Origin of the sequence: Pseudomonas sp. MB-090624, from assembly GCF_003205245.1 — a bacterium.
Classification (GTDB): Bacteria; Pseudomonadota; Gammaproteobacteria; order Pseudomonadales; family Pseudomonadaceae; genus Aquipseudomonas; species Aquipseudomonas juntendi.
The window spans coordinates 1-56,419 of sequence record NZ_QJRK01000038.1 but is presented as its reverse complement, the minus strand read 5'-3'; the positions used below and the strand labels follow the sequence as shown (position 1 = coordinate 56,419).

51 protein-coding genes, 2 pseudogenes and 1 riboswitch (1 of these 54 cut by a window edge) are annotated in these 56,419 nt (G+C 64.1%); of the genes and pseudogenes, 27 read left to right on the top strand and 26 right to left on the bottom strand.

Translation table 11 applies throughout. The features are described 5' to 3' along the window. Nucleotides 1–1,491, bottom strand: the 5' portion of a protein-coding gene (exaA, locus tag DMX12_RS20455) for a quinoprotein ethanol dehydrogenase (protein WP_110679308.1). 405 nt of this gene lie to the left of the window's left edge; 1,491 of the gene's 1,896 nt are visible here — the first part of the coding sequence; it begins with the start codon at nt 1,489–1,491; its stop codon lies beyond the left edge, outside the window. A 254-nt stretch (nt 1,492–1,745) separates the two neighbouring features. Here exaA and pedF point away from each other — a divergent pair, with 254 nt between their 5' ends. From pedF to DMX12_RS20405, 10 genes are all read left to right on the top strand, one after another. After that, on the top strand, nt 1,746–2,207 hold the full coding sequence (gene pedF / locus DMX12_RS20450) for a cytochrome c-550 PedF (RefSeq protein ID WP_110679307.1): 462 nt from the start codon (nt 1,746–1,748) through the stop codon (nt 2,205–2,207). Nucleotides 2,208–2,212: 5 nt separating this feature from the next. After that, nucleotides 2,213–3,088, top strand: a complete 876-nt coding sequence (locus DMX12_RS20445) for an ABC transporter substrate-binding protein (RefSeq protein ID WP_110679306.1) — start codon at nt 2,213–2,215, stop codon at nt 3,086–3,088. Nucleotides 3,089–3,123: 35 nt separating this feature from the next. Further along, the gene (locus DMX12_RS20440) at nt 3,124–3,891 is read left to right on the top strand and encodes a quinoprotein dehydrogenase-associated SoxYZ-like carrier (RefSeq protein WP_110679305.1); all 768 of its coding nucleotides are present in this window, start codon (nt 3,124–3,126) and stop codon (nt 3,889–3,891) included. A gap of 38 nt (nt 3,892–3,929) precedes the next feature. Further along, nucleotides 3,930–4,862: a quinoprotein relay system zinc metallohydrolase 1 gene (locus tag DMX12_RS20435; RefSeq protein ID WP_110679304.1), complete on the top strand. Its 933-nt coding sequence runs from the start codon at nt 3,930–3,932 to the stop codon at nt 4,860–4,862. A 242-nt stretch (nt 4,863–5,104) separates the two neighbouring features. Next, nucleotides 5,105–6,892, top strand: a complete 1,788-nt coding sequence (pedH, locus tag DMX12_RS20430; RefSeq protein WP_110679303.1) for a PQQ-dependent alcohol dehydrogenase PedH — start codon at nt 5,105–5,107, stop codon at nt 6,890–6,892. A 119-nt stretch (nt 6,893–7,011) separates the two neighbouring features. Beyond that, nucleotides 7,012–8,532, top strand: coding sequence for an aldehyde dehydrogenase family protein (locus tag DMX12_RS20425; protein WP_110679302.1), 1,521 nt, complete (start codon nt 7,012–7,014; stop codon nt 8,530–8,532). Between the two features lie 258 nt (nt 8,533–8,790). Next, on the top strand, nt 8,791–8,862 hold the full coding sequence (gene pqqA, locus DMX12_RS20420; protein ID WP_003243383.1) for a pyrroloquinoline quinone precursor peptide PqqA: 72 nt from the start codon (nt 8,791–8,793) through the stop codon (nt 8,860–8,862). A 52-nt stretch (nt 8,863–8,914) separates the two neighbouring features. After that, nucleotides 8,915–9,187, top strand: coding sequence for a pyrroloquinoline quinone biosynthesis peptide chaperone PqqD (gene pqqD, locus DMX12_RS20415; RefSeq protein WP_029885144.1), 273 nt, complete (start codon nt 8,915–8,917; stop codon nt 9,185–9,187). A gap of 88 nt (nt 9,188–9,275) precedes the next feature. Then, on the top strand, nt 9,276–10,439 hold the full coding sequence (ercA, locus tag DMX12_RS20410; protein WP_110679301.1) for an alcohol dehydrogenase-like regulatory protein ErcA: 1,164 nt from the start codon (nt 9,276–9,278) through the stop codon (nt 10,437–10,439). Beyond that, nucleotides 10,423–12,087: a NahK/ErcS family hybrid sensor histidine kinase/response regulator gene (locus DMX12_RS20405; RefSeq protein WP_110679300.1), complete on the top strand. Its 1,665-nt coding sequence runs from the start codon at nt 10,423–10,425 to the stop codon at nt 12,085–12,087. The genes ercA and DMX12_RS20405 overlap by 17 nt, the downstream gene beginning before the upstream one ends. 487 nt (nt 12,088–12,574) lie before the next feature. On the opposite strand, the gene DMX12_RS20400 is transcribed toward DMX12_RS20405, so the two are convergent. The 6 genes from DMX12_RS20400 to DMX12_RS20370 form a co-directional block, all read right to left on the bottom strand. Then, complete coding sequence (locus DMX12_RS20400; RefSeq protein WP_029885142.1) at nt 12,575–13,297, bottom strand: proteasome-type protease; 723 nt, start codon at nt 13,295–13,297, stop codon at nt 12,575–12,577. 73 nt (nt 13,298–13,370) lie between these two features. After that, nucleotides 13,371–14,150 carry a transglutaminase family protein gene (locus tag DMX12_RS20395; RefSeq protein WP_110679299.1) on the bottom strand — a complete coding sequence of 260 codons (780 nt, stop codon included), beginning with the start codon at nt 14,148–14,150 and terminating at the stop codon, nt 13,371–13,373. Continuing rightward, nucleotides 14,147–15,097: an alpha-E domain-containing protein gene (locus DMX12_RS20390; RefSeq protein ID WP_009682316.1), complete on the bottom strand. Its 951-nt coding sequence runs from the start codon at nt 15,095–15,097 to the stop codon at nt 14,147–14,149. Before DMX12_RS20390 ends, DMX12_RS20395 begins: the two co-directional genes overlap by 4 nt. A gap of 3 nt (nt 15,098–15,100) precedes the next feature. Then, nucleotides 15,101–16,510 carry a circularly permuted type 2 ATP-grasp protein gene (locus DMX12_RS20385; protein WP_110679298.1) on the bottom strand — a complete coding sequence of 470 codons (1,410 nt, stop codon included), beginning with the start codon at nt 16,508–16,510 and terminating at the stop codon, nt 15,101–15,103. Between the two features lie 360 nt (nt 16,511–16,870). After that, complete coding sequence (locus DMX12_RS20375) at nt 16,871–17,908, bottom strand: methionine synthase (RefSeq protein ID WP_110679296.1); 1,038 nt, start codon at nt 17,906–17,908, stop codon at nt 16,871–16,873. Nucleotides 17,909–17,934: 26 nt separating this feature from the next. Beyond that, nucleotides 17,935–18,918, bottom strand: a complete 984-nt coding sequence (locus DMX12_RS20370) for a DUF1852 domain-containing protein (protein WP_110679295.1) — start codon at nt 18,916–18,918, stop codon at nt 17,935–17,937. A gap of 470 nt (nt 18,919–19,388) precedes the next feature. Here DMX12_RS20370 and DMX12_RS29530 point away from each other — a divergent pair, with 470 nt between their 5' ends. Beyond that, nucleotides 19,389–19,526 carry a hypothetical protein gene (locus DMX12_RS29530; protein ID WP_166524972.1) on the top strand — a complete coding sequence of 46 codons (138 nt, stop codon included), beginning with the start codon at nt 19,389–19,391 and terminating at the stop codon, nt 19,524–19,526. Nucleotides 19,527–19,571: 45 nt separating this feature from the next. Here the strand turns inward: DMX12_RS29530 and DMX12_RS20365 are convergent, their stop codons facing one another. The 6 genes from DMX12_RS20365 to DMX12_RS20340 all read right to left on the bottom strand — a co-directional run bounded on the left by DMX12_RS20365 (nt 19,572) and on the right by DMX12_RS20340 (nt 28,003). Beyond that, on the bottom strand, nt 19,572–20,987 hold the full coding sequence (locus DMX12_RS20365; protein ID WP_110679294.1) for an efflux transporter outer membrane subunit: 1,416 nt from the start codon (nt 20,985–20,987) through the stop codon (nt 19,572–19,574). Beyond that, nucleotides 20,984–24,163, bottom strand: a complete 3,180-nt coding sequence (locus DMX12_RS20360; protein WP_110679293.1) for an efflux RND transporter permease subunit — start codon at nt 24,161–24,163, stop codon at nt 20,984–20,986. The genes DMX12_RS20365 and DMX12_RS20360 overlap by 4 nt, the downstream gene beginning before the upstream one ends. 12 nt (nt 24,164–24,175) lie before the next feature. After that, nucleotides 24,176–25,417 carry a multidrug efflux RND transporter periplasmic adaptor subunit MexE gene (gene mexE / locus DMX12_RS20355; RefSeq protein WP_009682303.1) on the bottom strand — a complete coding sequence of 414 codons (1,242 nt, stop codon included), beginning with the start codon at nt 25,415–25,417 and terminating at the stop codon, nt 24,176–24,178. Nucleotides 25,418–25,594: 177 nt separating this feature from the next. Further along, on the bottom strand, nt 25,595–25,906 hold the full coding sequence (locus DMX12_RS20350; protein ID WP_110679292.1) for a hypothetical protein: 312 nt from the start codon (nt 25,904–25,906) through the stop codon (nt 25,595–25,597). Nucleotides 25,907–26,000: 94 nt separating this feature from the next. After that, nucleotides 26,001–27,353, bottom strand: coding sequence for a GntP family permease (locus DMX12_RS20345; protein ID WP_110679291.1), 1,353 nt, complete (start codon nt 27,351–27,353; stop codon nt 26,001–26,003). A gap of 110 nt (nt 27,354–27,463) precedes the next feature. After that, nucleotides 27,464–28,003 (bottom strand): gluconokinase, encoded by a 540-nt coding sequence (locus DMX12_RS20340; protein WP_009682299.1) that lies wholly within the window; start codon nt 28,001–28,003, stop codon nt 27,464–27,466. A gap of 207 nt (nt 28,004–28,210) precedes the next feature. Between DMX12_RS20340 and DMX12_RS20335 the strand changes: the two genes are divergently transcribed. The 3 genes and pseudogenes from DMX12_RS20335 (at nt 28,211) to DMX12_RS30400 (ending at nt 30,699) form a co-directional block, all read left to right on the top strand. Continuing rightward, on the top strand, nt 28,211–29,230 hold the full coding sequence (locus tag DMX12_RS20335) for a LacI family DNA-binding transcriptional regulator (protein WP_110679290.1): 1,020 nt from the start codon (nt 28,211–28,213) through the stop codon (nt 29,228–29,230). Between the two features lie 149 nt (nt 29,231–29,379). Next, nucleotides 29,380–30,162: pseudogene (locus DMX12_RS30405) on the top strand (PAS domain-containing protein); the annotation flags it as partial. A 42-nt stretch (nt 30,163–30,204) separates the two neighbouring features. After that, on the top strand, nt 30,205–30,699 hold the full coding sequence (locus DMX12_RS30400; protein ID WP_370593812.1) for a methyl-accepting chemotaxis protein: 495 nt from the start codon (nt 30,205–30,207) through the stop codon (nt 30,697–30,699). Here DMX12_RS30400 and DMX12_RS20325 read toward each other — a convergent pair. The 7 genes from DMX12_RS20325 to DMX12_RS20295 form a co-directional block, all read right to left on the bottom strand. Continuing rightward, nucleotides 30,674–33,940 carry a transporter substrate-binding domain-containing protein gene (locus DMX12_RS20325; protein WP_110679289.1) on the bottom strand — a complete coding sequence of 1,089 codons (3,267 nt, stop codon included), beginning with the start codon at nt 33,938–33,940 and terminating at the stop codon, nt 30,674–30,676. The two genes, DMX12_RS30400 and DMX12_RS20325, sit on opposite strands and share 26 nt — an antisense overlap. A 13-nt stretch (nt 33,941–33,953) precedes the next feature. After that, nucleotides 33,954–34,568, bottom strand: a complete 615-nt coding sequence (locus DMX12_RS20320; protein ID WP_009682293.1) for a response regulator transcription factor — start codon at nt 34,566–34,568, stop codon at nt 33,954–33,956. A 273-nt stretch (nt 34,569–34,841) separates the two neighbouring features. Further along, nucleotides 34,842–35,594 (bottom strand): precorrin-4 C(11)-methyltransferase, encoded by a 753-nt coding sequence (gene cobM, locus DMX12_RS20315; protein WP_029885125.1) that lies wholly within the window; start codon nt 35,592–35,594, stop codon nt 34,842–34,844. 32 nt (nt 35,595–35,626) lie between these two features. Continuing rightward, complete coding sequence (locus DMX12_RS20310) at nt 35,627–36,013, bottom strand: cobalamin biosynthesis protein (protein ID WP_110679288.1); 387 nt, start codon at nt 36,011–36,013, stop codon at nt 35,627–35,629. Next, nucleotides 36,013–36,699 carry a CbtA family protein gene (locus DMX12_RS20305; protein WP_009682289.1) on the bottom strand — a complete coding sequence of 229 codons (687 nt, stop codon included), beginning with the start codon at nt 36,697–36,699 and terminating at the stop codon, nt 36,013–36,015. The genes DMX12_RS20310 and DMX12_RS20305 overlap by 1 nt, the downstream gene beginning before the upstream one ends. A gap of 10 nt (nt 36,700–36,709) precedes the next feature. After that, nucleotides 36,710–36,898, bottom strand: coding sequence for a CbtB-domain containing protein (locus DMX12_RS20300; protein ID WP_009682288.1), 189 nt, complete (start codon nt 36,896–36,898; stop codon nt 36,710–36,712). Between the two features lie 92 nt (nt 36,899–36,990). Next, nucleotides 36,991–37,214: riboswitch (cobalamin riboswitch) on the bottom strand. 71 nt (nt 37,215–37,285) lie between these two features. Then, a complete protein-coding gene (locus tag DMX12_RS20295; protein WP_110679287.1) occupies nt 37,286–37,765 on the bottom strand; it encodes a GNAT family N-acetyltransferase in 480 nt (159 codons plus the stop codon). Between the two features lie 136 nt (nt 37,766–37,901). Between DMX12_RS20295 and DMX12_RS20290 the strand changes: the two are divergent. The 4 genes and pseudogenes from DMX12_RS20290 to DMX12_RS20275 form a co-directional block, all read left to right on the top strand. Beyond that, a pseudogene (locus DMX12_RS20290) lies at nt 37,902–38,006 on the top strand (LysE family translocator); the annotation flags it as partial. A 21-nt stretch (nt 38,007–38,027) separates the two neighbouring features. Then, entirely contained in the window at nt 38,028–38,900 is an 873-nt protein-coding gene (locus DMX12_RS20285; protein WP_110679286.1) for an alpha/beta fold hydrolase, read from the top strand. A 96-nt stretch (nt 38,901–38,996) separates the two neighbouring features. Continuing rightward, the gene (locus tag DMX12_RS20280; protein WP_110679285.1) at nt 38,997–39,863 is read left to right on the top strand and encodes a pirin family protein; all 867 of its coding nucleotides are present in this window, start codon (nt 38,997–38,999) and stop codon (nt 39,861–39,863) included. A 244-nt stretch (nt 39,864–40,107) separates the two neighbouring features. Then, nucleotides 40,108–40,368: a DUF1652 domain-containing protein gene (locus DMX12_RS20275; RefSeq protein ID WP_110679284.1), complete on the top strand. Its 261-nt coding sequence runs from the start codon at nt 40,108–40,110 to the stop codon at nt 40,366–40,368. Nucleotides 40,369–40,442: 74 nt separating this feature from the next. On the opposite strand, the gene DMX12_RS20270 is transcribed toward DMX12_RS20275, so the two are convergent. Next, nucleotides 40,443–40,730 carry a hypothetical protein gene (locus tag DMX12_RS20270; protein ID WP_110679283.1) on the bottom strand — a complete coding sequence of 96 codons (288 nt, stop codon included), beginning with the start codon at nt 40,728–40,730 and terminating at the stop codon, nt 40,443–40,445. Between the two features lie 150 nt (nt 40,731–40,880). Then, nucleotides 40,881–41,528 carry a DNA oxidative demethylase AlkB gene (gene alkB, locus DMX12_RS20265; RefSeq protein WP_029885117.1) on the bottom strand — a complete coding sequence of 216 codons (648 nt, stop codon included), beginning with the start codon at nt 41,526–41,528 and terminating at the stop codon, nt 40,881–40,883. A gap of 221 nt (nt 41,529–41,749) precedes the next feature. Here alkB and DMX12_RS20260 point away from each other — a divergent pair, with 221 nt between their 5' ends. The 8 genes from DMX12_RS20260 (at nt 41,750) to DMX12_RS20225 (ending at nt 50,839) form a co-directional block, all read left to right on the top strand. Then, nucleotides 41,750–42,490 carry a gluconate 2-dehydrogenase subunit 3 family protein gene (locus DMX12_RS20260; RefSeq protein ID WP_110679282.1) on the top strand — a complete coding sequence of 247 codons (741 nt, stop codon included), beginning with the start codon at nt 41,750–41,752 and terminating at the stop codon, nt 42,488–42,490. Between the two features lie 3 nt (nt 42,491–42,493). Then, nucleotides 42,494–44,278, top strand: coding sequence for a GMC family oxidoreductase (locus DMX12_RS20255; protein ID WP_009682279.1), 1,785 nt, complete (start codon nt 42,494–42,496; stop codon nt 44,276–44,278). Nucleotides 44,279–44,290: 12 nt separating this feature from the next. After that, nucleotides 44,291–45,538: a cytochrome c gene (locus DMX12_RS20250; RefSeq protein WP_110679281.1), complete on the top strand. Its 1,248-nt coding sequence runs from the start codon at nt 44,291–44,293 to the stop codon at nt 45,536–45,538. A gap of 166 nt (nt 45,539–45,704) precedes the next feature. Further along, on the top strand, nt 45,705–46,724 hold the full coding sequence (locus DMX12_RS20245) for a LacI family DNA-binding transcriptional regulator (protein ID WP_110679280.1): 1,020 nt from the start codon (nt 45,705–45,707) through the stop codon (nt 46,722–46,724). Nucleotides 46,725–46,791: 67 nt separating this feature from the next. Then, a complete protein-coding gene (locus DMX12_RS20240) occupies nt 46,792–47,571 on the top strand; it encodes a sugar phosphate isomerase/epimerase (protein WP_110679279.1) in 780 nt (259 codons plus the stop codon). Further along, nucleotides 47,564–48,514 carry a sugar kinase gene (locus tag DMX12_RS20235; protein WP_110679278.1) on the top strand — a complete coding sequence of 317 codons (951 nt, stop codon included), beginning with the start codon at nt 47,564–47,566 and terminating at the stop codon, nt 48,512–48,514. The genes DMX12_RS20240 and DMX12_RS20235 overlap by 8 nt, the downstream gene beginning before the upstream one ends. Nucleotides 48,515–48,572: 58 nt before the next feature. Beyond that, a complete protein-coding gene (locus tag DMX12_RS20230; RefSeq protein WP_009682274.1) occupies nt 48,573–49,865 on the top strand; it encodes an MFS transporter in 1,293 nt (430 codons plus the stop codon). Between the two features lie 11 nt (nt 49,866–49,876). Next, complete coding sequence (locus DMX12_RS20225; protein ID WP_110679277.1) at nt 49,877–50,839, top strand: D-glycerate dehydrogenase; 963 nt, start codon at nt 49,877–49,879, stop codon at nt 50,837–50,839. 15 nt (nt 50,840–50,854) lie between these two features. Here the strand turns inward: DMX12_RS20225 and DMX12_RS20220 are convergent, their stop codons facing one another. From DMX12_RS20220 to DMX12_RS20205, 4 genes are all read right to left on the bottom strand, one after another. Beyond that, nucleotides 50,855–51,811, bottom strand: a complete 957-nt coding sequence (locus tag DMX12_RS20220; RefSeq protein ID WP_054913492.1) for an endonuclease — start codon at nt 51,809–51,811, stop codon at nt 50,855–50,857. Nucleotides 51,812–51,908: 97 nt separating this feature from the next. After that, nucleotides 51,909–52,904 carry an aldo/keto reductase gene (locus DMX12_RS20215; RefSeq protein WP_110679276.1) on the bottom strand — a complete coding sequence of 332 codons (996 nt, stop codon included), beginning with the start codon at nt 52,902–52,904 and terminating at the stop codon, nt 51,909–51,911. A 133-nt stretch (nt 52,905–53,037) separates the two neighbouring features. Then, on the bottom strand, nt 53,038–54,222 hold the full coding sequence (locus DMX12_RS20210; RefSeq protein ID WP_110679275.1) for an MFS transporter: 1,185 nt from the start codon (nt 54,220–54,222) through the stop codon (nt 53,038–53,040). 119 nt (nt 54,223–54,341) lie between these two features. Further along, nucleotides 54,342–55,223, bottom strand: coding sequence for a LysR family transcriptional regulator (locus DMX12_RS20205; protein WP_110679274.1), 882 nt, complete (start codon nt 55,221–55,223; stop codon nt 54,342–54,344). 184 nt (nt 55,224–55,407) lie between these two features. Between DMX12_RS20205 and DMX12_RS20200 the strand changes: the two genes are divergently transcribed. Beyond that, a partial coding sequence (locus DMX12_RS20200) for an acetolactate synthase large subunit (RefSeq protein WP_110679273.1) occupies nt 55,408–56,419 on the top strand: 1,012 nt, incomplete at its 3' end.

The following is a 56,419-nucleotide window of genomic DNA, read 5'->3' as shown; positions in this document are numbered from 1 at the left end:
GAAGCCCATGCCGAGGTAGGCCGAGCCTTTCTTGTAGTTCACTTCCTCGGTCCAGTATTCCTCCTTCCACTGGTTGCCGGGGATGTAGAACAGGCCGGTGTCCTGGCTGTAGGCCATGGGGTTCCAGTTCTTGCCGCCGAGGAATGGCGGTGAAACCTCGACTGGCTTGCCTTTGGTTTCACCCGGCAGCGGCTTGGCCGGGCGCTGGCCGGGGTTTTCCACCGGGCGCCCGGTCTTCAGGTCGATATGGCTGGCCCAGGTGATGTTGTCGACGAAGGGGAAGGCGTTCTGCAACTTGCCATTGTTGCGGTCGACCACATAGAAGAAGCCGTTGCGGTCGGCGTGGCCGGTGGCCTTGACCACCTTGCCGTCCTTGCCTTTGTAGTCGAACAGCACCAGTTCGTTGTTGCCGGAGAAGTCCCAGGCGTCGTTGGGGGTGTGCTGGTAGAACCACTTGACCTCGCCGGTGCTCGGGTCTACACCGACCTGGCCGGAGGTATACAGGCTGTCGTAGTCGTGCGGGTTGCCGTCTTTCGAGGTACGCGCCCAGGTGTTCCAAGGCCCCGGGTTGCCCGCCCCGACGATGATGGTATTGGTTTCCGGATCGAAGCTGGCGCTTTGCCAAGGGGCGCCGCCACCATGGCTCCAGGCTTCGACCTTGCCCGTTTCGGTGGTGGGGTCGTCTGGCCAGGACGGTGCCTTGACGTCGCCGGTCGGGGTGCTGTCCTTGCCGTTCAGGCGGCCCATGTGGCCCTCGACGAAAGGCCGCATCCACACTTCTTCCCCGGTGTCCGGGTCGCGTGCGAACAATTGCCCGACCACGCCGAATTCATCCCCCGAGCTGCCGTGGATCAGCAGGACCTTGCCAGTGGTCTTGTCCTTGATCAGCACCGGCGCGCCGGTCATGGTGTAGCCGGCACTGTGGTCGCCGAACTTCTTGTTCCAGACCACCTTGCCGGTGTGTTTGTCCAGGGCCACGACCCGCGCGTCGAGGGTGCCGAAGTAGATCTTGTCGCCGTAGATGGCGGCGCCCCGGTTGACCACGTCGCAGCAGGGGCGAATGTTGTCGGGCAGGCGGTGGTTATAGGTCCACAGGCGTTTGCCGGTCTTGGCATCGAGGGCAAATACCCGTGAGTACGACCCTGTCACATAGACCACACCGTCGCTGACGATGGCCTGCGATTCCTGGCCGCGCTGCTTCTCGTCGCCGAACGAGTAGGACCACGCCGGGGTGAGCTTGAACACGTTCTTGTCGTTGACCTGGGCCAACGGGCTCCAGCGCTGGGCATTGGTGCCCATGCCGTACTGCAGCACGTCGTTGGTGGTGAGGTGGTCGTTGGCGATGTCTTCCCAGGTGACGTTCTTGGTGGCAGTTGCCGCAGGGGGGGTGGCCGCTGTTGCCACGCTGCCCAAGGCCAGGCTACCGGCCATCAGCAGCACGCGCACGCTCAAGGCCAGCGGGGAAAGGGCGGGTAGCGATCTTATTGTCATGGTTGCAGTTCCCAGTGGAGGTTTTGGCCTGCACAGGGTGGGCCGCCGGGGCGCTCGCCGGATACGGAAAAAATCCCGCCATTGCCGGGAAGAGTTCCCGGTCGGCACCTCATTTGGCCGTTCGCCACAAGCCCTACTACCAAGGGAGTAAGGCGCGACCACCAAAGCAGCATTCGGCCGTATGCCGGGTGTTTTTAAGATGGCGACACGGCCTCTGTGGTTGAGGCTTTGCGTGCAATGGTGAGGGCATAACAATGACAACAAAACGCAATATGTGGCTTGCTGCAGGCTTGTTGGCCGGCGCGGTAATGACCGGTACGGCCTGGGCCCATGGCAATGTAGTCCCACAGGCGGTAGAGACCAAGGGGCTGACCCCGGTCAAGGACGCTGGGGTTAGCCTGGACGCAGACGGCTGGGCGGCGGTCAACCCTTACCGTAGCTCGCCGGAACACGACAAGGCAGTCGAGATCGGCGCCTCGGCCTATAACCAGAACTGCGCGGCCTGCCATGGCCTGGAAGCCAAGTCTGGCGGCATTGCCCCGGACCTGCGGCTGCTCGATGTCGGCGACGCCGGCGATGAATGGTTCGTCGAGCGTGTGCGCCATGGCGCGGTGCGCGACGGCCGCGTGTACATGCCGAAAATGGCCGACTACCTGAGCCAGGAGGCCTTGTGGGCGGTGCGCACATACCTGGACAGCGTGCACGTCGAGGAGTAACGGCCATGCGCCTGATGGCGGTGCTGTTCAGTGCCCTGTTGCTGTGCTGTGCGGCGGCCCAGGCGCAAGTGCGCAACTACGACACGATCATCGCCGCCGGGGAGCTCAAAGTAGCGGTGTACAAGGACTTTGCGCCTTACAGTTTCCAGGACCACGGCCAGCCGCGGGGCGTGGATGTGGACCTGGCGCAGGCACTGGCCGAGGCGATGGGCGTGCGCCTGAAACTGATCTGGGCGCCGCCTGGGGAAAAGCTCGACGACGACCTGCGGGACTACATCTGGCGCGGCAGCCCGCTGCGCCATCAGCAATTGGCAGACCTGATGCTGCGGGTGCCCTACGACCACGACTATGCGCAGAAGCGCAACGAGCTGGGCGAGCTGGAAAACGCCCAGGTGGTGATGTTCGGCCCGTATCAGCAAGAACGTTGGCAGGTGGCCTATGACCGCCGCCGGTTGCCTTCGGTGGCCAGTGTCGCGGTATTCCAGCAGCACCCGATTGGGGTAGAGATCGACAGCGTGCCGTCGTTCTACCTGACCTCGGTGTTCAACGGCATGCTCAGCGCCAAGACCCACCATTACCCCGGCGTGCAGCAAGCCTTCGCCGCCATGCAGGCCGGTGAGGTAGACGCGGTGATGGCCATGCGCGGCGAGGTCGACTGGCAACTGCATGAGGCCGCGAACCCACAGCTGGCGTTGGCGGAAAATGCGTACCCCAACCTGGGCAAGCAGGCCTGGGACATCGGCATGGCCGTGCATGAAAGCAACCGGCAGTTGGCCTATGCGGTCGAGGAGGCGCTAGAGGTGTTGATACGGGAGGGGCGCATGCAGGCGATCTATGCCCAGTACGGCCTGCGTTACCAGGTGCCGGAAATGTACCAGTAGCCTGGGCCCGGCAGCCCGGTAAATGGGAGCGGATCATGAACCTCAAAGCAACCTTGCTGCTGGCCTGCTGGCTACCTTGGGCAAGCCAGGCCCTGGCCAGCGAGCCGCGTGCCAGCCAGGACCCGGTGCCCTCGGTGATGTGGGACTTCTACCACAAGCAACTGCTCGACCAGGAAGCGTTCGTCTTCGATGAGCGGGTCAAGCTGCTGGCTCCCCCTTTTGCCGAGGACGCACGCCAGGTGCCGTTGGAAATCGATGCCCGCGCGTTCACTGGCGAGGTGGTGCGCATCATTGCCTGGGCCGAACTCAACCCGCTGCCGCGCATTGTCGACTTCCAGCCCGGCGAACGGGTACTGCCGTGGTTATCGCTGCGTATCCGTATCGAGCAGGCCACACCACTTCGCGCGGCGGTGCTCACGCGCGACGGCCTGTGGCACGTGGGCTCGACCCTGATCGATGCTGCCGGCGGTGGTTGTACCGCACCCAGCGTGGTGCGCACCCAGCCCGGCTGGGAAGAGCACCTCGGCGAGGTGCTGGGGGGCCGCTACCCGCGTGGCGACAGCAGCCGCCTGCGCCTGCAGGTGGCGCACCCGATGGACAACGGCCTGGTCAGTGGCATTCCCGAGTTCTACCTCAACCACGCCGAGTTGCAAGGCGCCGATGGCCAGCGCCTGGCCAGCCTGACGCTGTACCCGGCGGTCAGCGAGAACCCGAACCTGAGTTTCGATATCCAGGGCCCCGGGCCGACCCGGCTGTTGTTGCAGGACAACAGCGGTAACCAGTTCGAGGCGGCAGTGCCTTGAGCGCGGTCGCCATCCACCCCTGAACCGAGGCGCCTGCCATGCGTTGGATCCTGCTGTTGCTGTTGTGCCTGGGCCTTCCGGCCCAGGCCAACCTGGATTACCGGCTCGCCCCCCGGCAGATTGCCGAGGGTACCTGGCTGCTGGAGGGCAGTACCGACAATTTCGCCAAGGCCAATGGCGGCAACGTGGTCAACACGGCCTTCATCGTGACCGACGAGGGGGTGGTGGTGATCGACAGCGGGCCGTCCAGACGCTATGGCGAGGCCTTGCGCCAGGCGATTGCCACGGTGACCGACAAGCCGGTGCTGGAAGTGCTGCTGACCCATCATCACCCGGACCATGTGCTGGGCAACCAGGCGTTCACCGACGTGCCCATCGGTGCCCTGGCCGGCACCGCTGCGTTGTTGCGCGAGCAAGGCGATGCCATGGCGGAAAACATGTACCGCCTGGTTGGTGACTGGATGCGAGGCACCGAGGTGGTGCTGCCGACCCGAGTCGTGGAACCGGGTGTGCGCGAGGTGGGCGGGCACCGCCTGCGCCTGCTCGGGCTGCGCGGGCATACCGGAGCGGACCTGGCGATCCTCGATGAAACGACCGGGGTGCTGTTTGCCGGCGACCTGCTGTTTTATCAGCGTGCCCTGACCACCCCCAACAGCCCGGGCCTCGATGTGTGGCTGCACGACCTCGACACCTTGCAGGCGCTGCCCTGGAAGCAGCTGGTAGCCGGCCACGGGCCGCTGGCCAGTGATGCGCTACCCTTTGTGCAGATGCGCGACTACCTCACCTGGCTGGACAACCTGCTGCGCGACGGCGCCGCCCGTGGCGACGACATGGCCGAAATGATTCGCAGCCCGATACCCGAGCGCTTTGCTGGCCTGAGCCTGACGCGTTACGAACTTATTCGCAGTGTCAGCCACCTATACCCGCGGTACGAACGCCGGCAACTTCGGCGGGTAGATAGTACGCCCTGAGCCAGACACTACGGCGTGGGAGCGGCCATGCGTCGCGAAAGGGCGGCGCAGCAGCGCCGGCAATTTCCGCTGACACCAACCCAGGGGCCGCTTTGCGCCCCTTTCGTTTAAAAGGCAGCTGCTACCAAGGAACTAGAAATCTCCACACTGCGAGCAATTGTTGGCAAACACCTCGGGACCAAGAATTCCCGGCATACCGGGAAAATTTCCCGGGCACAACAAAAAAACCAAAGGTAGCCGACATGACCCGATCCCCACGTCGTCCCGCGTTCGCCGTGAGCCTGGTGCTCAGCGCCATGTTGCTGGCCGGCGCTGCCCACGCCGCCGTCAGCAATGAAGATATCCTCCAGGACCCGAAGAACTCCCAGCAGATCGTGACCAATGGCCTGGGCGTGCAGGGCCAGCGTTACAGCCCGCTGGACATGCTCAACACCAACAACGTGAAGGAACTGCGCCCGGTCTGGGCGTTTTCCTTTGGCGGTGAGAAGCAGCGCGGCCAACAGGCGCAGCCGCTGATCAAGGATGGGGTGATGTACCTGACCGGCTCCTACTCGCGGGTATTCGCCGTGGACGCGCGAACCGGCAAGAAACTGTGGCAGTACGATGCGCGCCTGCCCGATGACATCCGCCCATGCTGCGACGTGATCAACCGGGGCGTGGCGTTGTACGGCAACTTGGTGTTCTTCGGCACCCTCGACGCCAAGCTGGTGGCGCTGAACAAGGACACCGGCAAGGTGGTGTGGAGCAAGAAGGTGGCCGACCACAAGGAAGGCTATTCGATCAGCGCCGCGCCAATGATCGTCAACGGCAAGCTGATTACCGGCGTGGCTGGCGGCGAGTTCGGTGTGGTGGGCAAGATCCAGGCCTACAACCCGGAAAACGGTGAGCTGCTGTGGATGCGCCCCACCGTGGAAGGCCACATGGGGTATGTGTACAAGGACGGCAAGGCCATCGAAAACGGTATTTCCGGTGGCGAAGCCGGCAAGACCTGGCCGGGCGACCTGTGGAAGACCGGTGGTGCAGCGCCGTGGCTAGGCGGCTACTACGACCCGGAAACCAACCTGATCCTGTTCGGCACCGGCAACCCGGCGCCGTGGAACTCCCACCTGCGCCCAGGGGACAACCTGTATTCCTCATCGCGCCTGGCACTGAACCCGGACGATGGCACGATCAAATGGCACTTCCAGAGCACGCCACACGACGGTTGGGACTTTGACGGCGTCAACGAGCTGATCTCGTTCAACTACAAGGACGGCGGCAAAGAGATCAAGGCCGCCGCCACTGCCGACCGCAACGGCTTCTTCTACGTGCTGGACCGCACCAACGGCAAGTTCATCCGCGGCTTCCCCTTCGTCGACAAAATCACCTGGGCCACTGGCCTGGACAAGAACGGCCGGCCGATCTACAACGAGGCCAGCCGCCCGGGTGCACCGGGCAGCGAAGCCAAGGGCAGCTCGGTGTTCGTTGCCCCGGCGTTCCTCGGTGCGAAAAACTGGATGCCGATGGCCTATAACCAGGACACCGGGCTGTTCTACGTGCCCTCCAACGAGTGGGGCATGGACATCTGGAACGAGGGCATTGCCTACAAGAAAGGGGCGGCGTTCCTGGGCGCCGGCTTCACCATCAAGCCGCTCAACGAAGACTACATCGGTGTGCTACGTGCCATCGACCCGGTCAGCGGCAAGGAAGTGTGGCGCCACAAGAACTATGCACCGCTGTGGGGTGGGGTACTGACCACCAAGGGCAACCTGGTGTTCACCGGTACCCCGGAAGGCTTCCTGCAGGCGTTCAACGCCAAGACCGGCGACAAGGTCTGGGAGTTCCAGACCGGCTCTGGCGTGCTCGGTTCGCCGGTGACCTGGGAAATGGACGGCGAGCAGTACGTATCGGTGGTGTCCGGCTGGGGCGGCGCGGTGCCGCTGTGGGGCGGCGAAGTGGCCAAGCGGGTCAAGGACTTCAACCAGGGCGGCATGCTCTGGACCTTCAAGTTGCCCAAGCAGTTGCAGCAGACCGCCAGCGCAAAACCCTGACCCCTACTACCAAATGACGAGAGCCCCGCTGCCAACGATGCATTCGCCTGGCAGGCGGGGCTTTTTACCATCGGCATATCGCCTGTCGTGGGACAGGCATTGACCTGCAGAGGCTCAGCATGATCTACGCACAACCCGGAACCCCAGGCGCCGTCGTTTCCTTCAAGCCGCGCTATGGCAACTTCATCAATGGCGAGTTCGTGGCGCCCTTGGCTGGCCAGTACTTCACCAACAGCTCGCCGGTCAACGGCCAACCGATCGCCGAATTCCCACGTTCTAGCGCACAGGATATCGAGCGCGCCCTGGACGCTGCCCATTCCGCGGCTGACGCGTGGGGCAAGACCTCGGTGCAGGAGCGGGCCCTGGCGCTGCTGAAAATCGCCGACCGGATCGAACAGAACCTCGAAGTGCTGGCGGTTACCGAAACCTGGGACAACGGCAAGGCCGTACGCGAAACCCTGAATGCCGACGTGCCGCTGGCGGCGGATCACTTCCGTTATTTTGCGGGCTGCATTCGTGCCCAGGAAGGTGGCGCGGCGGAAATCAACGAAACCACCGTGGCGTATCACCTGCACGAACCGCTGGGGGTGGTCGGGCAGATCATCCCGTGGAACTTCCCGTTGCTGATGGCTGCCTGGAAACTCGCCCCGGCGTTGGCGGCGGGTAACTGCGTGGTGCTGAAACCGGCCGAGCAGACGCCGCTGTCGATCACCATTTTTGCCGAGCTGATCGCCGACCTGCTGCCGGCCGGGGTGCTGAACATCGTCCAGGGCTATGGCCGTGAGGCTGGGGAGGCGCTGGCCACCAGCAAGCGTATTGCCAAGATCGCCTTCACCGGGTCCACCCCGGTGGGCTCGCACATCATGAAGTGCGCGGCCGAGAACATCATCCCGTCTACCGTCGAACTGGGTGGCAAGTCGCCGAACATCTTCTTCGAAGACATCATGCAGGCGGAGCCGGCGTTCATCGAGAAAGCCGCCGAGGGCCTGGTGTTGGCGTTCTTCAACCAGGGCGAGGTGTGCACCTGCCCGTCGCGTGCGCTGATCCAGGAGTCGATCTACGAACCGTTCATGGCCGAGGTGATGAAGAAGATCGCCAAGATCAGCCGTGGCAACCCGCTGGACACCGAAACCATGGTTGGCGCCCAGGCGTCGGAGCAGCAGTACGACAAGATCCTCTCGTACCTGCAGATTGCCCGGGAGGAGGGTGCCGAATTGCTCACTGGCGGTGCTGCCGAGCGCCTGCAGGGTGACCTGGCCAGCGGCTATTACATCCAGCCGACCCTGCTAAAGGGCCACAACCGGATGCGCGTGTTCCAGGAAGAGATCTTCGGCCCGGTGGTGGGGGTGACCACCTTCAAGGACGAAGCCGAGGCCCTGGCGATCGCCAACGACAGCGAGTTCGGCCTGGGGGCCGGCCTGTGGACCCGCGACATCAACCGCGCCTACCGCATGGGCCGCGGCATCAAGGCCGGCCGGGTGTGGACCAACTGCTACCACCTGTACCCCGCGCATGCGGCATTCGGTGGCTACAAGAAGTCGGGTGTGGGCCGTGAGACGCACAAGATGATGCTCGACCATTACCAGCAGACCAAGAACCTGTTGGTGAGCTACGACATCAACCCGTTGGGCTTCTTCTGACCCCCTGATGAACCTGCGCGGTTGGCACAGCGGCCTGGTGTCGCGGCCAGGCTGCGCAGCCACCCTCATTGCTGTAGCGGTGCAGCGAATGCCAGGCCGCCTGCCCAGGCGCCCTGGCTGGCCTGATGGCAATGTGTGGCAACCCCGTTGCTACCAATGCACCCGGCAAACTCGTTCCAAAGTAGCATTCGCCCTCACCACCGCCCATGCATTAATGCCTCTACCGGAATCGCCCGGCACAAGAAGAGGACATGCCCCATGTGGACCAAACCCGCCTACACCGACCTGCGCATTGGCTTTGAAGTGACGATGTACTTCGCCAACCGCTGATGCCTGCCCGGCCACCGTCAAGGTGGCCGGATCCCCACGCCCGGTGCCTGCCGTGAAACTGATCGACCGCCAGCAGACACTGGCCCTGGCCAAGGGCTTGCGGCTACGCTGGGACCCGTTGCAGGCATGCCATGTGCTGCTGTACCCCGGGGGCGTCATCGAGCTCAACGCCAGTGCCGGCTGGGTGCTGGAGTTGCTGGACGGCCAGCGCAGTACGGCAGCGATCATCGACCAGCTGGCACAGCGTTTTCCGGGGGTTCCCGGCCTTGGCGAGGACGTACTGGCGTTCCTGGAGGTGGCCCGCGCCAAGGCGTGGATCGAATGATGCCTGTGCCGCTTTGGTCTGGTTGCTTTCGCCGCGGGATGCTTTACGCTGGCGGTTATCTTCCAGAACAATAAGAACAGGCTTTACGATGAGCCAGAGTTTCAGCCCCCTTCGCAAGTTCGTTTCGCCTGAAATCATCTTTGGTGCCGGCTGCCGACATAATGTGGCCAACTACGCCAAGACCTTTGGTGCGCGCAAGGTCCTGGTGGTCAGCGACCCTGGGGTGATTGCCGCTGGCTGGGTGGCCGACGTCGAGGCCAGCCTGCAGGCGCAGGGTATCGACTATTGCCTGTACACGGCCGGTTCGCCCAACCCCCGGGTCGAGGAGGTGATGCTCGGCGCCGAGATCTACCGGCAGAACCACTGCGATGTGATCGTCGCGGTCGGTGGTGGCAGCCCGATGGATTGCGGCAAGGCCATTGGTATCGTGGTTGCCCACGGGCGCAGCATTCTCGAGTTCGAGGGCGTGGACATGATTCGCGTGCCCAGCCCGCCGTTGATCCTGATCCCGACCACCGCCGGTACCTCGGCCGATGTGTCGCAGTTCGTGATCATCTCCAACCAGCAGGAGCGCATGAAGTTCTCCATCGTCAGCAAGGCGGTGGTGCCCGACGTGTCGCTGATCGACCCGCAAACCACGTTGAGCATGGACCCGTTCCTGTCGGCCTGTACCGGCATCGACGCGCTGGTGCATGCCATCGAGGCGTTCGTGTCTACCGGTCATGGCCCGCTGACCGACCCCCATGCGCTGGAAGCCATGCGCCTGATCAACGGCAACCTGGTGGAAATGATCGCCAACCCCGGCGACATCGCCCTGCGCGAGAAGATCATGCTCGGCAGCATGCAGGCGGGGCTGGCGTTCTCCAACGCGATCCTGGGCGCGGTGCATGCCATGTCGCACAGCCTCGGCGGTTTCCTCGACCTGCCTCATGGCCTGTGCAATGCGGTGCTGGTCGAGCACGTGGTGGCGTTCAACTACAGTTCGGCGCCCGAGCGCTTCAAGGTCATTGCCGAGGTCTTCGGCATCGACTGCCGCGGCCTCAACCACCGGCAGATCTGCGGCCGCCTGGTGGAACACCTGATTGCCCTGAAGCACGCCATCGGCTTCCATGAAACCTTGGGCCTGCACGGGGTGCGCACGGCCGATATTCCGTTCCTGTCGCAACATGCGATGGATGACCCGTGCATCCTCACCAACCCGCGCGCGTCGAGCCAGCGAGATGTCGAGGTGGTCTATGGCGAGGCCCTCTGACGAGCAGCAGCGCGCGCTGGCAGGGCTGCTAGGCCTGGGCGACCACTCGGCGCGTAAAAGCCACTACCCGGAATTGTCTGCCCGGCTGGATGAACTGGAAGCCGAGCGCAACCGCTACAAATGGCTGTTCGAGAACGCCGTGCACGGCATTTTCCAGGCCAGCCTGCAGGACGGCATGCGTGCTGCCAACCCGGCACTGGCCCGCATGCTCGGCTATGACGACCCACAGCAAGTGCTGTTTTCCCTGACCGACCTGGCGACCCACCTGTTCGATGGCGGTGCGCAAGAGCTACAGGCGATTACCGCTATTCTCGCCCGGGAGCACAGCCTGCATGGCTATGAAACCCGGCTGCGGCGCAAGGATGGCAGCCACCTCGACGTGCTGATGAACCTGCTGCTCAAGCCCGGACACGAAGGCCTGGTTGAAGGCTTCGTGGCCGATATCACCGAGCGCAAGCAGGCCCAGCAGCGCCTGCAACAGCTCAATGACGAACTGGAGCAACGGGTTGCTGCACGTACCGATGAGCTGATCGAGGCGCGCGATGCTGCCGAAGCCGCCAACCGCAGCAAGGACAAGTACCTGGCCGCTGCCAGCCATGACCTGCTGCAACCGCTGAACGCCGCGCGCCTGTTGATCTCCACCTTGCGTGAGCGGCCGCTGCCAGACGCCGAACAGGTGCTGGTGGAGCGTACCCATCAGGCGCTGGAGGGCGCCGAAGACCTGCTGACCGATTTGCTGGATATCTCGCGGCTCGACCAGGCTGCGGTCAGGCCCGATGTGGCGGTTTATCGCCTGGACGAGCTGTTTGCGCCTTTGATTTCAGAATTCCGCTCGGTGGCCGATGCCGCGGGCCTGAAATTTCACGCCAGGGTTGCCGATTATGCCGTCAGCACGGATCTGCGCTTGCTGACGCGCATTCTGCGCAACTTCCTCAGCAACGCCTGCCGCTACACCGACGAGGGCCGCGTTCTGTTGGGGGCAAGGCGCCGCGGCGAACACTTGCGCCTGGAGGTATGGGACAGCGGGCGCGGCATCGCCCAGGACCGTTTGCAAGCCATATTCCTGGAGTTTAACCAGCTGGACGTTGGCCGCGCGGCGGACCGCAAGGGTGTAGGCCTGGGGTTGGCCATCGTCGAGCGGATCGCCAAGATTCTCGGCTACCGGATCGAAGTGCGTTCGTGGCCGGGGCGTGGCTCGGTGTTCAGCATCGAGGTGCCGCTTGGCCAGGCGCTGCAGCCGCCCCTGCAGCCCACGCTGCCCCAGCCCACTGCCGGCAACCCGCTGCCGGGCCGTCGCCTGCTGGTGCTGGACAACGAAGTGAGCATTCTCGAAAGCATGGGCGCGTTGCTGGGGCAGTGGGGCTGCGAAGTGGTCACCGCCACCGATCAGCAGGGTGCCTTGCAGGCGCTTGAAGGGCGCGCCCCGGAGCTGATCCTGGCTGACTTTCATCTGGATCACGGCGTGGTGGGCTGTGAGGTGGTGCGGCAGTTGCGCGAACATTACGCCAGCGCCATACCCGCGGTCATCATCACGGCTGACCGCAGTGACCAGTGCCGGCGCTCGTTGCGCAAGCTTGGCGCACCGTTGCTGAACAAACCGGTGAAACCAGGCAAGTTGCGTGCGGTATTGAGCCAGTTGCTGGGCTGAGGGGCATGAGGCGTATTGGGGGGGCGGCACGGCCCGTTGAGGGGTGGGCTCATCCGCGGAGGCCGGCCGGGCCTGCTGGCCGGGTTTCCTGGCCATTCACCGTTGCAGCCGCCACCGCATTCGCGGGTAAACCCGCTCCTACGCTGGTCGGTGGTAGCTACGTGTCCGTGGACCGACGAGGCCTTTTGTGGGGGGCAACCGCGAACAGGCGGGCCTGCTGGCGAGATTTCCTGGCCATTCGCCGTGACAGCCCCGCCGCATTCCCAACATTGGTCGGTAGTGGCTACATATCCGCGGATCACGAAGCCCGATGTAGGAGCGGGTTCACCCGCGAAGAGGCCGGGCCTGCTGGCCGGGATTTCCTGGCCATTCGCCGTTGCAGCCGCCACCGCATTCGCGGGTAAACCCGCTCCTACACTGGTCGGTGGTGGCTGCGTGTCCGCGAAGAAGGCGGGCCTGGCGGCGGGGTTTCCTGGCCATTCCCCCATCAGCCGTACGGCGGCGCCGGAAGTTCGGCCAGCAAGGTTTTCAGGCCTTCGCCCCACTGCCGGCGAATCTGCTGGTAATAGGCATCGTCGCTGGCGATGCGGATGGGCTGCGGTGCCTCCAGGGCATCGGCTCGGTACACCAGCAAGTCCAGGGGCATGCCTACCGACAGGTTGCTGCGGATGGTGGAGTCGAACGAGATCAGGCCACAGCGCAGCGCCTCATCCAGCGGGGTGCGGTACTCCAGGTTGCGGTCGAGTATGGGCCGCCCGTATTTGCTTTCCCCCAACTGCAGGAAAGGCGTGTCGCGCGTGGCCTGGAAAAAGTTGCCCTGGGCATAGACGTTGTAGATCGCCATCGGCCCGCCCGCAATCTGGCCACCGACGATGAACGAGCTGCTCAGGTCGATACCGGCAGTCAGCTTGCTGCGGTCGCGGCACACCACCTCGCGCAGGGTATCGGCCACCAGCACGGTGGCATCGTAGAGCGTGGCGACATTCAGCAGGTGCGGGCCGCTGCCCTGGCTGCGTTGCTGCAGCAGGTTGACCACTGACTGCGAGGTTGCCAGGTTGCCCGCCGTCTGCAGCACGATCAGGCGCTCACCGGGTACGCTGAAGACGAACAACTTGGCAAAGGTGGAGATCTGGTCGATACCGGCATTGGTGCGTGAGTCGCTGATGAAAACCAGCCCGTCTTGCAGGTGCATGGCGACACAGTAAGTCATGCAAGTTCCCTTGTGTGGCAGAGGTAGTGGCCTTGCTGCAGGCGCGCAGCAAGGCTGGCTTGAGGGCCAGGCGTCACTGGCGATGCACGTGAACACTGGCTTGCATGGACTCGGTGCCACCCCCGCGGCGCACGCCCCTGACCGGGCAGGCGTCGAGGTAGTCCAGGCCCACGGCCAGCTTCAGGTGCCGCTCGGGCCGGGTCAGGCGGTTGGTGATGTCGAAGCTGTACCAGGCATCGTCGACCCAGGCTTCGGCCCATGCATGGCTGGCCAGGTGCTGTTCATCCTCGGTGCACAGGTAGCCGGAAACATAGCGGGCCGGCACCCCCAGGCTACGGGCGCAGGCCAGGAAGGCATGGGTATGGTCCTGGCACACGCCCGCACCGGCATTGAACGCTTCGCTGGCCGTAGTGCCGACGGAGGTCGCCCCTGGGCTGTAGGGCATGCGCTCGGCCAGCCCCTGCATCAGGTCGATCAATGCGGCGCGGTCACGGCGCGTGCCGCATTGCTGGGCGGCGAAGGCCACCAGCGCGTCATCGGCCAGGGTCAGGTGGCTGCCACGCAAGAACGGCAGGGGTGACTGGCAGGCTGCCTCCTGTTCGCAGGCCGGGTCGATTTCGACCTGGCCGCTGGCAGTAAGGGCCAGGTGCCCATGGGGCTTGTCCAGCGTCAGCACATGCAGGATGTTGCCGTACGGGTCGATCTGGCTCTTCACCTTGCAAGGCAGGTCCAGTTGCCATTCGACGATGCGCTGGCGTTCGCTGCTGCGCGGGGTAAGGCGCAGGAACTGAATGCTGTTGGACACATCACTGGCGTAGCTGTAGGTGGTGTCGTGGCGGATGGACAGTTTCATACAACCTCCAGGTAGGAGTGATGGACCGCCTGGCCCAGTTGGTTGACGCGGCCGATGAAATCGCTGAGCCAGGGATGCAGCCCGGCGTCGAGGATTTCGTCGATGGCGGTATAGCGCAGCCGCGCGTTGAGCTCGGCGGCCAGCCGCTGGGCCGCTCGCCCGGTACTGCCAGGCAGGCCGGCCAGGATCTGGTCCAGCTCCTCGATACAGGCATGCAGCGAGCGCGGCACGTCGACGCGCAGCAACAGCAATTCGGAAACCGGCCCGGCACTGGGCGCGGCGCGGTAGATTTCATTGAAGGCTTCGTAGGAGGTCAGGGCGCGCAGCAAGGCACTCCACTGGTAAAAACCCCTGGCCGAGTCGTCGCTGACCTCGTCGGAGGCCTCGCCGAACATTTCATAGCGCGCATCGAGCAGCCGCAGGGTGTTGTCGGCCCGTTCCAGGAAAGTGCCCAGGCGAATGAAGCTGTAGGCATCGTTGCGCATGATGGTACCGGAGGTGGCCCCGCGGAACAGGTGCGAGCGCTCCTTGACCCAGTCACAGAACTGGCTGATGCCGTAGCGGCCCAGCCCGTTGCTGGCAATGTTGCGCATTTCGATCCAGGTGGCGTTGATGTTCTCCCACATGTCCGCCGTTATCCGCCCGCGCACTGCATGGGCGTTGGTTCTGGCCGCCTGCAGGCAGCAGTAGATGCTGCCGGGGTTGGTGGCATCGAGGGCGAAGAAATGCAGCATGCGCTCGGTGTCGAGCTCGGCGTGGCGACGGATGTAGTCGTCGAGCGTGCCCGAGGCCAACAGTGACATGGCCAGTTCGGCATGGCCGTCGCTGCGCCCCGCCTGCGGCATCAGTGACAGCGAGTAGCTGACCTCGAGCATGCGCGCCAGGTTTTCCGCCCGTTCCAGGTAGCGGGACATCCAGTACAGATCAGAAGCAGTTCGCGAAAGCATGGTTCAGTCCTCCACCACCCAGGTGTCTTTGGTACCGCCACCTTGTGACGAGTTGACCACCAGCGAGCCTTCCTTCAGCGCCACGCGGGTCAGGCCGCCTGGCACCAGGCGGGTTTCGCTGCCCGACAGTACGAACGGGCGCAGGTCGATATGCCGCGGCGCGATGCCGCTGTCGACGAAGGTCGGGCAGGTGGACAAGCACAAGGTCGGTTGCGCGATATAGGCATGTGGACGCGCTTTGATGCGGGCGCGGAAGTCCTCGATCTGCGCGGCAGTGGCGGCGGGCCCGACCAGCATGCCGTAGCCGCCAGAGCCCTGGGTTTCCTTGACCACCAGCTCGGGCAGGTTGGCCAGTACATGGGACAGGTCGGCCGGTTTGCGGCACTGCCACGTCGGTACGTTGTTGAGGATCGGCTCCTCGCCCAGGTAAAAGCGGATCATGTCGGCGACATAGGGGTAGATCGACTTGTCGTCGGCTACGCCGGTGCCCACCGCGTTGGCCAGCACTACGTTGCCGGCGCGGTACACCGAAATCAGCCCTGGCACGCCCAGCATCGAGTCGGGGTTGAACGAGAGGGGGTCGAGGTAGTCGTCGTCCAGCCTGCGGTAAATCACATCGACCCGTTGCGGGCCGGCGGTCGTGCGCATGTACACATGCTCGTCGCGCACGAACAGATCGGCGCCTTCGACCAGCTCGATGCCCATTTCGCGGGCCAGGAAGGCATGCTCGAAATAGGCACTGTTGAAGCGCCCTGGGGTAAGCAGCACAGCAGTGGGGTTATCCAGCGGGCTGGCGCTCTTGAGCGTGTCCAGCAGCAGGTTGGGGTAGTGGTCGATGGGCGCGATGCGCTGGGCGGCGAACAGCTCGGGGAACAGGCACATCATCATCTTGCGGTCTTCGAGCATGTAGCTGACACCACTGGGCGTGCGCAGGTTGTCTTCCAGCACGAAATAGCTGCCATCGCCATCGCGCACCAGGTCCACGCCGGCGATGTGCGCATACAGGCCCCGGTGCAGGTCCAGGCCCTGCATGGCGATCTGATAACCCTCGTTGGCCAGGACCTGCTCTGGCGGGATGATCCCGGCCTTGAGGATGCGCTGGTCGTGGTAGATGTCTTCCAGGAACAGGTTCAGGGCCTGCACGCGCTGGATACAGCCGCGCTCGACCGTACGCCACTCGCTGGCGCGGATGCTGCGCGGGATGATATCGAAGGGGATCAGCCGCTCGGTGTCCTGTTTGTCGCCATACAAGGTAAAGGTGATACCGGCGCGGTGGAACAGCAGGTCGGCCTCGCGCCGGCGCTGCTCCAGCAGCTCCAGCGGGGTGTTCGCCAGCCAGCGGGCGAACTCCTGGTAGTGCGGGCGGCAGCTGCCGTTCGCGTCGTACATTTCATTGAAAAAAGCCCGGGACATACCCACTCCTTGCCGCCGTTACCGGCAGCTTCATTGCCGTTCATCTGCGTCTTTCAGGGTGCTGCCTTGCTGGTAAGTGGGGGTGTCTTCAGCCTCGGTCGCGTTGGGTTGCGGGTGCATTCCGTTCACCAACCAGCATTGCAATGAAAGTGCCGAAAACCCGGTGCAGTGCCGGGCAGGCCAGGGAATGGGCGGTGGGCAGCGGTTTTGCTGGGCGGCGCCTGGTCCAGGCGGGGTGAGGTGGCGGCCGGCTGACCGGCCGGCATGCATCAAAACAGGGCGCCTGGTGTGCAGCCGCGTTTTTTGAACCGAGTTGGTGCGTACCGCCATGCCGGCCAGGCCAGGCAGGCGGTTCACACCTCAACCCGCGTGGGCGGTCAGTTCCTGGCGAACGATGGCAGCCCCGGCGCTCAACGCCTTGAGCTTGCCGCTGGCGACCGCGCGCGGCAGTGGGGCCATGCCGCAGTTGGTGCAGGGGTAGAGTTTGTCGGCGTCGACGAACTGCAACGCCTTGCGCAGTGTGTCGGCCACGGCTTCGGGCGTTTCGATGGCAATGTTGGCGACATCGATGGCACCGACCATGACCTTCTTGCCCCGAATCAGCTCAAGCAGTTCCATCGGCACATGGGCGTTGTGGCACTCCAGCGAAATGATATCGATGCTCGACTGCTGCAACGTCGGGAACACCTGCTCATATTGCCGCCATTGCGCCCCCAGGGTCTGTTTCCAATCGGTGTTGGCCTTGATCCCGTAGCCATAGCAGATGTGCACCGCGGTTTCGCACTTGAGCCCTTGAACGGCGCGCTCCAGGGCGGCCACGCCCCAGTCGTTGACTTCATCGAAGAACACATTGAACGCCGGTTCGTCGAACTGGATGATATCGACGCCCGCCGCTTCCAGTTCCAGGGCTTCCTGGTTGAGTAGCCTGGCAAATTCCCAGGCCAGTTTTTCCCGGCTTTTGTAATGGCTGTCATACAGCGTGTCGATCATGGTCATGGGGCCCGGCAGCGCCCACTTTATTGGCTGGGCAGTTTGCTGGCGGAGGAACCTGGCATCGTCGACGAACACCGGTGCCTGTCGCGCGACAGCACCCACCACCGAGGGCACGCTGGCGTCGTAGCGATCGCGAATGCGCACGGTCTGGCGTTGCTTGAAATCGACCCCGCTCAAGTGTTCGATGAACGTGGTCACGAAATGTTGGCGGGTCTGTTCGCCGTCACTGACGATATCGATGCCCGCGTGCTGCTGTTCCTGCAAGGCCAGGCGCAAGGCGTCCTGTTTGCCTTCGGCCAGCTGCGCGCCCTGCAATTTCCAGGGTGACCAGAGTGTTTCAGGCTCCGCCAGCCAGGTCGGCTTGGGCAAACTGCCGGCAGTGGAGGTGGGAAGTAGCGTGTTCATCAGCGGTACCTTGTGCGTTGGGGTGATCAGCCGGCGTATTGAGCGGACCATTGCTCCAGGGTGGCCTGGTACGGTTTGACGAAGCGCTCCTCGGCAAACCTGCCTTGTTCGATCGCCAGGCGGCTGCGCTCTTCGCGGTCGTAGACAATGCGTGTAAGCGAATAGTCCTGGTGCTGCAGGCTCGGTTGGTAGGCCATTGCGGCTGCCGCATTGGCGTTGTAGATCTCGGGGCGGTAGATCTTCTGAAAGGTTTCCATGGTGCTGATGGTGCTGATCAGCTCCAGGTCGTTGTAGTCGGCCAACAAATCACCGGCAAAGTAGAAGGCCAATGGCGCCACGCTGCCGGGCGGCATGAAGTAGCGCACCTTGAGCCCCATCCTGCTGAAGTATTCGTCGGTCAGCGAGTGGTCGTTCTGGTGATACTCCACGCCCAGCACCGGGTGCTGGTTTTCAGTGCGGTGGTAAACCCTGCTGCTCGACACACTCAGGCAGATGACCGGCGGCTTGTCGAAGTGCGCGTTGTAGGTGGCCGAGTTGATGAAGCACTTGAACAGCTTGCCATGCAGTTCGCCAAAGTTGTCCGGCGTGCTGAAGCTTGGCCGACCCTTGTTGTGTTCCAGCAACAACACACTGAAGTCGTAGTCCCGCACGTACGAGGAAAAGTTGTTACCGACCATGCCGTCGATACGGCGGTTGGTGGTGTGGTCGACGATATGGGCCTGCAACAGCTCGATCAGCGGCAGGCCGCTGCCGCGCTGTTCGCTGTGCAGGTGCAGTTCCACCGAAATGATATCCAGCTCTACGCTGTAACGGTCTGCATAAGCATTGTCCCAGTGCGCCAGGGCGTTGAAGCGGTTGTCGATCATCTGCAAGGTGTTGCGCAGGTTTTCCTGGCGGTTTTCCCCCCGCGCCAGGTTGGCGAAATTGGTGGTGATGCGCGTGTTTTCGCCGGGCTGGTAGTGCTCGTCGAAGGCGATGCGCTGCACAGTGAATTGCGGTGCGTAGGCCATGTTGTAGGGTGTCCTGGTGCCTCGCTCGTGCCGTTGGGTAGTGCAAGCAGGCAACTATTGCCATGGCGCGAGCGACGTGATGTCCGTGTTCAGGCCGTATTCTAGGCAGGGTCCCTACATGAATGATATTGAAGATAAATCACTAATGATTTAGCACTGCTCATGATGCTGGGGTGTCGGGAGTAGCCAACGGGAAGGAAAGCTTGTGTATGCGGTCGAGCGCGGGCGGTTGGCCCTGTGATCTTGCTCGCAACTTTCCAGACTAAAGGTACGGAATTTTCAAGTTGGCATGAATATCCCATGTTAGTCGGGAGTCCAGTCTCCACCTACTGCACTACCTCCATCACCTCCACGGAAGAACAAGAAAGGGGGCTAACATGAGTTGTCTGATTTGCGCAGGGCACGCGGAATCCGTCGAATGCACCCTTGGATGGGAGGAGCGGCGCTGTTCCCAATGCGGGTGTTACCGAATGTCCCAGTCGCTGATCCTGGCGATGATGGATGAGGGGCAGATATTCGACACCGAGCGCATGCGCGAGTGGCTGGTCGTGCAACGCGGGCAGGTGCCTGTGCCCGACATCGACCATGACCACGCCATACTGCGCTAACGGCCTGCAGCGGTGTAGCGCCACAGGCCATGGTCGTGCCTGGGGTCAGTGCGCGCTGGCCACGGTCTGCGGTTGCCAGCCGCCACCCAGGGCTTTGTAGATGGAAACGATGCCGCGGTACAGCTCGACCTCGCCTTGCGCTTGCGCATCTTCGGCACTCAGCCGTTCGCGTTCGGCATCAAGCAGCACCAGGTAGTCCACGGTCCCCTCGCGGTAGCGAATCGAGGCCAGTTGCGCCGCCTGGCGACTGGCTTCGCTCTGGCGCATCAACGACAGCAGCCGTTGTTGGGTCTTGGCGTAGTCGCTGAAGGCGTTGGCCGACTCTTCCAGTGCCAGCAACACCTGTTGCTCGTAATTGGCCATGGCGCCTTCGGCGTCGGCCTTGGCCCCGCGCAGGCGGGCCCGCACGCTGCCCAGGTCGAACGCCGCCCAGGTAATGCTGGGGCCCAAGGCCCAGGCATTGGCCGCCGATGAGCCGAGCTGCGACCCGCGCGCGGCGGTAAAGCCCAGGAAACCGCTGAGGCTGACCCGCGGGAACAGGTCGGCGGTGGCGACGCCGACGTTGGCCGTGGCGGCTGCCAGTTGGCGTTCGGCGCTGCGAATGTCCGGGCGGCGGCGCAGCAGTTCGCCGGGGTCGCCCACCGGCAGCGCCTTGGCGATGGCCGGCAGCGCCTTGGGCGACAAGTCTACGCTGAGGGCGTCGGGGCGCTGGCCGAGGAGGGTGGCGATGCGATGCCGCGCCCGGGCCTGTTCGGCCTGCAGTTGCGGCACGGTCGCTTCGACCGCGGCCAGGCGGGCATCGGCGCGCACCACGTCGAGGTCGTTGCCGACCCCGGCGTCGCGCAGGGTTTCGGTGATGCTGCGCGATTGCTGCTGGGTCTTGAGGTTGGCCAGGGCAATCTTCTCGCGCAGCTGTGCACCGCGCAATTGCCCATAGGCATCGACCAGTTCGGCGATCAGGCTGACCTGCAACTGCTGCAGGTCGGCGGCAGCGGCCGCTTCCTGCGCTTCACTGGCTTCGATCTGGCGCTGGATGCGGCCGAACAGGTCCAGCTCCCAGGCCATGTCCAGGCCCAGGTCATAGCGTTCGCTGTTCACCCGTTGCTCGGTCTGGCCAGGAACCTGGCCTTTGCCGATATCGCTGCTGGCACGGCTGGTGACCACCGGGAACGGGTCGTTCTCGGCGTCTTCACGGATCGAGCGGGCCGACTTCAGGCGGGCGAAGGCCACGCGCAGATCCCGGTTGCCGGTCAACGAAGCCTGCACCAGCTGGTTCAGTACCGGGTCGTCGAATTGCTTCCACCACAAGCTTTCAAAGTGGCTGCGGTCATAGGCCTTGGCCTGCGCATCAGCGCCCAGCTGGGCAGGTGCGGTGGCGGGGGCCTGGTAGTCCGGGCCGACCGCGCAGGCGGCCAGGGCCAGGGCCAGCAGGCTTGGCGTCAGGGGTTTGAGCAGGTTCATGCGTGGTTCTCCAGCACTTGCACGCGTTCGGCCTTGCGGGCCTGGCGACGCTCGACGAAACGGCGGATCAGGAAGAAGAACACCGGGGTGAGGAACAAGCCGAATACGGTCACGCCGATCATCCCGGAGAACACCGCCACACCCATGGCATGGCGCATTTCCGAGCCTGCCCCCGAGCTGAAGACCAGCGGCACCACACCCATGATGAAGGCGATGGAGGTCATCAGGATCGGCCGCAGCCGCAGGCGGCACGCTTCCAGCACGGCAGCCAGCGGGTCGAGGCCCTTGGCCTGTTCGTCCTTGGCGAACTCGACGATCAGGATCGCGTTCTTGCACGCCAGGCCCACCAGCACGATCAGCCCGATCTGGGTGAAGATGTTGTTGTCGCCACCCGATACGATCACACCGGTGATCGCCGACAGCAGGGTCATCGGCACGATCAGGATCACGGCCAGCGGCAGGCTCCAGCTTTCGTACTGGGCAGCCAGTACCAGGAAGGCCAGCAGCACGCACAGCGGGAACACGAACAGCGCGGTGTTGCCCGAGAGGATCTGCTGGTAGGTCAGGTCGGTCCACTCGAAGGTCATGCCGTTGGGCAGTTCCGCTTTCAGCAGTTTTTCGATGGCCGCCTCGGCCTGGCCGGAGCTGTAGCCAGGGGCTGCGGCACCGTTGATTTCAGCGGTGATGAAACCGTTGTAGTGCATCACACGGTCCGGCCCGGAGGTATCGCTGACCTTGAGGAAGGTCGCCAGCGGTATCATCTCGCCCAGGTTGTTGCGCACCTTCAATTGGCCGATTTGCTCGGCATCGAGGCGGAACTGCTGCTCAGCCTGGACGTTCACCTGGTAAGTGCGGCCAAAGCGGTTGAAGTCGTTGGTGTACAGCGAGCCCAGGTAGACCTGCAGGGTGTCGAAGATGTCGCTGATCGCCACGCCATGGGTCTTGGCCTTTTCCCGGTCGATGGCGGCATCGACCTGCGGCACGTTGACCTGGTAGCTGGTGAACAGGCCCGCCAGCTCCGGCACCTCGTGGCTTTTGGCAATGATGTTCTGGGTTTCCTTGTACAGGGCTTCATAGCCCAGGTTGCCGCGGTCTTCGATCTGCAGGCGGAAGCCGCCGATGGTGCCCAGGCCTTGTACCGGCGGTGGCGGGAAGATCGCGATGTAGGCGTCCTGAATGTCGGCGAACTGGGCATTGAGCGCGGCAGCGATGGCGGCAGCCGACTGGCTTGGGTCCTTGCGCTCGTCAAACGGCTTGAGTGGGGTGAACACGATGCCGCTGTTCGGGCTGTTGGTGAAGCCGTTGATCGACAGGCCAGGGAAGGCGACCGAGTCGGCCACGCCAGGTTGCTTGAGGGCGATTTCGCTCATGCGCTTGATGACCGCCTCGGTGCGGTCGAGGCTGGCGGCGTCGGGCAACTGGGCGAAGGCCACCAGGTATTGCTTGTCCTGGGCCGGTACGAATCCGGTGGGGGTAGACGAGAAACCCAGGTAGGTCAGGCCCATCAGGCCGGCGTACACGAACAGGGCGATGCCGCTGGAGCGAATGACCCGGCGCACGCCGCCCACGTAGCGGTGCGAGGCACGGTCGAAAAAGCGGTTGAACGGGGCGAACAGCCAGCTGCCCAGGAGTTTTTCCAGTAACCGCGAGAAACGGTCCTTGGGCGCATGGTGTTCCTTGAGCAGCACGGCAGCCAACGCCGGTGACAGGGTCAGCGAGTTGAATGCCGAGATCACCGTGGAAATGGCGATGGTCAGCGCGAACTGCTTGTAGAACTGCCCGGTCAGGCCGGAAATGAAGGCAGCAGGCACGAACACCGCACACAGGACCAAGGCGGTGGCGATGATCGGCCCGGTCACTTCGGCCATGGCCCTCTGCGTCGCCTCCAGGGGTTTGAGGCCCAAGCCGATATTGCGCTCGACGTTTTCCACCACCACGATGGCGTCGTCCACCACGATACCGATGGCCAGCACCAGGCCGAACAAGGACAGGGCGTTGAGCGAGAAGCCGAACAGGTGCATGACCGCAAAGGTGCCGATCAGCGATACCGGCACCGCCAGCAGCGGGATGATCGAGGCGCGCCAGGTTTGCAGGAACAGAATGACCACCAGCACCACCAGCACCAGCGCTTCGAACAGGGTGTGCACCACCGCCTCGATGGAGCCGCGCACGAACACGGTCGGGTCATAGACGATGCTGTAGTCCATGCCTTCGGGGAAGTCCTTCTTCAGCTCGGCCATTTTTGCCCGTACTTCGTCGGAGATCTCGATGGCGTTCGAGCCTGGGCGCTGGAAGATCGGCAGTGCCACTGCCGGCTGGTTGTTCAGCAACGAGCGCAGGGCATATTGGCTGGAGCCGAGCTCGACCCGGGCGATGTCCTTCAGCCGGGTGATTTCGCCGTCGGCGCCGGCGCGGATGATGATGTTCTCGAACTCTTCCTCGTTGACCAGGCGGCCCTGGGTGTTGATCGACAGCTGGAAGCTGGTCGAACCCGGGGCGGGCGGGGCGCCCAACTGGCCGGCGGCGACCTGCCGGTTCTGTTCGCGAATGGCTGCGACCACGTCACTGGCGGTGAGGTTGCGCGAGGCGGTCTTGTTCGGGTCGAGCCAGACGCGCAGCGAGTAGTCGCCCATGCCGAACAGCTGCACATCACCCACGCCGCCAAGGCGTGCCAACTCGTCCTTGATATTGAGGATGGCATAGTTGGACAGGTAGAGCATGTCGTAGCGGTTGTCCGGCGAGGTCAGGTGCACGACCATGGTCAGGTCGGGCGAGGCCTTGTCGACGGTGATACCGATGCGCGTCACTTCTTCCGGCAGCTTGGGCTGGGTGCGGGTGACGCGGTTCTGCACCTGCACCTGGGCGTTGTCCAGGTCGGTGCCCAAGGCGAAGGTGATGGTGAGCGTCAGCTTGCCGTCAGCGGTGGACTGGGAAGACATGTACAGCATGTTCTCCACACCGGTAATGGCTTGCTCCAGCGGCGCAGCCACGGTTTCGCCGATGACTTTCGGGTTGGCACCCGGGAAGTTGGCGCGTACCACCACGGTTGGTGGCACTACCTCGGGGTATTCGCTGATGGGTAACTGGAACAGCGAGATCGAGCCGGCTATCAGCAGCACCAGCGACAGCACGGCGGCGAAGATCGGCCGGGTTATGAAGAATTTGGAGAAGTTCATCGGTCTGGTCCCTTAACCGCGTGGCGCCTGGGCGCTGGCGTTTTTCACGTTGTTGCCCGCCACTTTGGGCGCCGGGTTGCTGGCCTCAAGGGCCTGGCGCTGCTGGGCGAGGGCGGCGAGGGTCTGCTCGCTGGCCATCTGGGTTTCCTGCGGCGTTACCGGCGAACCCGGGCGTACGCGCTGCAGGCCCTTGACCACGATGCGCTCGTCCTTGCCCAGGCCGCTGCGCACGATGCGCAGGCCTTCGAGTTTCGGCCCCAGTTCCACGGCGCGGTAGGCAGCCTTGTTGTCCTTGTCCATGACCAGCACGAACTTCTTGCCAAGGTCGGTGCCCACGGCCTCGTCGTTGATCAGTACCGCGTCGTACTGGGCGCTGCCCACCAGCTTCAGCCGGGCATACAGGCCCGGGGTGAACTGGCCGTCGCGGTTGTCGAACACGGCGCGGCCACGGATGGTGCCCGTGCGCGGGTTGACCTGGTTGTCGACGAAGTTCATCTGGCCCAGGTGAGGGGTGCCGGTTTCATTGGTCAGGCCGAGGTACACCGGGGTGCTCTGGCCGCGTTGGCCCTCGCGCGCCAGCTGGGTGTACTTGAGGTACACGCGCTCGTCGGCGTCGAAGTAGGCGTAGACCTTGTCGGTGGAGACCACGCTGGTCAGCGGGGTCACGTCGGCGCTGACGATGTTGCCGGCCGTGAACGCGGCGCGGCTGACCCGGCCGCTGATCGGCGCGGTAACCCGGGTAAAGCTGAGGTTCAGGCGGGCGAGGTCCAGTTGTGCCTGGATGGCGTCGACCCCGGCCCGGGCTTCGGCAGCGGCGCTGCTGCGCGATTCGGCCAGCTCGGCGGAAATGGCGTTGCTGTCGCGCAGGCGCTCACCACGGCGGGCTTCATTGGCGCTGCGGATGGCGGTGGCCTTGGCTTGTTGCAACTGGGCTTCAAGGCGGCGGACTTCTGCCTGGAACGGGCGCGGGTCGATCTGGAACAGCAGGTCGCCTTTCTTGACCTGGGCGCCCTCGGTGAAGGCGACCTGGTCGATCTGGCCGGACACCCGTGGGCGCACCTCGACGGTTTCCGGGGCTTCGAGGCGGCCGGTGAACTCGTCCCATTCATTGATCGGTTGCTCGATCACCTTGGCCACGGTGACTTTCGGCGCGGCGGGAGCCTGCACGGCGTCGGGGGTTCGGCCGCAAGCGCTGATCACCACCACAGCCAGGGCTGCGAGGGGGAAGCGCAAGGGTTTGAGTGATTGTTCCATGGAGAACTCCGCCAATGTATTAGTGATGGGCGGAGTGTGAGTGTCTTGCGCGAGAGGCACGAATCGAACGGGCCGAAATGTATTATCACGCTGAATGATAGGTCGGGATCAGCGGGTGGTGAATCGAGGGTGCGGGCCCTGCACCCGAAGCCGGTGCCAGGGCCCGCTGCCACGGGCTTAGCGTTGGCTGCCGCCAGCGCCGCCAGCGCCGCCTGCGTCGCCGCCACCGGTCCCTTCGGACCCTGTGCCGTCCATGCCTGGCAAGTCACGATTGTCGTTCTGCTGGGCGGGCGGGCTGTCCGGGTCATTGCCCTTGATGCGTGGGTCGGTATCCCGCGGCATGGGTTTTTCGATCGGGTTTAGGGTGCTGTCCACGCCGGGCTGCGGCGCGTTGTTGTGCGGGTCGTCGGGGTAGGTCGGGCCAGTGCCGGCGGCAAGCGCCAGTGGCGAGGCGAGCAGGGCAATCAGCAGCACGCTTGAGCGGTTCATGGCAGTCTCCATTGCGTCGGGTGGGGCGTACTCCTGTTCGGCCTCACCCGTGGCGCTAACGTGCCATTGTTGCGCTCATTGTTCCGATCAGCGGTTACACCACCAGCGACAACAACATGATGAAGATGATGCCGACGATGGAAAGAATCGTCTCCATCATGCTCCAGGTCTTGAAGGTTTCGGCCACGGTCATGTTGAAGTACTGCTTCACCAGCCAGAAGCCGGCGTCGTTGACATGCGACAGGATCAGCGACCCGGCGCCGGTGGCCAGCACCAGCAACTCACGGTTCACCCCCGGTACCAGGTCGATCACCGGTGCCACGATACCCGCGCCGGTGATGGTCGCGACGGTGGCCGAACCGGTGGCGATACGGATCACCGCCGCCACCAGCCAGGCCAGCAGGATCGGCGAAATTTCCGCTTGCACGGCCATTTGCCCGATCACGTTGCCCACCCCGGTGTCCACCAGCATCTGCTTGAAACCGCCGCCGGCACCGACGATCAGCACGATCGCAGCGGTTGGCGCCAGGCTCTGGTCGAGCATTTTCATGATTTGCTGGCGGTTGAAACCGCGGGCCGAGCCAAAGGTGTAGAAGGCCAGCAGCAAGGCAGCGAGCAGGGCGGTGATCGGGTGGCCGATCAGGTCCATCCACTGGCGCACGATGTGCTCGGCAGGCAGCACCACGTCGGCGAAGGTTTTCAGCAGCATCAAGGCCACCGGCAGCAGCACGGTGATCAGCGTGATGCTGAAGCTCGGCAGGTTGCCCTGGTCGGACTCCTTGGCGATCTGGTCCATCAGCTCCTGCGACGGGTTGCCGGGAATGTAGCGGGAGATGAAATTACCGAACAGCGGGCCGGCGATGATGGCGGTAGGCAGCGCCACGATCAGGCCGTAGAAAATGGTCTTGCCGATGTCGGCGTGGAAGATGCCGATCGCCAGCAACGGGCCCGGGTGCGGCGGTACCAGGCCATGCACGACCGACAGGCCGGCCAGCAATGGAATGCCGATTTTCACCAGTGAAACCCCGGAGCGCCGGGCCACGATGAACACCAGTGGAATCAGCAGCACGAAGCCGATTTCGAAGAACAGCGGAATGCCCACCAGGAAAGCGGCGAACATCATGGCCCAGTGCACGTTCTTCTTGCCGAAGGCGCGAATGAGGGTTTGCGCGATCTGGTCGGCGCCGCCGGAGTCGGCCATCAGTTTGCCAAGCATGGTGCCCAGGGCAAGCACGATGCCGACAAAGCCCAGCACACCGCCAAAGCCGTCCTGGAACGACTTCATGACCTTGGCCACCGGCATGCCGGAGGTCAGGCCCAGAAAGCCGGCCGCCAGGGTAAGGGCGACGAAGGGGTGAACCTTGGAGTGGGTGATCAGCAGGATCAGCCCGACGATCGTCACGAGCGCGTCGAGCAACAGGAAGGTATCAGTAGCCAGTCCGAACATGGTTTTAAGGCCTCGGTCTTATCGTTGTTTTGGGCGTAGCGTTGTGGGAACTTTTCGCGCTTTCGCGGGGGCGGGTAGCGCTGTCTTTGGTGAGGCGGGAAACCGCTGGGTCAAGCGGTCTGCGCCAGGCCCTGCTCACCGCAGCGCTTTAGCCAGCGGTCTACCGCTTCGGCCAGGGCTTCGATGGGCTGGGTAGCGTCCAGGGCCAGGGTCAGGGGCTCGCCACGGGGCGATTCCAAGGCGGCGAACTGGCTGTCGATCAGGCTGGCCGGCATGAAATGCCCAGGGCGTGCCAGCACGCGCTTTTCGGCTTCGGCAGCCGACAGTTCGAGGAAAACGAACACCAGCCCTGGCATGGCCTGGCGCAGGGTTTCGCGGTAGCGGCGTTTGAGCGCCGAGCAGGTCAGGATCGGGCGTTCGCCGGCCTGGCTGATGGTTTGCAACTCTTCGCCCAGGCGCACCAGCCAGCCGGCGCGGTCGGCGTCGTCCAGGGGGATGCCCGCGCTCATCTTGCGGATGTTTTCGGCAGGGTGGAAAGCGTCGCCTTCGATCAGGCGACCGCCGCTTCGGGCAGCGATGGCAGCACCGATGCAGCTTTTGCCGCAACCGGCCACGCCCATCACCACGATGGCGGACAGGGGAGAATTCATCAGTACCTCCTGCGGGGTGAGATAGCGCTGTCTCGTCGCTGACGAACAGCCACCTCCCCGGTGTTATTGGTCTTGTCCTTACGCAGTATGGACGCCTGGCAGCACGCGTGTAGCGGCAGCTACCAAAGATTACATTGCCTGCATCCTGAGACAGCGCTACCTTAGTGGCCGTTCCCCATCCTTGCAAGTAGTAAAATTACAACATCCATGTCCCGCACCGGCTCCCGTACCACAGGTCGTCCTACCCTGGCTGAAGTGGCCAGGCTTTCCGGGGTTTCCCCGATCACCGCTTCGCGCGCGCTGCGCGGCGTGAGCACGGTTGCGCCAGAGCTGGCCGCAAAGGTCATGGCTGCCGCCGCTAGCCTGGGCTACGTGGCCAACCCTGCGGCCCGGGCGTTGGCCTCGGCGCGCAGCCAGTCTGTCGTGGTGCTGATCCCGTCGCTGTCCAACCAGCTGTTCATCGACACCCTGGAGGCCATCCACGACGTCATGCGCCCGCGTGGGCTCGAGGTGCTGATCGGCAACTATCACTATGACCTGGCCGAAGAAGAGAACCTGATCCGCAATTACCTGGCCTATCAGCCCTGCGGGATGTTGCTGACCGGGTTCGAGCGCAGCGATGCGGCCCGCCAGATGCTGGCCGCCAGCGGCGTACCCTGCGTGCACATGATGGAGCTCAAGGGCGAGCCGGGGGCAGTATCGGTCGGTTTTTCCCAGGAGCAGGCGGGGCGGGCTGCCGCGCGGCATCTGATCGAGCGCGGGCGCAAGCGCCTGGCATTCATAGCCGCGCAGCTCGACCCGCGGGTGATGCAGCGGGCCGAGGGGTTCCGCCAGGCCCTGGCCGAGGCGGGCCTGCACGCTGCGGAACTGGAAGTGTTGGCCCCGGAGCCTTCTTCGATTGCCTTGGGCAGCACACTGTTCAGCCGCCTGATGCAGCAGGCCCCGGATGTGGATGGCATCTTCTTCTGCAACGACGACCTGGCCCAGGGCGCTGTCTTGCAGGCGTTGCGCCAAGGTGTGGAGGTGCCTCGCCAGGTGGCCATGGTGGGCTTCAACGACCTGCCGGCTTCGGCGCACATGGTGCCGCGCCTCACGTCTATCCGTACCCCGCGGGCTGCCGTCGGTCGGGGCGCGGCCCAGGCCTTGCTCGCGTTGCTGGACGGCAAACGGGTGGCCAGTGCCCAACAGGACCTGGGTTTTGAGCTGATGGTGCGGGAAAGTAGCTGATTCGCTCGCCTGTGCAATGGCGTTGACCACGCCCTGGCGGCCTGCCGGCGTAACAGAAATGGAGTAATCACAAAGCGATGGCACTGTGCTTGCACCGCGCATACGGCCATCTATGCTCATGAAACCGCGCATAAAGGAGGCCCGGCGTCATGTTCGATTTCCATCGCAAATCCGATTTGGTCGAGATCCAGCGCAGCCATCAGGCATTGGCCGACGCACAGGCCAAACTGGCTGCCATCAGTCGCTCCATGGCAATGATCGAATTCGCCCCGGATGGCACCATTCTCGACGCCAACGAACGCTTCTGCCAGGCCATGGGTTACAGCGCTGAAGAGCTGCGCGGCCAGCACCACCGGCTGTTCTGTGAGCCGGGCTACGCCCAGAGCGCCGAGTACCAGCAACTGTGGCATGAGCTCGGCCAGGGCAAGGCCATCAGCGGCACGTTCGAGCGCGTCGACAAGGCCGGCCGTGAAGTCTGGCTGGAGGCCAGCTACATGCCCGTGCTGGATGCCCAGCGCCAAGTCAGCAGCGTGATCAAGGTGGCGTCCGACATCAGTCAGCGCGTCGCCCTTGAGCATGAAAGCGAAAGCCTGCTGAAGGCGATCAGCCGCGCTATGGCAGTGATCGAGTTCACCCCGCAAGGGCGGGTGATCAAGGCCAACCAGAATTTCCTGGACACCATGGGTTACCGCCTCGACGAGGTGGTAGGCCGCCACCATGGCCTGTTCTGCCTGCCGCACGAGCGTGAGTCGGCTGAGTACCGCCAGTTCTGGGCCTCGCTGAACCGTGGCGAATACCACTCGCACCGCTTCGAGCGGGTGAACAAGCAAGGCCAGACGGTGTACCTGGAAGCCTCCTACAACCCGATTTTCGACAGCAAGGGCCGCCTGTACAAGGTGGTCAAGTTCGCCAGCGACATCACCGACCAGGTCTGTACCCAGCAAAGTGCCGCCGATGCGGCCCATGCCAGTTCGGTGCAGACCGATGCCTGCGCGCGCAAAGGCACCGAAGTGGTACAGCAGACCGTGCAGGTGATCGAGCAGATTTCCGTGGAGCTCAACGACGCAGCGCGCAGCATCGATGCGGTGAGCAAACAGTCGGATGTGATCGGGCAGATTGTGCTGACCATTCGTGGTATCGCCGACCAGACCAACTTGCTGGCGCTGAATGCGGCCATCGAAGCCGCCCGTGCCGGCGAACACGGGCGCGGTTTTGCCGTGGTCGCCGACGAGGTGCGCAACCTGGCCGCGCGCACCAGCAAGGCTACCCTGGAAATCGTCGATGTGGTGCGGCAGAACCACGACCTGTCGCTGCTGGCTGTGGCCAGCATGCAGTCAAGCCTGAACCGCACCGGCCATGGCGTGGCGCTGGCCAATGAAGCCGGCACGGTGATCATGGAGATTCAGCAAGGCTCAAGGCACGTGGTCGATGCCATCAGCCAGATCAGTTCGACGCTGCAATTGCATTGAGCGCAGCACGCATATCGTCCAGCAGGGCCTGCAGGCTGGCTTGCAGCCGTGCGCGCGGCTCGTCGGTCGGCGAGCCTTGCGCCTGGGCCGCTTCGATCGCTTCGCAATCCTGGACCACGGTGCGTACCCTGATCATCTTGGCACCGCCCTTGATGCGGTGGGCCAAGGCACGCAGCGCCTCTTCGGGCGCGTCCGCCGCCAGCGCATGCAGGGCCGCCAGGTCTTCACCAACGCTGATCGACAGTTGCTCGAGCAAATGCCTGGTGAGCTGCGCGTCGTCCTGAGTCAGGTGGCGTAGCTCATCCAGGTTCAAGCCGCCCGCGCGGGCTGTTGGCGCAGGTGGGCGGGCCTGGGGCAGGTGGGCTTTGAGGGTTCGCAAACCTATCGGCTTGAACAGGCAAACGTCCATCCCGCTGGCCAGGCAGCGGGTACGTTCCTCGGCCTGGGCATTGGCGGTGATGCCCAGAATCCGGCACCTGGGCAGGCTGCGCTCGGCCTCGAACTGGCGAATGCGCCGGGTGAGTTCATGGCCATCCATGACCGGCATGCTGCAATCGGTGATCACCACATCGAAGCGCCCCGCTTGCCAGCGGCCCCAGGCGACTTCACCGTTCTGCGCCAGGCTCACCTGGTGCCCAAGGGTGTGCAATTGCCGCTCCAGCAATAGCAGGTTGGCAGGGTAGTCGTCGACGATCAGCACATTCAAAGGGCCGTCGCTGTTTTCCAGTTGGGCCGGGTCCTCGGGCACGGCTGCCGGGGGCGCGCAGGTGGGCAGTTGCAGGTTCACTTGCACCCGGGTGCCGACGCCTTCGACGCTTTGCAGCTTCAGCGTGCCGCCCATCAGCTCGGCAAGCGTGCGGCTGATGACCAGGCCCAAGCCTGCGCCCTGGCGGGCCCTGGGGCCGTCGGCCTGGACAAAGGCATTGAACAGGCGGGCCTGGTCGGCAGGGCTGATACCGATGCCGGTGTCGCGCACATCCAGCTCCACCGGCAACATGTCATGGCCGGCGATAACCGGCAGAAGCAGGCTGGCCTGCACCTCGCCACGGTCGGTGAACTTGATGGCGTTGCTGATCAGGTTCGACAGGATTTGCTTGAGCCGCAGCGGGTCCGCCAGCACCCAGGCCGGTTCAGCGGGCAGTTCGCCGTGCAGGTGCAGGCCCTTGGCCCGGGCGTTGCCTTCGAACACGCGCAAGGTGGCGCGCACCAGTTCGCGCAGGTCCGTGGGCACGGGTTGCAGGGTGATGTGCCCGGACTCGATCCGGGAAATATCGAGAATGTCGCCAATCAGTTCCAGCAGGCCAAGCGCTGAATCATGGGCCGTCTGCAGCGTATGGATATCGCTGCGGCCGCTACGGCAGTCCTCCAGCGCCAGTTCCAGCAAACCGATCACGGCATTCATCGGGGTGCGGATTTCATGGCTCATGGTGGCCAGGAACGTGCTTTTGGTCTGGCTGGCCTGTTCAGCGTCGTCCTTGGCCTGGCGCAGTTGCTCCAGGAGCCCGCGGCTCAGTGCCAGCTGGTCCTGCAGGGCATGTTGCGCCTCGGTGCGCTGGTTGATCAGCTTGCGCAGGTAGCTGTTCCAGAACACCACGCCGGCCAGCAGCAGCGCCGACAGCACCAGCACTTGCAGGGCGAGGGTGCGGTAGTCGCGCCAGGGGCTGTCGCTGACCAGTGAGCTGGTGCGCCAGCGGTTGATCAACTGGGCCAGTTCTTCAGGCGGAATGCTCAGCAGCGCCTTGTCGAGAATGGCCTGTAGCTGGGGCTGGTCGGCGGCCACGGCGAAGGCGGCCAGGGCCGGGTCTTCATCGAGCACGCTGGCAATGCGCAGGCGGTCCTTGAATACATGGCTGATGTAGTACGCCGCATTGATGTGGTTGCTCAGGGCGACGTCGGCACGGCCATTGGCCACGGCCTCCATCAGGCCCAGCGGGTTGTCCACCTCGACCAGGCGGGCCTGCGGGTAGCGTTGCTGCAGCAAGGCGCGTTGCGGCGAGCCTTTGACCACCGCGATACGCTGGCCGTCCAGGGCCTTCAAAGGGGCGGGTGCGGTGATGTCGCTGCGGGTGACCAACACCCTTGGGCTGACCAGGTAAGGCCGGGTGTAGCGCAGTTGCCTGGCGCGGTCTGCGCCGTAGCCCAAGGCGCCGATCATCAGCGCATCACCTTGGTTCAGCCGCTCGACCATGTGGTAGGCCGATGTGCTTTCAACGGTCTTGAACTGCAACCCGGTGCGCAAGCCGATCTGCTTGAGCAGATCCAGGGTGATGCCGTTGGCGTTGTCCTGGGCGTCGTTGAAGGTCAAGGGCGCCAGTGATGTGTTGATCAGCACGTTGACCACCGGGTGCTCGGCAATCCAGGTTTCCTCTTCGGCACTGAGGGCCGTCAGGTGACGCTGCAACAACAGGCTGGTATTGCCACCGCTCCAGCGGCGCAGGATGTTCAGCCGTTCGCTTTCACTGATGCGGGCCAGTGCCTTGTCGACCAGCTGGCGCAAGTGCAGGTTGTCGCTGGACAGGGCGAACGCGAACGCTTCGGGGGCGGCCGGGGAAAAGTGGTCGATCTTCAACGTGCCCTGGAAGCTTTTGCCGATCATGAAGTCGGTACTGATGGCGTCGCCCAGGTAGGCGTCGGCCTCGCCCAGTTCGACAGCGGCCAGCCCGGCCAGGGTGGAGCGGTAGAGGCTCAGTTGCGCCTTGGGGTACAGGCTGCGTACGGTATTGGCGGGCAGGTAGTGATCAACCATGGCCAGGCGCAGGCCGGCCAGGTCGGGCGTGGCCTTCAGGCTGCGCCCCTCCCGGGTCACGACCACCGGCAGGTCGTCGGCATAGGGTGAGCTCAGGCTGAGGTGGGCGTCTGCTGCCTCGAAGGCGTTGGAGCTGCCCAGCAGGTCGATGCGCCCCTCATGCAGGGCAGTGATGGCCTCGTGGCGGCTGGCAAAACGGCGCACTTCGATGCCAATGCCAAGCTGCTCGCCGATCAGGCCGGCGTAATCGGCGCTCAGGCCTTCGTAGTCACGGGGGCTGACATTGATCTCGAAGGGCGGGTAGTCCGGCCGCGAGCTGCCCAGCACCAGTTGCCGGTGCTGCTGCAGCCACTGGCGGTCTTCGGCCGAGAGCGCCAGCGGCGCGGCAGCACTGACCGAGCGCGCCAACAACTGCCGGGGTTCGCTGCTGGCCTGCAACCCGCTGGCATTGGCCAGGCCGATGATCATGAAGGCGCTCGCCAGCAGGAACTTCATGCTCGCCAGCCGCTCAGTAGACGCTATTGCGCTTGGCCAGGTCGACCATCTCGACCAGCGATTCGGTCTTGAGTTTTTCCATGATGCGGCCCCGGTAGGTGCTGATGGTCTTGGCGCTCAGGTTCATGCAGGTTCCAATGTTCTTGTTGTTTTCGCCGCGTGCCAGGCGCCGCAGCACTTCCATCTCACGGTTGGAAAGGCTGGCCAGGCGCACCGGTTCGCTCTCCAGGGAGTTGCTGTTGACCGACATCTGCGGAAACGTCGAATAGCCCTTCACCAACGCCTTGAGTGCGAACAGCAGGGCCTCGTGGTCCTCTTCCTTGGTGACGAACGCGCCGATACCGGCATCCAGGCAACGGCGCACGTACAAGTCGGTGGCCTGGCCAGTGAGCACCATGATCTTGGGGGTTGGCTCCAGGCACTGAAGGCGCTTGATGACCTCCATGCCGTCCAGGCCAGGCAGGCCGATATCCAGCACCACTACGTCCGGGCGCAGTTCACGGGCCACCTGCGCCACCTCGCTGCCATTGCCGACTTCGCCGACGACATGGAAGCGCTCACGCTCGAGCAGTAGGCGCAACGACAACCGCACGATAGGGTGGTCGTCGACGATCAGCACGGTTGTCATGGGGAAAACTCCTGTCAGGATGTGGTCCGCTTCCTGGAACACTCAGGAATACGTTTGCAAGCGGGTTAATCGGAAGCGCAGCACCATACGGCCAAACCTGACGTTTGGTAATCCCGAGTATAGAAGTGTTGAAAGTTTCCGGACTACTTGTCGAAAATTCCTACAAGTAGTGGAAAAACATCACCACTGCCACAGTGGTGATGTCAGACAGGAAAGGGCGCTCAGGCGCAGCCAGCGGGGTTTCGACCCTGTGCAGGGCAAGCCTGGACGTGCTCAGTCGCCAGGCCGATACAGGTGGGCGTGACCGGCACGGTACAAGGCGGATTCGGCGAACGGCGCATCCCCCAGTACATGGCCTACCAGAATCAGTGCCGTGCGCCGGAAGTGCTTGGCGGCGCTGCGCTCGACGATGTTGCCCAGCGTGCCGCGCACCCAGTCCTGGTCTGGCCAGGTGGCGCGGTGCACCACGGCCACCGGGCACTCGGTGCCGTAGTGGGGCAGCAGCGCTTCAACGATCCGTGGCAGGTGCTTGACCCCCAGGTGAATCGCCAGGGTGCTGCCGTGGCGGGCCAGGTCGGCCAGCTGTTCCCCGGGTGGCATCGGCGAACTGTCGCCGTAGCGGGTCAGAATCACGGTCTGCGCCACTTGCGGCAGGGTCAGTTCACAGCCGAGCAGGGCAGCGCTGGCGGCGGTGGCAGTGACCCCGGGGATGATCTGGTAGTCGATACCCAGTGCCTTGAGGTGGCGGATCTGCTCGCCGATGGCGCCGTACAGGCTGGGGTCGCCGCTGTGTACCCGGGCGACATCCTGGCCGTGTTCGTGGGCGGTGCGCATCGCTGCGATGATCTGCTCCAGGTGCAGTTCGGCGCTGTTGATCACGGTACTGGCCTGGTGGCCTTCGAGCACGGCAGCGGGCACCAGCGAGCCTGCGTAGATGATCACCGGGCATTGGCGGATCAGCCGCTGGCCCTTGACCGTGATCAGTTCGGGGTCGCCGGGGCCGGCGCCGATGAAGTAGACGGTCATGGAATGTCCTTGCAAAAAAGGGTATGGCGCGTTCAGCAGGCCAGGGCGAGTGTCGCCGGGCCGAGCACCTGGCGCTTGAGCAACAGCCGTGGGCTGCCTTGTTGCCGATCGGCCAGGGCCAGTGCGGTGCTCTCGGCCACGCCCCAACACCCGGTGTGGGCATGGGCGGCGGCGGAGCGGTGGCTGAGCAGTGGCTGGTAAGTGTGCAGTTGCTGGCTATGGTACAGCACCAACGGCACACCCAGGTGCTCGGCCAGCTGCTGCAAACCCGGCTCGTCAGCCTTCAGGCTGATGCTGGCGATGCCGCGCAGGTCTGCCAGTGCCAGGCCGTGGTTGGCCAGTGCCTGGCACAACAGGGTGTGCAGGGTGGCCGCCGGGCAACCCCGGCGGCAGCCAAAACCGGCATAGAAAGTGCCCATCAGGCCTGGCTGGAACGCCGGAACAACCAGGCGCTGAGCAGGCCCAAGGCCAGCCAAAACGCCGCATTGGTCAGCCACGAGGCCAGCTTGAACTGGGTTTCCAGGGCCTGCGGGGCCAGGCTTTGGTGAACCTCGGGCTGCGGGGCGCCGAGCACATGCGGAATCACCAGCAGCACCGCGCCCAGCACTTTCAGCAGCCCGTGGCGGGCGAACACCAACAAGGCCAGGCCGAGCGCGGTGGCGCTGGCGGTGCCGACCCACCAGGCCTGGCGTTGCCCCAGGTCTGCTGCAGCGGTGCCTGGCAGTTCGGGCGGCAAGCCCAAGGTCGGGGCCAGGCAGAACACGGCGAACCCGGCCAGCCCCCACAAGGCACCGGTACTGGCGCGGGTGGGCGCGCGCAAGCTGTACAGCGCGGCGAGAACAAGGGCGAAGCCGACGGCAACCACCAGGTTGCCGCCCGTGGTGGCGAGCACTCGTTGCCAGCCATCTTCCGGCGACCAGGCCTCGGCGCTGTGTTCGTGGGCAGGCACTTCACTGCCATGCTCATGGTGCGCGGCAGGTGCCGAGGACTCGTAGGTTTCCGCCTGAAGAATCAGCGGGGCCACCCAGAAGCTTTGCAGCAAGGTCAGCAGCAGGGCGGCGAGCAGCCCGCTGAAACCCGCGGTGCGGGCGATGCGCATGATCATGGGGGCGTACTCAGTGGCAGGGGAAGGCGGCGCTGTGGCGGGTGTCGTGGGCGGCGTTATGCACCGCCTCGATGTGCGAGAACCCGGCGAAGTAGACCAGGCACAGGCCCAGCAAGCTGGCACCGACGGCAATGATGACGCGCTGGCTGAGGGTAGCGGGGGTGGCAAGGCTGTGTGGCTTGGTGCTGGCGACGGGCATGACGCGTTCCTCTGCTTTTTGTGGGCAATGGACAGGCGCGGCAGCCCCGGGCGCGGTTACCCAGGGGAATGCAACAGCGCCCGCCCACCGCGGGTTGTTCATGAACGCCAGGCCGGTCTCCGGGCTTGCGAGGAGGAGCAGGGCTCCTGGCAAGCGTCACCTTCCCATGCCGCACTACATGGCACAGTGGTACAGACGCTTCGCTCGCTTACCGTTGCGGGGGCAGCACCGGCATTGTCGGGCCCTGGTCAGGGCCTGCGACGCACCGGTTTCCCGTTTCACCCCATGAAGGGGCACCTGAACGTGAGGCGTAAGGAGAGCATGGGGCGGCCCTGGCGTCAATTACCCGGTGAGCTGCGCATGTGCCTGGGCCGGGTGGAGCAACCGTTAGCCCCGCGCGAATGCCGCCAGCTTGTCCCCGTCCAGGCGGTAGCGTACCCACTCATCCTGGGCCTCGGCGCCCAGCTTCTGATAAAAGCCGATTGCCGGTTCGTTCCAGTCCAGCACGCTCCACTCCAGGCGCCCACAGTTGTTGGCCACCGCCTCGCGGGCGATGTGCTGCAGCAACTGGCGGCCAGCCCCGTCACCGCGCTGTTCGGGGGTGATGTACAGGTCCTCCAGGTAGATGCCGTTGCGCCCCAGCCAGGTGGAATAGCTGTAGAAATACACGGCAAAGCCGATCGCCTGGCCATCGCGTTCGCAGACCAGGCTGTGCACTGTACTGCCTGCACCGAACAGGCTGTGCTCGATATCGGTCAGGGTCGCGACCACCTCGTGGCGCGCGCGCTCGTACTCGGCCAGCTCGGTGATGAAGTTGAGGATCTGCGCGGCATCGGCAGGCGCGGCAGGGCGAATGGAAAGGCTCATGAGACGGCTTCCTTGATCCAGAATGGCAGCACAGTAATGTGTATCTGCATAATTTGTTGTAACTGTAGTGGTCGCCTAGGAAAGCGACTCCGGTAGTGTGGCAGCACCCTCACTGAAAGTGGAATGCCCGCCATGCCTGCTGCAGAACCCGCGCTGGCTGATGCTGTTCAATGTCCTGATGGCCCTGCTGCTGGTGATTTCACTGTACCCGCTGCTGTTTGTAGAATCGGTGTTCCCCTAGCGTTGCGAGTGCCGTAAACCCATGCAGTTGATTCCCTGGTCCCATGAATGCGCCGAAGGCTTCACCTTGCGTGGTTGGCGAACCCCGGCCAGCGGCAAGCCACTGCTGCATTTCTTGCATGGCAACGGTTTTTGCTGTTTGACCTACCAGCCGTTGCTGATGCGCCTGGGTGAACATTTCGACCTGTGGCTATGTGATGTGCAAGGGCACGGTGACAGTGACCATGGCGGGGCGTTTCTGGGTTGGAACCGCACAGCGGCGCTGGCCGTGGAAGCCTTCGAAGCGGGCCGTGGCGAATACGGCGAAGTGGCCCGCTTTGCCGTGGGCCACAGCTTCGGCGGCGTGTTGACCGGGCTGATGTTAGCCAGTGACCCGCAGTTGTTCGCCCGTGCTGTGCTGCTCGATCCGGTGTTGTTCAGCCGCCGGATGCTCGGCGTGATGGGCGCCGCGGCGCTGGTTGGCCTGCACCAGCGTCATGCCTTGGCGCGCAAAGCCGCCAGCCGCCGCAGCCATTGGCCTGATCGCACAGCGGCGCTGGCTTCGCTGCAGGGCCGGGGCATTTTCAAAGGCTGGGCCGATGCGGCGTTGCAGGCGTATGTCGAGCATGCCATCGGCGATTGCGGCGAGGCCGTGGTGCTCAAGTGCCGACCCAGCCGCGAAGTGGAAATCTTCAGCTCGTTCCCCAAGCGCATGTGGGCCAGCCTGTGTGCAATCAATACCCCGACCCACGTGATCTATGGCAAGCACACCTATCCATTCGTGCCACGCTCGGTGCAGCGCCTGGTGTCGCTGAATGCCAGCATCAGCGCGCAGGAGGTCGCCGGTGGGCACTGCTTCATGCAGGAAGACGCGGCGATGACAGCCGAGCAGGTGCTGGCTTTCTTGCAGCGGTGATTGTTCTGTAGGTGGAACGATGTGGGCCGTTAAAGCCCTCTACCGGCAGATTGTCATCATTGATAAGGTGATCCAAACCGAAACAGGAGCCTTCTCATGAAAACCATTCTGGGTATCCACCACAGCCCCCACGCCCATTGGGTGGGTGATGGCTTCCCGGTCCGCAGCCTGTTCACCTATGACCACCTGGCCCGCCACATCAGCCCGTTTTTGCTGCTGGACTATGCCGGCCCGCATGCGTTCACCCCAACCCAGGCCCGGCGCGGCGTCGGCCAGCACCCGCACCGTGGTTTCGAGACAGTGACCATTGTCTACCAGGGCGAGCTGGAGCACCGCGATTCCACAGGGGCCGGCGGTCTGATCGGGCCGGGCGATGTGCAATGGATGACCGCCGCCAACGGCATCATCCATGAAGAATTCCATTCGCCAGCCTTTGCCGAGCGGGGCGGCATGCTGGAGATGGTGCAGCTGTGGGTCAACCTGCCCGCTCGCGACAAACGTGCGGCGGCGGGCTACCAGACACTGCTGGCCAGCGATATCCCGGTGGTGGCGCTGGCTAACCAGGCCGGCAGTGTGCGGGTGATAGCCGGGGATTACCAAGGCCGCCAGGGGCCGGCGCGCACTTTCACGGCCATGGACGTCTGGGACCTGCGCCTGAACAGCGGCGCTGCCTTGTCGTTGCCGGTGGCCGCCGGGCGCAACGCGGCGCTGGTGGTATTGCGCGGCCGCGTGCGGGTCAATGGTGAGCGCGAAGCCGGGCCGTCCAGCCTGGTGCTGTTCGACCCCGAGCTGGCGGATGTGCGGGTCGAAGCGCTCGAAGGCGCCAGCGTGTTGCTGCTCAGCGGTGAGCCGATCGACGAGCCGATCGTGGGTTACGGCCCGTTCGTGATGAACAGCCAGGCGGAGATTGCCGAGTCGTTCGACGACTTCCATGCCGGGCGGTTTGGCCAGCTGCAGCAGTAGAAGGGCGCGGGGCCGGTGCCGGCCCCCACTGAAGCCCTGCGCAACCATTCGTCGTGAAGTTCGTTGCTGCGACCGAACACCCGATCCCGGCAGGCGATCTTCCACTAAGGTGCTAGAGGATTCCCCGCATCATCATTGCCCCGGCGCATGGACGCCCGCCGTGGCATGCGCATTATCAATTGGCACCCAGCCCCACGAGGGCGTACTTCCTCACAACAGGCCATCCCACCGAGAGGGTCGTACCATGTCGTTGATAGGAGTTTCCATGCTCGAGCTGCGGCAGTTGATCGAGCATGCCTGCCTGCCAGATCGCTGTGAAATCAGCTGTACCGATGGTGACAACCTGACCATCCGCCTCGGTCAGGGCCAGAGCCTCGATGAGTGCTGCACCCTCAGCGGGGTGCCATTGCGCAGCCTCAACACCTGCCGCGATGTGCTGAACCTGGTGGAGCAATTGCATACCCTGCGTGACCGCCCGCCTGCACCGGTGAAGTCCATCGCCTGATGCGAGTGCGCGAACCCCGCTCAGCCCTTGGCTGGCGGGGGAAGGCCCGCGCGCTGGCGCCAGCCGTTGATTGCCTAGTGCAGTTCCACCAGCAGGTTCAACCCACCATCGCCACACTTGCCCTTGTCGCGAACGACCCCATGGTAGCTGCGACCATCCCACATGAATGCCACGCTATGGGCGCGCTCGACCTTGTGCGGGAGCGGTGGGCAGATGTGTACACGCAGCGCCGCGCGGCCCTGCAGATTCAAGGGCGCAAGTTGGCACTGGCATTCCACGGACTGCGCAACCGGCCCGAACAGGGTGTCGCGAACGTAGTCCAGTTGCAGCGCGGTATTGGGCGAACGGCCGGGCATCTTCATAGGGATTCGACTCGTTGACTACGGCAAGGACGGCAGGTCTGGCAAGGCATGACGGACTCCTGGCGGGCGGCAGTGTAATTATTCTCTGAACCCTGGGGTGGGCAGTCGTTCAACCTGTTTCATGCCGGTGTTGCACAGGCCCGGCAATGCCTAGCCACCGGCCTTGCGCAAGGTGAGGTTGATGCGCCGCTCGCCCATGCGCGGGTGCACGCCGGGCTTGATCGGCAGTACGCCATGAAAGCGCAGGCGGTCTTCGCCGCCCCACACCAGCACATCGCCGTGGCTGAGGGCAATGCGCTGGGTTTTGTCGGCCCGCTGCAACCCGCCGAACAGGAACACCGCCGGCAGGCCCAGCGACAGTGAAACGATCGGTTGGCCAAAATCGTGCTCGTCGCGGTCCTGGTGCAGGCTCAAACGTGTGCCCGGCAGGTAATGGTTGATCAGGCAGGCGTCCGGGGTGAAACCGTCGAAACCGGCCATGGCGGCAGCGCGGTTGGCCAGGGTGAGCAATATCGGCGGCAAGGCAGGCCAGGGCTGGCCGGTCAGCGGGTCCGAACGGCTGTAGCGGTAACCCTGTGCATCACTGACCCAGCCCAGTGTGCCGCAATTGCTCAGCGCCACCGCCATGCGCAGCCCGCCGGGCGTGTGCATGTGCCGAAACGGTGCGGCACGCAGCACCGGGCGCAACGCGTCGAGCAGTGGTTCGACTTCGCCCAGGGCAAACCCGGGCAACAGCACGGTTTCGCTTGCCAGGCGTTGTGGCTGAGGGCCGAACAGGTCGAGGTCGGACTGAATCATGGCCTGGGTATCGAATGGGGTAGGCCCATTGTAATGGGCTTCGTCGCCCAGGCCTATGCGCGGGTCAATACCCGTGGTCGCAATGTCAAGACTGAAACCGGTTTCAAAAGATTTCTGAACGCGCTAGATTACTCGGCTGTCTTTTTGAAGGCCCAACAAGACTCGCCCGCACAACACCAGATGGCGCTTATAAGGCCGCCCGCAGCCGATGAGGATTCACCATGCCCGAGCATGCTCCCGACAACCCGCGCAGGGACTTTCTGCGCAAGACCTTGACCTTGATCCCCGTGGTGACCGTCGCCAGCACCGGGCTCGGGGCTGGTGCCAGCCAGCTGCTGGCCGCGCCGCAGCAGGAACCGAAGGTGCCGGCAGCGCCACCGGCGGGCAAGTACCAGCCAACCTTCTTCAGTGCCGAGGAATGGGCCTTCGTGCAGGCCGCCGTAGCGCGCATCATCCCTGCCGATGCCCTCGGGCCCGGTGCGCTTGAAGCCGGGGCCGCCGAGTTCATAGACCGGCAGATGAATACCCCCTACGCGACCGGGGCTCAGTGGTACATGCAAGGCCCGTTCAACGCCGACGCCCCACCCGAACTGGGCTATCAACTGCAGTTGAACCCGCAGCAGATCTACCGCCTGGGCATCGCTGCAGTGGATGGCTGGTGCAAGGCCAACAGTGGGCAAGTGTTCGCTGCCCAAGACAGCGCTACCCAGGACCGGATACTTGGCAAAGTCGAGGCGGGTGAGCTGGCATTCGAGGCGGTACCGGCCACGGTATTCTTCAGCCTGCTGGTGCAGAACACCCGTGAGGGGTTCTTCTGTGACCCGATTCATGGCGGCAACAAGGGCATGGTCGGCTGGACCCAGATCGGCTTCCCGGGCGCGCGCGCCGACTTCATGGACTGGGTGGAGCGCAACGAGCCGTACCCGTTCCCGGCTGTATCGATCCGCGGCGAGAGGGCCTGAGGCATGGCGACTGTTTTGAAAAAGGTGGATGCCGTCATTGTCGGTTTTGGCTGGTCGGGTGCGATCATGGCCAAGGAGTTGACCGAAGCCGGCCTGCAGGTGGTGGCCCTGGAGCGTGGGCCGATGCAGGACACCTACCCGGAGGGTAGCTACCCGCAGGTAATCGACGAGCTCACCTACAGCGTGCGCAAGAAGCTGTTCGTCGACGTGTCGAAAGAAACCGTCACCATTCGCCATAGTGTGAACGACGTGGCACTGCCTAACCGCCAACTGGGCGCCTTCCTGCCTGGCAAGGGCGTGGGTGGGGCAGGCTTGCACTGGTCGGGTGTGCATTTCCGGGTAGACCCGGTGGAGTTGCGCCTGCGCAGCCATTACGAGGAGCGCTACGGGCGCAAGTTCATCCCTGAGGGCATGACGATCCAGGACTTCGGCGTCAGCTACGAAGAGCTGGAACCGTATTTCGACTTTGCCGAGAAAGTGTTCGGCACGTCCGGCCAGGCCTGGACGGTCAAGGGCCAGCTGGTAGGTGAGGGGCGGGGTGGCAACCCTTATGCACCCGACCGGTCCAACCCGTTCCCGCTGCCGGCGCAGAAGAACGTGGTGTCGGCCAGGCTGTTCGAAAAGGCCGCCAGCAGCCTGGGCTACAAGCCCTACAACCTGCCCTCGGCCAACACGTCAGGGCCTTACACCAACCCCTACGGCGCGCAGATGGGGCCGTGCAACTTCTGTGGTTTCTGCAGCGGCTACGTGTGCTACATGTATTCCAAGGCATCGCCGAATGTGAATATTCTGCCAGCGCTGCGGCAAGTGCCGAATTTCGAGTTGCGGGCCAACGCCCATGTGCTGCGGGTGAACCTGGACGACAGCAAGCGCAAGGCGACCGGCGTGACCTACATCGACGCCCAGGGGCGCGAGGTGGAGCAGCCGGCCGACCTGGTGATCCTGGCGGCGTTCCAGTTCAACAACGTGCGCTTGATGCTGCTTTCCGGTATCGGCAAACCCTACGACCCGGTGAGCAACGAGGGTGTGGTCGGGCGCAACTTTGCCTACCAGAACATGGGCACGGTCAAGGCGTTCTTCGACAAGGACACCTACACCAACAACTTCATCGGCGCCGGTGGCAATGGCATCGCCATCGATGACTTCAACGCCGACAACTTCGACCATGGCCCGCACGGCTTCGTCGGTGGCTCGCCAATGTGGGTGAACCAGGCTGGCAGCCGGCCCATCGCCGGTACTGCCAACCCGCCTGGCACCCCGGCCTGGGGCAGCGCCTGGAAGAAGGCCACGGCCGACTATTACACCCATCAGGTGTCGATGGACGCCCACGGCGCCCACCAGTCCTACCGTGGCAATTACCTGGACCTGGACCCGACCTACCGGGACGCCTACGGCCAGCCACTGTTGCGCATGACCTTCGACTGGCAGGAAAACGACATCAGGATGAACCAGTTCATGGTCGACAAGCTGAGCAAGATTGCCCAGGCGATGAACCCCAAGGCCATTGCCGTGCTGGGCAAGAAGGTCAAGGACCACTTCAACACCGCCAGCTACCAGACCACCCACCTGAACGGCGGCGCGATAATGGGCACCGACCCGAAAACCAGCGCGCTCAACCGTTACCTGCAGTGCTGGGATGTACACAATGTGTTCGTTCCGGGGGCATCTGCATTCCCCCAGGGGCTGGGTTACAACCCCACCGGGCTGGTGGCGGCGCTGACCTACTGGTCGGCTCGGGCCATTCGTGAGCAGTACCTGAAAAACCCTGGCCCGCTGGTCCAGGCTTGAGGAGCGATGAGCATGAAGACAATGTTGATCGCAACCCTGCTGCTGGGCGCCGGCGTGGCTGGCCAGGCCGTTGCCGCTGAAGATGCGCAGGTGCGCCAGGGTGAATATTTGGCCCGCGCCGGTGACTGTGTGGCCTGCCACACCGCAAAGGGGGGCAAGCCCTTCGCCGGTGGCCTGCCGATGCAAACACCTATCGGCACGGTGTACTCCACCAATATCACCCCGTCCGCCAGCGGCATTGGCGATTACAGCTTCGAAGACTTCGACCAGGCTGTACGCAAAGGCATCGGCAAGGACGGCAGCACCCTGTACCCGGCCATGCCATACCCTTCGTACGCGCGGATCACCGAGCAGGACATGCAGGCGCTGTACGCCTATTTCATGAAGGGCGTCGAGCCGGTGGAGCAGCCCAACCAGGCTACCGATATTCCCTGGCCGCTGAGCATGCGTTGGCCGTTGGCCATCTGGCGTGGCCTGTTCGCGCCTGCGGCAACGCCCTGGCAAGCCTCCGCAGCGGCTGACCCGGTGGTCGACCGTGGCGCGTACCTGGTCGAAGGCCTGGGGCATTGTGGTGCCTGCCACACCCCGCGGGCGCTGACCATGCAGGAAAAGGCGCTGAACCCGGCCGAGGGCAAGCAGTTCCTTGCCGGCAGCGCGCCACTGGAGGGCTGGATCGCCAAGAACCTGCGCGGTGATCACAAGGACGGCCTGGGCAGTTGGAGCGAAGCCGAGCTGGTGCAGTTTCTCAAGACCGGGCGCAGTGACCGCAGTGCGGTGTTCGGCGGCATGAGCGACGTGGTCGAGCACAGCATGCAGTACATGACCGATGCCGACCTGACGGCGATTGCCCGTTACCTGAAGACCCTGCCGCCCAGCGACCCGAACGACCAGCCGCATGTCTACGGCAAGCAGGTGGCCGATGCCCTGTGGCGCGGTGACGACAGCAAGCCTGGCGCCGCGGTGTACATCGACAACTGTGCCGCTTGCCACCGAACCGATGGCCAGGGCTACACCCGAGTGTTCCCGGCCCTGGCCGGCAACCCGGTGGTGCAGACGGCGGACGCCACCTCGCTGATTCATGTGGTGCTGGCAGGCGGCACGGTACCGGCGACGCATACCGCACCGTCGAACTTCACCATGCCAGCGTTTGGCTGGCGCTTGAGCGACCAGGAAGTTGCCGAGGTGGTGAACTTCATCAGGACCAGCTGGGGTAACCAGGCAGGGGCGGTTACCGCCGGGGATGTGAAGGCATTGCGCTGATAGGGGGTGGCCTCAGGTTCGGCGAAGGCATTGTGTCGCCGAACCTGGCCTTGCCCGGCTGGCCAGTCCGGTCGCTTCGGCCGACCAACGGCATATTGACGAAAGCACCAAGTTTTGGTGTATTGAAACCGGTTTCATCGTCCACCTAATAATCATAAGGACACCCATGACCGACGCGCCTGCCCATGCCCGCGAACGGGTCACCATCAGCGAAGTCGCGCGAGTGGCTGGCGTTTCCAAAGCCACGGTCTCGCGCTACATCGGTGGCGATCGCCAGTTGCTGGCCGACGCCACCGCCAAGCGCCTGGCCGAGGTCATCGAACGCCTTGGCTACCGCCCCAACCAGATGGCCCGTGGCCTCAAGCGCGGGCAGACGCGCCTGATCGGCATGCTGGTTGCCGATATTCTCAACCCCTATTCTGTAGCCGTGATGCATGGCGTGGAAACCGCCTGCCGCCAGCATGGTTACAGCCTGGTGGTGTGCAACACCAACCGTGACGACGACCAGGAGCGCCACCACCTGGTCGCCCTGCAGAGCTACAACGTCGAAGGCCTGATCGTGAACACGCTGGGGCACCACCCTGGCGAACTGCTCAACCTCCAGCGCGACCTGCCCATGGTGCTGGTCGACCGTCAACTCCCTGAACTGAATGCCGACCTGGTCGGCCTGGATAATGCCGACGCCGTCGAGCAGGCTGTGGACCACCTGCAGGCACGCGGCTACCGGGATATCCTGGCGGTGAGCGAGCCGCTCGATGGCACCAGCTCGCGCCTGGAGCGGGTGCAGGCGTTCGGGGCCTCGGTCAGCCGCCGCCCAGGCATGCGTCAGCAGGTGCTGGAAACCGGCGATGGCCTGGCAGGGCGGTTGGCCGCGTTCTTGGCTGACCGGGGTCATGGCCCGCAAGCCATTTTTACCTGCAACGGTGTTGCCACCCTGGCCGTGACCCGTGCCCTGCATGACGCCGGTTGCAATCTGTTTGCCGATGTCGGCCTGGTCGCACTCGACGATCTGGACTGGTACCCCCTGGTCGGCACTGGCATCACGGCATTGGCCCAGCCTACCGAACGCATCGGTGTAGCAGCCTTCGAAAGCCTGCTCGGCCGGCTTCGCGGCGATGGCGCAGCGGCACGACGCATCGAATTCAAGGCCAACCTGGTCATCCGCGGCTCGACCCGACCCCAGTAAGCAGCGGCAGGCCTTGTGCCTGACGCTGCCGTATAAAAATGAAACCGGTTTCAAAAGGATAAAAACAATGTACCCGAACCCCGTTTCCATCAGCCTCTCCAGCTATGGCGCCGACTTTGTCCGGCAACGTGGCCAGGAGCAGTTTCTCGACCTTTTGGCCGCCGCAGGCGTCAGCCGGGTGGAGTTGCGTGAAGAATTGTTCGCCAGTGCACCCGATGCCGCGGCACTGGGTGCCGTGATTGCCGGGTTGGGCATGGAGTGCCTGTATTCGACCCCGCTGGAGCTGTGGACGGCGCAGGGCGTGCCCGACCCTTCGCTGGTGCACAAACTGGACACCGCGCGGGCGTTGGGCGCGGTGGCGCTGAAAGTGTCCTTGGGCCATTTCAATGAACACTGCGACCTTTCGGCCTTGGCGGCGCTGCTGCCCGCGCAGGGGCCGTTGCTGTTGGTGGAAAACGACCAGACCCTGCAAGGCGGCAGAATCGAGCCCCTGCAGCGCTTCTTCGAGCAGGCCGATGCATGCGGCTTGAACCTGGGCATGACGTTCGATATCGGTAATTGGCACTGGCAGGGCGAGGTGGCGTTGCACGCTGCCCGGCAACTTGGCCGGTGGGTGCGCTATGTGCATTGCAAGGGCGTACAGCGCCGTGCCGACGGCCGCCTGGTCGCCGTGCCGCCGCAAGCATCAGACCTGCGCGCCTGGGCCGAGCAACTGGCCGAATTCGCCCCTGGGGTGGTACGCGCCGTCGAGTATCCCCTGGCCGGCGACGACCTGTTGGCCCTGACCCGGGCCCAGGTGCACAGCCTGTCGCGGCTGGGTGCTGACCAGGAGGTGGCCCATGCATGAGCATGACGTGCTGTGCTTTGGCGAAACCATGGCCATGTTCGTCGCCGAGCACTGCGGCGACCTGGCCAGTGTCGGGCAGTTCGGCAAGCGTATCGCCGGCGCGGACAGTAACGTGGCCATCGGCCTTGCACGGCTGGGCTTCAAGGTACGCTGGCTGAGCCGGGTAGGTGACGACTCGCTGGGGCGCTTCGTGCTCGACAGCCTGCGCCGTGAAGGCCTGGACTGTTCGGCGGTGGAAGTGGATGGCCACTGCGCCACCGGCTTCCAGCTCAAGGCCCGTTGCGATGATGGCAGCGACCCCGCGGTCGAATACTTCCGCCGGGGTTCGGCAGCCAGCCGGTTGTCGCCTGCGCTGCTGCAACCTGGCTTGCTGCAAGCGCGCCACCTGCATGCCACGGGCATCCCGCCGGCGCTGTCGGAAAGCTGCCGGGCACTGTCGCACGGGCTGCTCGACGCCATGCGTGCAGCCGGTCGCAGCATCTCGTTCGACCCCAACCTGCGGCCCTCGCTATGGCCGGACCAGGCCAGCATGGTGCGCGAAATCAATGCCCTGGCGAGCAAAGCCGACTGGGTCTTGCCAGGCCTGGAAGAGGGCCGCCTGCTGACGGGCCAGCACAGCCCCGCCGATATCGCAGCGTTCTACCTCGACCAAGGCGTGGAACTGGTGGTGATCAAGCTGGGCGACGCCGGAGCCTACTGGCGCAGTGGCAACGGCGAGGGCCAGGTCGCCCCTGTAGCCGTCAGCCGTGTCGTGGACACCGTCGGCGCCGGTGATGCGTTCGCCGTGGGCGTGCTCAGCGCACTGCTCGAGGGGCGCCCAGTGGCAGAGGCGGTGGCGCGTGGCAACTGGTGCGGCAGCCGCGCCGTGCAATCGCGCGGCGACATGGAAGGGCTGCCGCTGCGTCACGAACTGGAGGCCTACGACCTGCGCAGAAGTGCCTGAATGCTGTAACCGGAATCACCTGTTGCCACAAAAACAACAAGCTCAGGAGTCAAAGACCATGCAAAGCCAAAAACTGGCACCGCGTCGCTGGTGGTACATCATCCCGATCGTGTTCTTCACCTACAGCCTGGCTTATCTGGACCGCGCCAATTACGGCTTCGCCGCCGCCTCGGGCATGGCCGAAGACCTGCACATCACGCCCGTGCTGTCGTCCTTGCTGGGGGCGTTGTTCTTCCTTGGCTACTTCTTCTTCCAGGTACCTGGGGCCATCTACGCTGAAAAACGCAGCGTGAAGAAGCTGATATTCGTCTGCCTGATCCTCTGGGGCGGTTTGGCCACGCTTACCGGGATGGTCAGCAATGTCTACATGCTGATCGGCATCCGCTTCCTGCTGGGCGTGGTCGAGGCCGCAGTGATGCCCGCCATGCTGGTGTACTTGTGCCACTGGTTCACCCGTGCCGAGCGCTCCCGCGCCAACACCTTCCTGATGCTCGGCAACCCGGTCACCATCCTGTGGATGTCGGTGGTGTCGGGTTACCTGATCAAGCATTACGACTGGCGCTGGATGTTCATCATCGAGGGCCTGCCGGCGGTGATCTGGGCGTTCTTCTGGTGGCGCCTGGTGGATGACCGCCCAGCCCAGGTCAGCTGGCTGAGCGCCCAGGAAAAAGCAGACCTGCAACAGGCGCTGGCGGCCGAGCAGCAGGGCATCAAGCCGGTCAAGAACTACCGCGAGGCATTCCGCTCGCCGCAGGTGATCATCCTGGCGCTGCAGTACTTCTGCTGGAGCATTGGCGTGTACGGCTTCGTGCTGTGGTTGCCGTCGATCCTCAAGCAGGCGGCCAACGTCGACATTGTGCAGGCCGGCTGGCTGGCCTCGGTGCCCTACCTGGCGGCGGTAGTGGCCATGGTGGGCGTGTCCTGGGCGTCTGACCGCGTGCAAAAGCGCAAGCGCTTCGTGTGGCCGCCGCTGCTGATCGCTGCCGTGGCGTTCTATGGCTCTTATGCCCTGGGCACCGATCACTTCTGGTGGTCGTACGCGCTGCTGGTGGTCGCTGGCGCCTGCATGTACGCGCCCTATGGCCCGTTCTTCGCCATCGTGCCCGAGATACTGCCGGCCAATGTCGCCGGGGGTGCCATGGCGCTGATCAACAGCATGGGGGCGCTGGGCTCTTTCGGCGGCTCCTGGCTGGTGGGCTACCTCAATGGCGCCACGGGTGGGCCTGGCGCCTCGTACCTGTTCATGTGCGGTGCGCTGCTGACTGCCGTGGCGCTGACGGCCGCCCTCAATACCTCCCAGACCTCCGGCCGGGCCAAACGCAATGGCACGCGCCTGGCGCTGAACCCTTAGGAATGACTGCAATGAAAAAACGAATCGTCTTGTACAAGCGCCTTTCCGATGACCTGATGGCGCGCCTGCACGCCCAGGTGGACGTGACCTGGGTGGACATTGCCCAGCCCGATGGCCTGGCGCGCCTGCGCGATGCCTTGCCAGGGGCGCACGGGTTGCTGGGCGCCAGCCTGCGCCTGGACGCCAGCCTGCTCGATTTGGCGCCGCAGCTGGAGGTCGTGTCCAGCGTTTCGGTCGGGGTGGACAACTACGACGTTGCGCAGCTCAGCCGCCGTGGCGTGATGCTGACCAATACCCCGGACGTGCTGACCGAAACCACGGCGGACACCGGTTTCGCCCTGATCCTGGCGACCGCCAGGCGGGTGGTGGAGCTGGCCAACTGGGTGCGTGACGGCCATTGGCAGGCCAACCTGGGGCCGGCGCATTTTGGCTGTGATGTGCATGGCAAGACGCTGGGCATCGTCGGCATGGGCCGCATTGGCGAAGCGTTGGCCCGGCGTGCTGCCGCAGGCTTTGGCATGCGCGTGCTGTACCACAGCCAGCGCGCCAAGCCCGACGTAGAAGCACGCCATGCTGCGCGCCAGTGCAGCCTGGACGCGCTATTGCAGCAAGCGGACTTCGTCTGCCTGACGGTGCCGCTCAGTGCCAGTACTGAAGGGCTGATCGGTGCGCGTGAGCTGGGGTTGATGAAGCCCGAGGCGATTCTGGTGAACATTTCCCGCGGGCGGGTGGTGGACGAGGCTGCGCTGATCGACGCGTTGCGCGCCAAGCGTATCCGAGGTGCAGGGCTGGATGTGTTCGTGCAGGAGCCGTTGGCGGTTGACTCGCCACTGCTGCAGCTGGACAACGTGGTAGCAACCCCGCACATCGGCTCTGCGACACAAGAGACTCGTCAGGCCATGGCGCGCTGTGCAGTGGACAACCTGCTCAGCGCGCTGGCGGGGGAGCGGCCTGCGAACCTGGTCAACGGCTGATCACAGGCGGCGCCGTCAGCGGCAGTTACCGGCCTTGCGGTAACCTGCCGCCTGCGCCTCACCTTCATTGGCGAAACTGACCTGGTTCTTGGCCGCTACCTGGGTGTAGCCGGGGCAGCCCACTGCCAGGTGGTAGACGTGGCTGTTGCGGTTGCCCAGCACCGAACCCGGCGCCCCGGCATTGGCCTGGCCCGGCTTGCCTGGTGCCTGGGCGGGCGCCGCTTGCGCCACGCCAACCCCGCTGGGTTTGTAATCCGCCGTCCACTTGCGCTGGCCGCTGACGAAAGGGTTGGCATGCCCCATGATCGCGGCGATGCGGCGGTCGCGCTCCTTTTCCCACGCTGACACCGGGTACTGCTTGTCCCAGGCCATCAGCACTTGTTGCTGCTGGCGCGACATGTTCAGGCGATAGCGGTCGTACATGTAGAAGGTGGTACGGGCCACCAGGCCTTTGACTTCGTCACGAGGCTCGGCGGCGCGCTGGGCGAAATCCACCTTGGTGGTGCACTGGCCGTATTCGCCGGCGTTGCCGCTGACCATGCCGTAGTTGAAGTTGCTGCGGTCGCCATTGACCTCACCCACGGCCGGGTACAGGTTGAACAGGTCGGCCTCCATGGCGCGGAACACCGGGTCGCTGTCCACACAATGCTCGCGCCCACCGTTCTTCCAGCATTGGCGCTGGTTGCCGAATGTATAGGCCGGCACGATGTGTTCCCATTCGGTGCGCTCGGCGCGATTTTGCTGCTTGCGCGTCTGATAGCCGCACGACGCCGCATCGACCCGCCCACCGGACTTGCCGACCCAGGTCCATTTGCAGCCGCAATACAGGTCGCCCATGGCACTGCTGGCTTGGTCCAGGTACACCTTCTGCTTGGCCACGACCTTGGCCTCGGTGAAGGTGGCAGGGGGTGTGGCCCACGCGGGCAAGCTAAAGGAAAACAGTAGAGTTACGGCATAAAGCAGTGATTTCATGAGAGAAAATATTCAAATGCGAGGACGCGCATTGTAATACTTTCATCGTCATTGGCCAGCACGCCGGGCATACCCGGCGTGCTGGCAATGGCCCACGCTACTTGAAGCCTGCCACCGCGTGCGGGATATACGGCGCCTGCAGCCGTGCCACTTCATCGGCACTGAGCTGCACCGACAGCGCGGCCAGCGCATCATCCAGATGGGCGGGTTTGGAGGCGCCGACGATCGGTGCGCTTACGCCGTTTTTGCCCAACACCCATGCCAGCGCGACCTGGGCCATTGGCACCCCCCGTTCGCCGGCAATCTGCTCGACGACATCGATGACCCGGCCATCTTCGACCTCGGTATCTTTATAGAACGACTGCCCGGACAGGTCGCTACGGGTGCGGTCGGTCTGCTGGCCGTTGGGGCGCGTGAGGCGGCCGCGGGCCATCGGGCTCCAGGGCAACAAGCCCACGCCTTGGTCCAGGCACAGCGGGATCATCTCGCGTTCTTCTTCGCGGTACAGCAGGTTGAGGTGGTTCTGCATCGAAACGAAGCGGCTCCAGCCGTTGCTGGCCGCTACCTGCTGAGCCTTGGCGAACTGCCAGGCATACATCGACGAAGCGCCGATGTAGCGCGCCTTGCCAGCCTTGACCACGTCGTGCAGGGCTTCCATGGTTTCCTCGATGGGCGTGTGGTAGTCCCAGCGGTGAATCTGGTACAGGTCCACATAGTCGGTGCCCAGGCGCGTGAGGCTGGCGTCGATGCTGGCCATGATCACCTTGCGGGACAAGCCCTGTTCATTGGGCCGGTGGGTGCCTTGCCCCATGTTCGGTGGGTAGAACACCTTGGTGGCGATGACCGTTTCTTCACGGCGCGTGAAGGCCTTCAGCAGTTTGCCGACGATCACTTCCGACGTGCCGGCAGAGTAGCTGTTGGCAGTGTCGAAGAAGTTGATGCCTTGCTCGACGGCATGGCGAATGATCGGCCGGCTGGCCTCTTCGTTCAAGGTCCAGGGGTGGGTGCCGGCATCCGGATCGCCGAACGTCATGCAACCCAGGCACAACCTGGAAATATCCAGGCCGGTGCTACCCAGCTTTACGTATTGCATCGTGATCTCCTAGGAAGGGGAAGGGATGAACCCAGCCTGCGGCTGGTGCTGATGGTAGTGAGTTCAGTAATGGGGGAGGTTCATCGAACGCCGTGTGACGCTGAACCTACCCCTGCCCAGCACCGCTGCCGGGTCAATGCCCGCCACGCATCCGCCGGGCGAGCAGGTAGATGCCCAGCCCGACCAGCGCGGTAGCCGCGCCGATGTAGCCGGTGCTGGTCCAGCCCATGCCGGCGGTAATCGCCATACCGCCCAGCCAAGGCCCCAGCGCATTGGCCAGGTTGAAGGCGGCATGGTTCGACGCTGCGGCCAGGCTTGGCGCTTCATGGGCAATGTCCATCAAGCGGATCTGCAACGGTGCCGCCAGGGCGATCATGGTGCCCACCAGGCCGATGCCCAGCAGCAGGCTCCAGAGCGCCTGCGCGGCGACGGTGAAGAACAGCAGCACGCCGATCGACCAAACCAGCACCAACCCCACCGCACGGAATTGCAACCGGTCGAACAGCTTGCCGCCTGCAATGTTGCCAACGATACCGCCCACACCGAAGGCCGCCAGGCCGAACGGAATCCACTGCGGCGCGACCTGGGTCACCTGCAGCATGGTCGGCGCCAGGTAGCTGAATACGCAGAACATGCCGGCAAAGCCAATGGCCGCGATGCCCAGTGCCATCCACACTTGCGGCAGGGCAAAGGCGCGCAGTTCCTTGCGTGGGTCGCTGCGCACCTCATCGTGCGGCTGGGGCACGAAGCGCCAGACCAAGGCAATGGTGCACAGGGCGATCACGCCGACCAGCACGAACGCCGAGCGCCAGCCAAAGTACTGGCCGAGGAAGGTGGCTACAGGGTTGCCTAGCAGCATGGCCAGCGTCAGGCCCAGCATCACCCGGGCCACGGCCCCGGCACGCTGGTCCTTGGCAACCATGCTCGAGGCCACCACCGCGGCGATGCCGAAATAGGCACCGTGGGGCAGGCCGCTGATGAAGCGGAAAGCCACCAGGCCGCTGAAGGAAGGGGCGAGGGCGGTGGCCAGGTTGCCCAGCGCATACAGCAGCATCAACAGCAGCAGCATGTGCTTGCGCAGCAGTTTGGCGCCCAGAATCGCCAGGGTCGGCGCACCGACCATGACCCCCAGCGCATAGGCACTGATGGCGTGGCCCACTTGCGGTTCGCTCAACTGCAGGTTGCTGGCAATGTCGGGCATCAGGCCCATGATGGAAAATTCACCGGTACCGATGGCGAAGCTGCCCAGCGCCATGGCGGCTTCCATCTTGGCGACGGCGCTTTTGCTGGGCGGCGGGGGGAGTTGCTGGACTGACATCTGAATCCCTTGTTGGGCCTATGTTGAAACATGCTGAAACGTTCAAGGCGGGATGATAGTCAATCGGTGGGCGCAACGTCGAGGCAGCGCCGCCGCTCAAACCAGGGGCCAGGCGCCGATCAGCGCTCCAGGTAATGCGTTTGTGCGGCGAAATCGATGAAGCGTTTGCTGGCCAGCGACAGGTATTCACCTGAACGCCAGCACAACCTGAAGCTCATCTGCTGTGCCGGGCGGAAGGGTACGCCGACAATGCCCGGTGTACGCTGCTGCACCGAGCGCAGCAGGGTGGCCACGCCCATGTTGTCCAGTGCTGCCTGCACCACCAGCGAGACGAAATTGCTCTGCAGGGCCACTTGGTAGGTAATGCCGTGTTCGGCGAAAAATGCGTCCAGCAGGTGGCGCTGCACGAAGGTCCGGTCGAATACCACCATGTCGGTATTGCGCAGGTCTTCGGCGGTGAGAAATGCCTTGCCGGCATAAGGGTGGTCGGGGTGCATGCACGCCAGCATCTCGTCGCTGCCCAGCAGGATCGACTCCTTGTCCAGCGGTACGCGCCGCGATTCCAGCAACGCCAGGTCGATTTCCCGTTGTTCGAGGCGCTGGCCGATGTCGGCGGCGCTGCCCTCGAACACGGTCATGGCGATACCGGGGTACGACTGACGGAACGCGTTCATCAAGCCTGGCACATAGTGCAGGCCGAACATTGGCGGGATACCCAGGCGTACTTCGCCGCGCTTGAGGTCCGCCATGTCGCGCAGCTCCTGCCGGGCCACATCCATTTCGCGCAGGGCCGAGGCAATGCGTGGCAGGAACTGCTCGCCCTCGGCCGTGAGCAGCACCTTGCGGGTGGTGCGGTTGAACAGGGTCACGCCCAGCTCTTCCTCCAGCCGGGTAACCGCCATGCTCAACGCAGGCTGGGCTATGTGCAGGTGTTGCGCTGCTTTGGTGAAGCTGCCTTGGCGGACGATTTCGACGCAGCAACGCAGTGCCTTGAGGTTCATTGGGGCGTACGACCTTTCGTAGTCATTGCATTTATAACGAACTGTGATGCCACGCATCATAACAATATATTTATTATTATTAACCAGAGGGCCTACGATGCGCGCCACTGAGACATCCTGCAACATCTCAGTCACGCAGCCGATTTCGCTGCAATCCCCCAAAGATTTTGAGGTAGTACCCTAAATGGCCAAGGCCGCCGATGTCGTTGTGCAATGTCTGGAAAACGAAGGTGTCGAGTATGTATTCGGCATTCCTGGTGAGGAAAACCTCGACCTGCTCGAATCCCTGCGCAAGTCGAAGATCAAACTGGTACTGACCCGTCACGAGCAGTCTGCAGGCTTCATGGCGGCTACCTACGGTCGCCTGACCGGCAAGACCGGCGTCAGCCTGTCGACCCTCGGCCCGGGTGCCACCAACCTGGTCACGGCCAGCGCCTATGCCTACCTGGGCGGCATGCCGATGATGATGATCACCGGCCAGAAGCCGATCAAGAAGTCCAAGCAGGGCCGCTTCCAGATCATCGACGTGTGCGGCATGATGGACCCCATCACCAAGTACACCCACCAGTTCGCTTCGGCCGACAACATCCCTTCGCGCATGCGTGAAGCCTTCCGCCTGGCTGAAGAAGAAAAGCCGGGTGCCGTGCACCTGGAACTGCCGGAAGACATCGCCGCCGAGCAGACCGACGCGCTGCCGATCCCGCGCAGCCTGCACCGCCGCCCGCTGGCCGAGCACGTGGCCATTGAAGCTGCCATCGAGAAATTGCGCACCGCACGTAGCCCTATCCTGGTGATCGGTGCCGGCGCCAACCGCAAGATGACCGCCAAGGTCCTCAAGCAACTGGTCGATAATACTGGTATCCCATTCGTCACCACCCAGCTGGGCAAGGGTGTGGTTGACGAGCGCAGCCCGCGCTTCCTGGGTAACGCTGCGCTGTCGTCCGGCGATTTCGTGCACCGTGCGATCGAAGCGGCGGACCTGATCGTCAACATCGGCCACGATGTGATCGAGAAGCCGCCGTTCTTCATGGTGCGTGGCGGCACCGAAGTCATCCATATCAACTTCCGCTCCGCCGAAGTCGATGCCGTGTACTTCCCGCAGGTTGAAGTGATCGGCGACATCGCCAACGCCGTGTGGCAGATCGCTGAAGGCCTGGGCGACACTTCGCACTGGGACTTCACCCGCCTCATGGCAA

Bases quoted from the DNA above. Each gene is read 5' to 3' on its own strand.
- DMX12_RS20370 (WP_110679295.1), bottom strand. From the start codon at position 18,918: ATGGCCTACGCACCGCAATTCACTGTGCAGCGCATCGCCTTCGACGAG.
- ercA (WP_110679301.1), top strand. From the start codon at position 9,276: ATGAGCCAGAGTTTCAGCCCCCTTCGCAAGTTCGTTTCGCCTGAAATC.
- DMX12_RS20310 (WP_110679288.1), bottom strand. From the start codon at position 36,013: ATGGGCACTTTCTATGCCGGTTTTGGCTGCCGCCGGGGTTGCCCGGCG.
- DMX12_RS20205 (WP_110679274.1), bottom strand. From the start codon at position 55,223: ATGAACCTCAAGGCACTGCGTTGCTGCGTCGAAATCGTCCGCCAAGGC.
- DMX12_RS20210 (WP_110679275.1), bottom strand. From the start codon at position 54,222: ATGTCAGTCCAGCAACTCCCCCCGCCGCCCAGCAAAAGCGCCGTCGCC.
- DMX12_RS20285 (WP_110679286.1), top strand. From the start codon at position 38,028: ATGCAGTTGATTCCCTGGTCCCATGAATGCGCCGAAGGCTTCACCTTG.
- DMX12_RS20230 (WP_009682274.1), top strand. From the start codon at position 48,573: ATGCAAAGCCAAAAACTGGCACCGCGTCGCTGGTGGTACATCATCCCG.
- DMX12_RS20360 (WP_110679293.1), bottom strand. From the start codon at position 24,163: ATGAACTTCTCCAAATTCTTCATAACCCGGCCGATCTTCGCCGCCGTG.
- DMX12_RS20260 (WP_110679282.1), top strand. From the start codon at position 41,750: ATGCCCGAGCATGCTCCCGACAACCCGCGCAGGGACTTTCTGCGCAAG.
- DMX12_RS20400 (WP_029885142.1), bottom strand. From the start codon at position 13,297: ATGACTTACTGTGTCGCCATGCACCTGCAAGACGGGCTGGTTTTCATC.
- DMX12_RS20295 (WP_110679287.1), bottom strand. From the start codon at position 37,765: ATGAGCCTTTCCATTCGCCCTGCCGCGCCTGCCGATGCCGCGCAGATC.
- DMX12_RS20445 (WP_110679306.1), top strand. From the start codon at position 2,213: ATGCGCCTGATGGCGGTGCTGTTCAGTGCCCTGTTGCTGTGCTGTGCG.
- pedH (WP_110679303.1), top strand. From the start codon at position 5,105: ATGACCCGATCCCCACGTCGTCCCGCGTTCGCCGTGAGCCTGGTGCTC.
- DMX12_RS20375 (WP_110679296.1), bottom strand. From the start codon at position 17,908: ATGAACACGCTACTTCCCACCTCCACTGCCGGCAGTTTGCCCAAGCCG.
- DMX12_RS20255 (WP_009682279.1), top strand. From the start codon at position 42,494: ATGGCGACTGTTTTGAAAAAGGTGGATGCCGTCATTGTCGGTTTTGGC.
- DMX12_RS20390 (WP_009682316.1), bottom strand. From the start codon at position 15,097: ATGCTTTCGCGAACTGCTTCTGATCTGTACTGGATGTCCCGCTACCTG.
- cobM (WP_029885125.1), bottom strand. From the start codon at position 35,594: ATGACCGTCTACTTCATCGGCGCCGGCCCCGGCGACCCCGAACTGATC.
- mexE (WP_009682303.1), bottom strand. From the start codon at position 25,417: ATGGAACAATCACTCAAACCCTTGCGCTTCCCCCTCGCAGCCCTGGCT.
- DMX12_RS20425 (WP_110679302.1), top strand. From the start codon at position 7,012: ATGATCTACGCACAACCCGGAACCCCAGGCGCCGTCGTTTCCTTCAAG.
- DMX12_RS20325 (WP_110679289.1), bottom strand. From the start codon at position 33,940: ATGAAGTTCCTGCTGGCGAGCGCCTTCATGATCATCGGCCTGGCCAAT.
- DMX12_RS20270 (WP_110679283.1), bottom strand. From the start codon at position 40,730: ATGAAGATGCCCGGCCGTTCGCCCAATACCGCGCTGCAACTGGACTAC.
- DMX12_RS20385 (WP_110679298.1), bottom strand. From the start codon at position 16,510: ATGTCCCGGGCTTTTTTCAATGAAATGTACGACGCGAACGGCAGCTGC.
- DMX12_RS20345 (WP_110679291.1), bottom strand. From the start codon at position 27,353: ATGTTCGGACTGGCTACTGATACCTTCCTGTTGCTCGACGCGCTCGTG.
- DMX12_RS20250 (WP_110679281.1), top strand. From the start codon at position 44,291: ATGAAGACAATGTTGATCGCAACCCTGCTGCTGGGCGCCGGCGTGGCT.
- DMX12_RS20225 (WP_110679277.1), top strand. From the start codon at position 49,877: ATGAAAAAACGAATCGTCTTGTACAAGCGCCTTTCCGATGACCTGATG.
- DMX12_RS20300 (WP_009682288.1), bottom strand. From the start codon at position 36,898: ATGCCCGTCGCCAGCACCAAGCCACACAGCCTTGCCACCCCCGCTACC.
- DMX12_RS20240 (WP_110679279.1), top strand. From the start codon at position 46,792: ATGTACCCGAACCCCGTTTCCATCAGCCTCTCCAGCTATGGCGCCGAC.
- DMX12_RS20365 (WP_110679294.1), bottom strand. From the start codon at position 20,987: ATGAACCTGCTCAAACCCCTGACGCCAAGCCTGCTGGCCCTGGCCCTG.
- DMX12_RS20335 (WP_110679290.1), top strand. From the start codon at position 28,211: ATGTCCCGCACCGGCTCCCGTACCACAGGTCGTCCTACCCTGGCTGAA.
- DMX12_RS20305 (WP_009682289.1), bottom strand. From the start codon at position 36,699: ATGATCATGCGCATCGCCCGCACCGCGGGTTTCAGCGGGCTGCTCGCC.
- alkB (WP_029885117.1), bottom strand. From the start codon at position 41,528: ATGATTCAGTCCGACCTCGACCTGTTCGGCCCTCAGCCACAACGCCTG.
- DMX12_RS29530 (WP_166524972.1), top strand. From the start codon at position 19,389: ATGTCCCAGTCGCTGATCCTGGCGATGATGGATGAGGGGCAGATATTC.
- DMX12_RS20320 (WP_009682293.1), bottom strand. From the start codon at position 34,568: ATGACAACCGTGCTGATCGTCGACGACCACCCTATCGTGCGGTTGTCG.
- DMX12_RS20350 (WP_110679292.1), bottom strand. From the start codon at position 25,906: ATGAACCGCTCAAGCGTGCTGCTGATTGCCCTGCTCGCCTCGCCACTG.
- DMX12_RS20245 (WP_110679280.1), top strand. From the start codon at position 45,705: ATGACCGACGCGCCTGCCCATGCCCGCGAACGGGTCACCATCAGCGAA.
- DMX12_RS20280 (WP_110679285.1), top strand. From the start codon at position 38,997: ATGAAAACCATTCTGGGTATCCACCACAGCCCCCACGCCCATTGGGTG.
- DMX12_RS20220 (WP_054913492.1), bottom strand. From the start codon at position 51,811: ATGAAATCACTGCTTTATGCCGTAACTCTACTGTTTTCCTTTAGCTTG.
- DMX12_RS20340 (WP_009682299.1), bottom strand. From the start codon at position 28,003: ATGAATTCTCCCCTGTCCGCCATCGTGGTGATGGGCGTGGCCGGTTGC.
- pedF (WP_110679307.1), top strand. From the start codon at position 1,746: ATGACAACAAAACGCAATATGTGGCTTGCTGCAGGCTTGTTGGCCGGC.
- DMX12_RS20440 (WP_110679305.1), top strand. From the start codon at position 3,124: ATGAACCTCAAAGCAACCTTGCTGCTGGCCTGCTGGCTACCTTGGGCA.
- DMX12_RS20215 (WP_110679276.1), bottom strand. From the start codon at position 52,904: ATGCAATACGTAAAGCTGGGTAGCACCGGCCTGGATATTTCCAGGTTG.
- DMX12_RS20395 (WP_110679299.1), bottom strand. From the start codon at position 14,150: ATGAAACTGTCCATCCGCCACGACACCACCTACAGCTACGCCAGTGAT.
- DMX12_RS20235 (WP_110679278.1), top strand. From the start codon at position 47,564: ATGCATGAGCATGACGTGCTGTGCTTTGGCGAAACCATGGCCATGTTC.
- DMX12_RS20275 (WP_110679284.1), top strand. From the start codon at position 40,108: ATGTCGTTGATAGGAGTTTCCATGCTCGAGCTGCGGCAGTTGATCGAG.
- DMX12_RS20435 (WP_110679304.1), top strand. From the start codon at position 3,930: ATGCGTTGGATCCTGCTGTTGCTGTTGTGCCTGGGCCTTCCGGCCCAG.
- DMX12_RS20405 (WP_110679300.1), top strand. From the start codon at position 10,423: ATGGCGAGGCCCTCTGACGAGCAGCAGCGCGCGCTGGCAGGGCTGCTA.